The following is a 57,671-nucleotide window of genomic DNA, read 5'->3' as shown; positions in this document are numbered from 1 at the left end:
CCTGGAGAAGATGTCGTGGGCGGTCACCGCCTATCTGCTCGCCTCCACCATCGGCCTCCCCATCTACGGAAAGCTCGGCGACCTCTTCGGCCGCAAGGGCGTCTTCCAGTTCGCCATCGTCGTCTTCGTCATCGGCTCCGCCCTGGCCGGCTGGTCCCGCACCATGGACGAGCTGATCGCCTTCCGCGCCGTCCAGGGCATCGGCGGCGGCGGACTCATGATCGGCGTCCAGGCGATCATCGCGGATGTCGTCCCGCCCCGGGAACGGGGCCGCTACATGGGCCTCATCGGCGCCGTCTTCGGCCTCGCCTCGGTCGCGGGCCCGCTGCTCGGCGGTTTCTTCACCGACCACGCCTCCTGGCGCTGGTGCTTCTACATCAATGTGCCGTTCGGTCTGGTCACCCTCGCCGTCATCGCCGTCGTGCTGAAGCTCCCCAAGCCCGCCGTCCGCCCCCGCCTCGATGTGCTCGGCGCACTGCTGCTCGCCGCCGCCTCCACCTGTCTGGTCCTGCTCACCAGCTGGGGCGGGACCGAGTACGCCTGGGGCTCGCGCACCATCCTGGGCCTCGCGGCGGGCGCGGTGGCATTGGCCCTGCTCTTCCTCGCCGTCGAGCACCGTGCCGCCGAACCCGTCATCCCGCTGCGGCTGTTCCGGGACTCGATCTTCAACATCACCGGCCTGGTGGGCGCCGTCGTCGGCGTCGCGCTCTTCGGGGCCGCCAGCTATCTGCCGACGTACCTCCAGATGGTCGACGGGGCCTCCGCCACCGAGTCCGGGCTGCTGATGCTGCCGATGATGGGCGGGATCGTCGCGGCGTCGATCGCTTCCGGGCACCTGATCTCCCGGACCGGCCGCTACCGGATCTACCCGCTCGCCGGCAGCGGTGTGTCCGCCGTCGGCATGTGGCTGCTCTCGCGGCTGGAGCCCGGCACCTCCCGGCTGGAGTGCGGCCTGGGACAGGCCGTCCTCGGCGTCGGGATCGGACTGGTCATGCCCGTCCTCGTGCTCGCCGTGCAGAACTCCGTACGGCCCGCCGACCTCGGCACCGCCACCAGTGCCAACAACTACTTCCGGCAGATCGGCGGCAGTGTCGGCGCCGCCGTCTTCGGGACCCTGTTCGCCGGGCGGCTCGCCGACGCCCTCGCCGTGCGCCTGCCGTCCGGCGCGGACCTGCCCGACCCCGAGTCCATCACCCCGCAGCTCGTCCACGCGATGGAGCCCGCGCTGCGCGACGCCTACATCCGGGCGTACGCCGACGCGATGCCGCGCGTCTTCCTCTACCTCGTGCCGGTGCTCGTGCTCGGCCTGTTCCTCGCCTTCTTCCTCAAGGAGAAACCGTTGGTGTCCCCTCACCGTCCCGAAGCGGCCGCCGAGCCCTCGCCGATCCCCGCCGCCCGTACCGACTCCGCCCCGCCGTCCGTCGGTTACCTGTCCGGCGTGCCCGTCTGCGGGAACGTCCAGCACCCCGACGGAACCAAGGTCCCCCGGGCCGCCCTCACCCTCATCGACGTCCAGGGGCAGCAGGTGGGACGCGGCGCGAGCGGCGACGACGGCCGGTACGCGCTGAGCGTCCCGGGCGCCGGCTCCTACGTGCTGATCGCCGCCGCGGGCGGTCACCAGCCGCAGGCCGTCAGTGTCACGGTGGGCGAACGGCCCGTCGAGCTCGATGTGGTGCTCGGCGGCGCCGGACGGCTCGCCGGTACGGTCGTCACGGCCGACGGGACCCCGGTGCGGGATGCCGCGGTGACCCTCACCGACGTACGCGGCGAAGTCGTGTCGACCACCCGCAGCGGCCGGGAGGGCGGCTATGTGATCACGGAGCTGGTGGCCGGTGAGTACACCCTCGCCGCCAGCGCCCCGGCCTTCCGGCCCGCCGCGCTGCCGGTCAGTGTGCAGGCCGCCAGGGAGACCCGTCAGGACATCGAACTGGCCGGTGGCGCGGTCCTGCGCGGGATCGTCCGGGCGAGCGGCGGCAGGCCGGTCGAGGACGCCCGGGTCACCCTCCTGGACGCGGCGGGCAATGTGGTGGACACCCTCACCACCGGGCCGGACGGCGCGTTCCGGTTCGTCGATCTGTCGTCCGGCGAGTACACCGTGATCGCCGCCGGCTATCCGCCGGTGGCGACCGTGCTCCAGGTCGCGGGCGGCGGGCGCACCGAGCGTGATCTCCAGCTCGGGCACGAGGACTGACTCCGGCGCCCGTCCCGGGAACCCGCCCCGGTCGCCCCGCCCGCGGTCCGATACGGTGCCGTGCGCGGGGCGCACACGGCGCGCAGGGAGCGCGTGAGTATCGAACGCGCGGTAAAGGAATGCGCCGGTTGCTTGTCGCTGCAACCGGGGCGCGATAAACCGTCCCTGACAACGAGTCATGACAGTTGTGCGGACGCCCTGGGGAGCAGGCCATGAGTGTGACGAGCCGGTACAAACGTGCCTGGGAAAGTTTCTGGAGCGAAGCCCCCGACGATCCCGGTGCCGTCTTCTGGGACGCCGAACCCGCTCTGACGTCGGGACTCCACCTCGCGCTCTTCGAGCCCCACCTGATGGCGGCGGACCTTCCCCTGGTGGACCTGGGCTGCGGAAACGGCACCCAGACGTTCTTCCTGGCCGAACGGCTGCCCGGGGTCACCGGAGTGGACCTCTCCGCGGCGGCGCTCGCCCACGCCCGGCGCCGCGACCCGCTCGGCGCGGTTCCCTTCCGTGAACTCGACGCGGCGGACCCGGAGGCCGTGCGCCGCCTCCACGGGGAACTGGGCGACACCCATGTCTATATGCGCAGCGTGCTCCATCAGTGCGACCCCGCCGACCGGCAGCCGCTGATCGACTCCATCGCGACCCTGGTGGGGGAGCGGGGCCGGGCCTTCGTCATCGAACTGGCCGAGGCCGCGGGTGCCGAACTGTCGGTGCTCGCACAGGGACCCGCCGGGCCGCCGCCGAAGCTCCGTCCGGTCCTCACGCACGGCATCGCCGCAGGCCGGGTCCGGGACGCGGCCGTGCCCCAGTACTTCCGCGAGGCGGGGCTCTCCGTCCTCGCCGAGGGCGAACTGCCCCTGCTGACCACGGAGTACGTGGCCGACGGCACCCGTATCGAGCTGCCCTCCAACTGGCTGGTCGTCGGCCGGAGGGCCTGACGTCCACACGCCCGGGAGCGGCCGGGATAATGCGCCGATGAGCAACAACCAAGTCGTTCTCGGCTGCGGACTTCCTCTTGAGCAGCGCGTCGGGCAGGCCGTCGAGGCATGGATCAGCGAGGGCCGCGACCACGGCCGGCTGCTGACCGGCAAGGCGTTCTTCGCGGTGTACTCGTGGTACTTCCGCCATCGGGCCGGCCTCGACTCCGCACAGGCGGAATTCATCACCGCCTCGTACAGGTTCAACGGAGGCAGCGAGGGCTGGAACGCCATGCTGCGGCTGCGGACCGAATGCGAGAGCTGCCGGGACACCTACCGGCTGGAGAACATCGGGCTGTGCACCGGATGCATGCGGTACACCTGCTATGCCTGCGGCGCCCACGGATCCTGTGCCGGTGAGATCGTCTGACCGGACCCACCGAGCCCCCGTCCGCCGGAGGGACCTTCAGCGGACTCGACCTGTGGAGGTGTGGAACCCCCTGGCCCGGGAGTACGCGGGCGCGTACGGTGTGGCGGCATGAAGATCCTCATCAGCGCCGACATGGAGGGCGCCACCGGAGTGACCTGGCCGGCCGATGTGCTGCCCGGGACCCCGCAGTGGGAGCGCTGCCGCTCGATGTTCACCTCCGACGTGAACGCCGCGGCCCTCGGTTTCTACGACGGCGGCGCCGACGACGTGCTGATCAACGAGGCTCACTGGACCATGCGCAACCTGCTGCTGGAGCGCCTCGACGACCGGGTCCAGATGCTCACCGGCAAGCACAAGTCCCTCTCCATGGTGGAGGGCATCCAGCACGGCGACGTCGACGCCATCGCCTTCGTCGGCTACCACACGGGGGCCGGCGCCGAGGGGGTGCTCGCCCACACCTACCTGGCCAACTCCATCACCGGGGTCTGGCTGAACGGGGTCCGCGCCAGTGAGGGCCTGCTCAACGCCCATGTCGCCGCCGAGTACGGCGTCCCGGTCGTCCTCGTCACCGGCGACGACCTCACCTGCGCGGACGCCGAGGGCTACGCGCCCGGGGCCCGCAAGGTCGCCGTCAAGGACTACGTCTCGCGGTACGCGGCGGTGTGCCGCACCCCGGCCCGTACCGCCGCCGACATCCGGGCCGCGGCCCGGGAGGCCACCGCGCTCGCCGTCCGGCACGAGCCGGTGACCGGTGGCTCCTTCACGGTGGAGCTGGAGTTCGACGCCGAGCATCTGGCGGCGGCGGCGACCGTCGTCCCCGGCGTGGCGCCGAGCGGCGAGAGGCGCGTCGCCTACACCAGCGCGACGATGTACGAAGGCATCCGCACGTTCAAGGCGGTGACCACCATCGTGTCGTCCGCCGTGGAGGAACAATATGGCTGAGACCCGCGACCTGCTCGGACCGGTGGACGACCGGGCACTCGACGAAGTGGTGACGTTCACCTCCGAACTCATCCGGATCGACACCACCAACCGCGGTGACGGCAGCTGCCGCGAGCGCCCGGCCGCCGAGTACGTCGCGGAGCGGCTGGCGGACACCGGCCTGGAGCCCGCCCTGCTGGAGCGCACCCCCGGACGCACCAACGTGGTCGCCCGGATCGAGGGAACCGACCCGTCCGCCGACGCCCTCCTCGTGCACGGACATCTGGACGTGGTGCCGGCCGAAGCGGCCGACTGGACCGTGGACCCCTTCTCCGGGGAGGTGCGCGACGGTGTCGTGTGGGGGCGCGGCGCGGTCGACATGAAGAACATGGACGCGATGGTGCTCGCCGTCGTCCGCGGCTGGGCGCGCGCCGGTGTCCGGCCCCGCCGCGACATCGTCATCGCGTACACCGCGGACGAGGAGGCCAGCGCCGACGACGGCTCCGGATTCCTCGCCGACCGGCACCCGGGGCTCTTCGAGGGCTGTACGGAGGGCATCAGCGAATCGGGCGCCTTCACCTTCCACGCCGGGGACGGTCTCTCGCTGTACCCGATCGCCGCGGGCGAACGCGGCACCGGCTGGCTGAAGCTGACCGCCGAGGGCCGGGCGGGCCACGGCTCCAAGGTCAACCGGGACAACGCCGTCACCACCCTCGCCGACGCCGTCGCCCGTATCGGCCGGCACGAGTGGCCGGTGCGGCTCACCCCGACCGTGCGCGCCGCCCTCACCGAGATCGCCGCACTCCACGGCATCGACGTGGATCTGGACGCCCCCGGCTTCGACGTGGACGAACTGCTGGCCAAGCTGGGCCCGGCCGCCGAACTCGTCGCGCCGACCGTCCGCAACAGCAGCAACCCGACGATGCTGGACGCCGGGTACAAGGTCAATGTGATCCCCGGCCGGGCCACCGCCCTCATCGACGGCCGCATCGTGCCGGGCTGCGAGGACGAGTTCCGCGAGACCATGGACCGGCTGACCGGGCCCGCCGTCCAGTGGGAGTTCCACCACCGGGAGGTCGCGCTCCAGGCCCCCGTCGACTCACCCACGTACGCCAAACTGCGCGCCGCGGTCGAGCACTTCGACCCGGACGGGCACGCCGTCCCGTACTGCATGTCGGGCGGGACGGACGCCAAGCAGTTCTCCCGCCTCGGCATCACGGGCTACGGCTTCTCACCGCTGAAGCTGCCCGTCGGCTTCGACTACCAGGCGCTGTTCCACGGCGTCGACGAGCGCGTGCCCGTGGACGCCCTGCACTTCGGCGTCCGCGTCCTCGACCACTATCTGCGCACCGCCTGACCCGACCGGGGGGACAGCCCGACGTGACCACAGAACAGAACGAGTCCACCGAACACGACGCCTCCATCGCCGCGTACGGAACCTGGCCGTCGCCGATCGACGCGGCACTCGCCGCCTCGCACGACGGACGCCCGGAGTACGTCGGAACCGTCGGCGAGGAGGTGTGGTGGACCGAGCCGCGCCCGGCCGAGGGCGGCAGGCGTGCCCTGGTACGCCGCCGCGCGGACGGCGGCACCGAGGCCGTGCTGCCCGCGCCCTGGAACGTCCGCAGCCGGGTCATCGAGTACGGCGGACAGCCGTGGGCCGGGGTCCCGCGCGCCGAGGGCGGCCCGCTCGTCGTCTTCGTCCACTTCGCCGACCAGCGGCTGTACGCCTACGCCCCCGACGGCCCGGACGAACCCCGGCCGCTGACTCCCGTCTCGGACACCGGCGGCGGCCTGCGCTGGGTGGACCCGGAGCTGCGCCTGGAGCAGGGCGAGGTCTGGTGCGTCCTGGAGGAGTTCACCGGCGAGGCGCCGACCGACGTGCGCCGGGTCATCGCCGCCGTACCGCTGGACGGCTCGGCCGCCGAGGACCGCTCCGCCGTACGGGAACTCTCCGACGACCGGAACCGGTTCGTCACCGGACCGCGGCTCTCGCACGACGGGCGACGGGCCGCCTGGATCGCCTGGGACCACCCGCGGATGCCGTGGGACGGGACGACGGTGATGCTGGCCGAGGTCACAGAGGAGGGCACCTTCACCGGCGTACGCCCGCTCGTCGGCGACATCGACGAGTCGGTCTGCCAGATCGAGTGGGACCGGGACGGCACGCTGCTCTTCGTCTCGGACCTGGGCGACTGGTGGGAGCTCCAGCGCATCCGGCCGGACGCCGTGGCGGGCGGGGCCGTCCCGGCCAGCCGGCTCTGCTCCGGCCGGGGCGAGGAGTTCGGCGGGCCGCTGTGGAAGATCGGGCTGCGCTGGTTCCGCCCGCTGGACAACGGGCTGATCGCCGTCATCCACGGCCGGGGCTCCACCCGGCTCGGCGTGCTAGACCCGGAGACCGGGGAGCTCGCCGACGTTGCGGGCCCCTGGACCGCCTGGGGCGAAACGCTCGCCGTACGGGGCAGCAGGGTCATCGGCGTCGCCGCGAGCCCGCGCAGCGGGGCCGAGGTGGTGGAGCTGGACACCGCGACCGGACACACCCTGACCATCGGCGCGCCCCACCACGACGCGGTCGATCCCGCGTACTACCCCGAACCGCGCGAGCGGACCTTCACCGGTCCCGACGGCCGCGAGATCCACGCCCATGTCCATCCGCCCCGCAGCCCCGTCCGCACCGGCCCCGAGGGCGAACTCCCGCCGTACGTGGTCTGGGCGCACGGTGGCCCGACCGGACACGCCCCGCTCGTGCTCGACCTGGAGATCGCCTACTTCACCTCGCGCGGCATCGGGGTGGCCGAGGTCAACTACGGGGGTTCCACCGGCTACGGCCGCCGCTACCGCGAGCGGCTGCGCGAACAGTGGGGCGTCGTCGACGTCGAGGACTGCGCCGCGGTCGCAAAGGCGCTGGCGGACGGGGGCGAGGCCGACCGGGACCGGCTCGCGATCCGGGGCGGCAGCGCGGGGGGCTGGACGGCGGCGGCCTCACTGACGGCCACCGACCTGTACGCCTGCGCGGCCATCAGCTACCCCATCCTCGACCTCGCGGGCTGGGCCATCGATGAGACCCATGACTTCGAGTCGCGCTACCTGGAGTCGCTCGTCGGCCCGTTCGCCGACGTGCCGGAGCGCTACCGCGAGCGTTCCCCGGTGCACCGCGCGGACCGCCTCACCACACCGTTCCTGCTGCTCCAGGGGCTCGACGACGTGATCTGCCCGCCCGTCCAGTGCGAGCGCTTCCTCGCGGCGGTCGCGGGCCGGGGCATCGCGCACGCGTACCTCGCGTTCGAGGGGGAGAGCCACGGCTTCCGGCGCGCGGACACCATGATCCGCGCACTGGAGGCCGAACTCTCCCTGTACGCCCAGACGTTCGGAATCGACCGTCCCGACGTACCGCGGCTGGAGCTGAGGAAGTGACCCGGCGACCGCCGGTCTCCACGGCCGCGCCCGGCCCCGGAGCCCCGTCGGAACCCCTCGTCCGGCCCGCGCGGCTGCGGCCGGGAGCCCGGGTCGCCGTGGTGGCCCCCAGCGGTCCGGTGCCCGCCGACCGTCTGGAGGTGGGCCTCGACCTGCTGCGCGGCTGGGACCTGGAACCGGTGGTCGCGCCCCATGTCCTCGACGTCCACCCGGAGTTGGACTACCTCGCCGGTACGGACGAGCACCGTGCCGCCGACCTCCAGAACGCCTGGTGCGATCCGTCCGTCGATGCCGTGCTGTGCGCCCGTGGGGGATACGGGGCGCACCGCATGGTCGATCTGCTGGACTGGCGCGCGATCCGGGCGGCCGGGCCGAAGGTGTTCGTCGGCTACAGCGACATCACCGTGCTCCATGAGGCGTTCGCGCTGAGGGCGGGGTTCGCGACGCTGCACGGCCCGATGACCGCCACCGAGGTCTTCCTGAAGGACGCGGCCACCCAGGAACACCTGCGCGCCACCCTGTTCGCTCCCGAGACGGTGCGCACGCTGGGCCTGGACACGGCGGCTGCCCTGGTACCGGGCCGTGCCCGGGGCATCCTCCACGGCGGCTGCGTCAGCATGCTCGCCGCCGACCTGGGCACCCCGCGTGCCAGGACGTCGGCCCGGGGCGGGCTGCTGCTCATCGAGGACATCACGGAGGATCCGTACCGGCTCGACGGCATCCTCACCCGGCTGCTCCGGGCCGGGGCGCTCGAAGGGCTCTCCGGTGTGGTGTGCGGCTCCTGGGAGAACTGCGGGCCCTACGACCGGGTGCGGGCCGTTCTCGCCGACCGGCTCGGGGGCCTCGGCATACCCGTGGTCGAGGAGCTGGGCTTCGGGCACTCCCCGACGGCTCTGACCATTCCGCTGGGCATCCCCGCGGTGCTGGACGCCCCGGCGGGCGGCGGCCGTTGCACGCTGACGGCCGAGGTCCCGGCCCTGGTCTGAGCCGCCGGCGCGGGAGGTCCGCGCCGGCGTCGGCGTCCAGCCGCGGCCCCTGGGCGCTCCGACTGCCGGATCAGGCCTCCGCTCCCGCCTCCGCTCCGGCCTCCGCCTCCTTCCCTGCGGACGCCCGTGCTCCTGCCGCGAAGCCGGTCCGCCGGCCGTCTTCGCGGCGGCGGTCCTGTCCTGTGTGCGGAAGGTGAACATCCGTCAAGAAACGTTGCCTTGTGCGTTGACACGGCTATGACGCCTGTCACACCATGAGCGCGGCCCAAGACTTACCGGTCGGTAAGGTGTCCTCGGTGTGGAGGTCTACGTGTCAGGTGCTGTCTCCGGATTCCGCAAGCCGCTCGTCGCCGTCGCGGGGGCGGCCCTCGCCGCACCGCTCGCCCTCGCCGGGCCCGCCCACGCCGACGCCGGCCGGTACACCGTCACCTCACTGAAGTTCACCGTCCAGGCGGACGGCCGCTCCTGCACCGTCGACGCCGACCTCTACCGGCCCGCCGGGGCCGACGCCGCCCACCCGGCACCCGCGGTGCTCGCCACCAACGGCTTCGGCGGCAGCAAGTCGGACGGCTCGACGGACGCGATCGGCAAGGCGTTCGCCGGGCGCGGCTATGTGAGCCTCGTCTACTCCGGCCTCGGCTTCGGCGAGTCCGGCTGCCTGATCACCCTGGACGACCCCGCCGTGGACGGCCGCGCGGCGAGCGGGCTCATCGACTTCCTCGCCGGGACCCGCGCGGCGGACGACGGCACCCGGGCGGACTACATCACCCAGGACGGCGCGGGCGACCCGCGCGTCGGCATGATCGGCGGTTCGTACGGCGGCGCCATCCAGCTGGCCACCGCCTCCGTCGACCGCCGAGTGGACGCCCTCGTACCGCTGATCACCTGGAACGACCTCGGCTACGCCCTCGCGCCGAACAACACCGGGGCGAGCGCCGGGGTCTCCTCCGACACCCCCGGTGTCTTCAAGTGGCAGTGGACCAACGGGTTCTACCTGATGGGCGAGGGACAGACCGTCCTCAACCCGAGCCTCGATCCCTCCCGGTTCGGCAGTCTCGACTGTCTGCACTTCGCCGCCCGCGCCTGCGAGACCATCCGGCTGCTCAACTCCGGCCGCTACCCCGCCGACCGGGCCACAGCGATGCTCGCGTACGCGCGCGGAGTCTCCCCCGTCTCCTACCTGAGCCGGGTCGAGGCGCCCACCCTGCTGGTCCAGGGCCAGGCCGACAGCCTCTTCAACCTGAACGAGGCCACCGCCACGTACAAGACGCTCAAGGCGCGGGGCACCACGGCGAAGATGATCTGGCAGGCCTGGGGCCACAGCGGCGGCCAGGCCCCCGGCGAACTCGACCTGGGCCAGGGGAATCTGGAGACGAGCTACGTGGGACAGCGCGTCCTGGCCTGGTTCGACCGCTATCTCCGGAAGCGGACGGACACCGACACCGGCCCCGGCTTCGCCTACTACCGCGACTGGCGGAGCGGCTACGGCACCGCGGCCGGTGTGCCCTCCCTGTCACGGACGATGTACCTCTCCGGCGACGGCAAACTCGTCGACAACACGTCCAAGGTGATCCGAGGCAGTCGCCAGTACACCAACTGGCCGGTGCCGACCAGCCACTCCGAGAACTCGCTCGCCGGTCCCATCGGCCTGCCCGACCCGGAGCCGTACGACACCAAGGGCACCTACCTCGGCTGGACCAGCGCCCCGCTGGCCGCGCCCCTCGATGTCGTCGGTGCTCCGAAAGCCACCCTGAAGGTCGTCTCGCCGAAGACGGAACGCGTCCAGAACAGCGGCGACGCGGCCGACAAGCTCGTACTGTTCGCCAAGGTGTACGACGTGGCCCCGGACGGCAGCAAGAAGCTCGTCAACCGGCTGGTCTCGCCGGTCCGGGTGCCGGACGTCACGCTGCCCTTCACCGTGGAGCTGCCGGGCATCGTCCACCGGTACGAGGCGGGGCACCGGCTCGAATTCGTGATCGCGGCCAGCGACACCGCGTACTTCGGCAACCGCGGCATCAAGCCCGTCACCGTCGTCAGCGCGCCCGAGGACGCGGGAACGCTGGAACTCCCCGTGGTGCCCGCCGGCTGACCGGCTCCGCGTCACTCGAACGGACGCGCAGCCACCGCCCCCGGACCGAGGATGGGGACATCCTTGGATCCGGGGGCGGCTGTCGTAGGGCGGTACGGCGCCGGGCCGGACACGAGGAGCCAGCGAAAGGGCCGGACCATGAGCCCCAAGGACGTATCGAGCGGCGGCAAGGGCGGTACGGGACTGGTCACGCCGGGGCGCGTCACGGTGGCGGTCGTGGCCGTGCTCGCGGTCGTCTTCATCTGTGTGAACACCGAGGACGTCACCATCCGGCTGCTGATCCCCGAGGTCTCGATGCCGCTCTGGCTCGCGCTGCTCGGCGTGTTCGTGGCCGGGCTGGTGTGCGGCGGCTATGTGTTCCGCCGGCGGGACAAGTGAGGGTGCGCGGGTCACGGCACGGGGCGTGGGCCACGTGACGGCCCTCGGGACGGCCCCGGGGGCAACGGCTCTCGGGGCAACGGCAGGCGGGGCAACGGTATGAGACGCATCGGTACGCGGCGAGGCGGCACCCGGGCGGGCGGTGAGGGCGGCGGCGGTGTGCCGGGCGACGACGACCGGCGGCAGCGTGTGGACCGGCCGGGCGCCCCGTCGTACGCTGGCCGGATGCCCGAGACGACCGACCTCCGCCCGGCCGCCGCGTACCTGGCCCGGGGGCCGAGAACGGCGTTGCGGCGCTTCACGGCGGCGGACGCCGAGGAGTTCACCGCCCGCGCCCGGGAGAGCCGCGCCCACCACCGTCCGTGGCTGTTCCCGCCGGAGCACGCCGACGCGTACGCCGTGTACGCCGGCCACCTCGCCGACGATCCGTCCAGGGAGGGCTTCCTCGTCTGTGAGCCCGCCGCGGGCGGCGCCATCGCCGGGTTCATCAACATCAACAACATCGTGCTCGGCGGATTCTGCTGCGGCGCCCTGGGATACGGCGCCTTCGCGCACGCGGCCGGCCGGGGACTGATGTCCGAGGCGCTCGGCCTCGTCCTCGCCCACGCCTTCGGGCCGCTCGGTCTGCACCGCCTGGAAGCCAACATCCAGCCCGGCAACGCGCCTTCGATCGCACTGGTCCGTCGCGCGGGGTTCCGGCTGGAGGGTCTCTCGCCGGACTTCCTCTTCGTCGACGGGGCCTGGCGCGACCACGAGCGGTGGGCGATCACGGCCCCGTGAGGGGCCGGCGGGGCGGCGGTGAGGTGCTGTCCGGCCGGGTGCCGATCGGCATGTGCCATATGCCCAGAATTCACTGTTCGCCATTGCGTTCTGTGAACGTCGCGGGCTTTCGGGAAACCCGGATGGGCAGGGACCTGCTGCGCTACGATGCCGATGTGGACAGCACCAATGAATCTCACGTGAACACCACCGCCCGTGCGTACGACGCCATCGCTTCTGAATATGTCACCCTTGTCGGGGACGGTCTCGCTTCCCTTCCGCTGGATCGATCCATTGTTTCGGCATTTGCGGATCTTGTCCTTCGGGACGGCACCGGACCGGTGGGTGACCTGGGGTGCGGCCCCGGCTATGTTTCGGCCTACCTGCACGGACTCGGCGTCAAGGTGTTCGGCGTCGACGCTTCTCCCGAGTTCGTCGGGCATGCGCGCAGGATTTATCCGGATCTGCAATTCTCCGTCGGTTCGATGACCACGCTGGACAATGCCGACGGAACTCTCGGTGGAATTGTCGCGTGGTATTCGATCATCCATGCCCCGCCGGTGGAAATTCCCAAGTATTTTGCGGAATTCCATCGGGTACTGGCACCCGGGGGACATCTTCTTCTTGGATTCTTCGAATCGGAGGAGGGCCCCTTGGTGCCGTTCGACCACAAGGTCGCCACCGCGTACCGGTGGCCGATCGACCACCTCGCGGAGGTGGCGGGGGCCGCCGGGTTCCAGGAGGTGGGCCGCATGCTGAGGCAGCCGCTGGAGAACGAACGATTCCGGCGGGGGCACCTGATCCTGCGGAAGGCGTGAGGGCGGTCCCGTCGTCCCCGGCGGGCGCGCGGCGACAGCCACGGCGTCTCGCGGCGTTGTCGGAACATCCGTGTACATCCCGTATGCGGGGTCCCTCCGCCTGCGACGCACCTGCCGTCCCTGTCCGCCGCCCAGCGCCGGGCCGGGACGGCGTCGGAGGTGTGGAAGGTGTCCGTCAGGAGTCCGTATCGGTCTCCGGCTCCTCCGTCAGGGACGCGGCAACAAGCCGTGTACGGCGGGCGCATCGGCGCTTCGATGAGGGGACGGGAACCGACTCGGGAGTGATGGCCCATGGACGAAACCGTCTGCCGTCGTGTGGTGGTCGGGGTGAGCAGCTCGCAGGGAAGCCTCACCCCGCTGCACCGGGCCGCGGCCGAAGCCCGGCGGATCGAGGGCGAGTTGTGGGCCGTGCTCGCCTGGGAGCCGCCCGGCGGGGAACTCGGTCACCGCAGCCTGCCCTGTCCGCCGCGGGCGGCCGAGTGCCGCAGTTCGGCGGGAGAGCGGCTGTGCCTGGCGCTCGATGCCGCTTTCGGCAGCGGTGGCCCCGGTGTCCCGCTGCGGCGCCTGGTCGTGCGTGGCTCGCCGGGACGGGTACTGGTGGAGACCGGCGGCCGGGAGGACGACCTCCTGGTCGTCGGCACGGGATCGCGCCGGTGGGCGCACCGCGTGCTCGGCCCGTCCGTGGCACGCTACTGCCTCGCCCACGCGTCGTGTCCGGTGCTGGCCGTTCCGCCCTCGCCGCTGGAGAAGGAGCTCGGGGCGGTGCGACGCAGCATCATCTGGCGGCTGCCGCTGGATACCCGGGAGCTGACCGGCCCGGTGCGTCCGAGGTCCGGCAAGGGGGAGGTGTCATGACGTCGCGGTCGCCGGAAGACCGGGCCTGACGGGGGTACCCCGGCGAGGAAGGAGAGGATCTCCGATTCGGCGCACGACCGGGCCGCCTGGTGGGTACGGCGGGCCGCCAGATCCACCACCGAGGCCTACTGGACAGCCCTTGGATTTCCTATGCCGCTCAAGGTGGCGAACGCCGACGACATGGCCGAGTGTGAGCCCGGGAACCACGGGCGGTCACGGGCCCGTGCTTCACAGGAACTCCGGCACGGCGGCGGGCAGCGACAGTGCCATGGTCAGGCCGCCGCCGGGGGTGTCCTCCGGTGTCAGGGTGCCGTCCATGGCCTCGGCCAGGCCCCGGGCGAGAGCGAGGCCGAGCCCCACCCCGGTCGTGTTGTCGGTGTCGCCCAGCCGCTGGAAGGGCACGAAAGCCCGGTCACGCTCGGCGCCCGCCAGGCCGGGGCCGCGGTCGATGAAGCGGAACTCGACCCGGTCGGCCAGCGCGCTCGCGGTGATCACGACCGGCCGGCCGGGCGGGCTGTACCGGACGGCGTTCCCGACGACATTGGCGATGACGCGCTCCAGCAGGGGAGGGTCCGCCACGACGGGCGGCACCCCGTCGGGGATACGGACCGTCACAGCGGCCGGGTCGCAGGGCAACGAGTCCAGAGCCGCCGGAAGCACCTCGCCGAGAGTGGTGGGCCGCAGGGCGAGGGTGAGGGCCCCCGCCTGGAGCCGGCTCATGTCGAGCAGATTGCCGACGAGCCGGTTCAGCCGGGCCATGGACTCCTCGGCCGTCGACAGCAGTTCGGACCGGTCCTCCTCACTGAATTCGACCTCGGTGCTGCGCAGGGAACTGATGGCGGCCCAGCCGGCGGCCAGCGGGGTGCGCAGATCGTGGCTGACGGCGGCGAGCAGCGCCGTACGCATCCGGTCGGCCGCCCGCACGGGCTCGACCTCGGCGGCGGCCTCGACGAGACGGGCGCGCTCGAGCGCCGCGGCCACATGCGCGGTGAAGGCCGTCAGGACACGCAGTTCGGACGCGGGAAGGGTGCGGCCCCGCAGGACCAGGTGGGCGTCCGGGCCGACCGGCAGGTTGACGGCGCCGCCGTCCGCCGCCGGCCGGTCGAGCAGCTCCACGGAGGCCATCGCGAAGGTTTCCCGCGTGCGTTCGAGCAGGACCGGCACCGCCTGGTCCCCGCGGACGATGGATCCCGCCAGCGAGGACAGCGTCTCCGCCTCGGCGGTGGCTCGGGCCGCGCGGCGCGACAGCCGCAGCGACCGGTCGACGATCGCGGCCACGGTGGCCGCGACGACCGCGAACACCAGGAGCGCGAGGATGTTGTTCGGCCCGGAGACCGTGAACTCGCCGATCGGCGGTATGAACCAGTAGTTGAGCAGCAAGGACGCCGTCACCGATGCCACGAGTGCGGACACCACCCCGCCGACGCAGGCCACCCCGACCACCACCACGAGGAACAGCAGGGCCTCACTCGTCAGATTGAGGCTGCCCCTGCTGCTGTCCAGCAGGAACGTCAGAACCACCGGGAGAACAAGGCCCGACACCGGCCCCGCGACGAGTCGCGCGGTCGGCAGGGTGCGCCGCCTCGACGGCAGGAGCCGGCCTCCGCCGACGCGCTCATGGGTCACCATGTGCACGTCGATGTCCTGCGACAGTTCGACGATCGTTTCGCCGATACCACGACCGGTGAGAAACCGTTCCAGGCGTCTTCGTCTGCTGGTGCCGACCACGAGCTGCGTGGCGTTCTCGGCACGCGCGAACTCGGAGAGCGCGGCGGCCACGTCGTCCCCCACGACGGAGTGGTAGCTGCCGCCGAGACTCTCCACCAGCGCCCGCTGGCGGGCCAGCGAGGCCGAGGACGTACCGCCGGCCAGCCCGTTGCTGCGGATGATGTGCACGGCCAGCAGGTCACCGCCCGCGCTGCGGTCGGCGATCCGGGCCGCGCGGCGGATGAGGGTCTCCCCCTCGGCGCCGCCGGTGAGCGCCACGACGACGCGTTCACGTGTCTCCCAGACACGGTCTATGCCCTGTTCGGAGCGGTACTTCTGCAGCGCCTCGTCGACCCGTCCGGCCACCCACAGCAGCGCCAGTTCCCGCAACGCGGTGAGGTTCCCGGGCCGGAAGTAGTTGGACAGCGCGGCGTCGATCCTCTCCGCCTCATAGATGTTCCCGTGCGCCATCCGGCGGCGCAGCGCCTCGGCGGGCATGTCGACGAGTTCGATCTGATCGGCGCGGCGCACCACGTCGTCGGGAACGGTCTCCCTCTGCGGCACACCGGTGATTCTCTCGGCGACATCGCTGAGCGACTCCAGATGCTGAATATTCACCGTGGTGACGACGTCGATGCCGGCGCTCAGAAGCTGTTCGACCTCCTGCCAGCGCTTGGCGTGCCTGCCGCCGGGAGGATTGGAATGGGCGAGTTCGTCGATGAGCGCCACCTGAGGACGCCTGCGCAGCACGGCGTCACCGTCCAACTCGGCGCGCTCACCGCTCCGGTGCGCGCCCGCCGCGCGAGGGATGACCTCCAGCCCCTTGAGCCGCTCCTCGGTGAGGGGGCGCCGGTGGCATTCCACGAGGGCCGCGACGACATCAGTGCCCCGCCGCGCCCTGCGGTGTCCCTCGTCGAGCATCCGGTAGGTCTTGCCGACGCCGGGGGCCGCTCCGAGGAAGACCTTGAGTCTTCCCCGTCCCACTTCTGATTCCGTCACCGCAGGCGCCTCCTCGCGCCGCACGCGCGGCCGGTCGCGGGGGCGTTCCCGCGTGGCCGCGGCGACGGGTGCTGCTGATCAGGATCGGCCGTGGGCGACGGCCGGGGGGCCCGGCGCGGCAACCTTGACGCGACCCTGATCCTGGCCGCGCGGGAGGCGTCCTTCGCCGTCGGAGCCTCCGCACGGCCGCCCGCCGGCCCGTGACGTCCCCGGGGCCGAGGAACCCCCCCCGCAGGCTCATGGCGGAGCCGAACCGCAGGACGGCCCGATCGGATCCCCTGCGGGTATGTGCCGCCCGGTGTCAGGCCCGCCCCGGCCCCCGGCGCCCCTTGTCATTGATCTTCATCGTGTCCATGTCCGTCACCGTGGAGCGCAGCTCGCCGTGGCCGTAGCCCTGTTCCCCCAGCGCGGTCCGTGCCCGGTCCTCGGCGATGGCCCCCGCCATCTCCTCGCCGTCCGCCGCGTCGGAGACCACCACATAGCGGAGGCTGAAGTGCTTGAGCACGGCGTCGTACGTCAGGGAGCCGTCCTCGGTGAAGCGCATCGCCGTCAGACCGTGCTGCTCCACCTCCGACAGCAGCCGGGCACGTGCGCTGTCCGTCAGCCCCTCCCAGGTGCCCCGGACGATCACCCGGTATGTGTGCTGCGTGGCCATCCTGTCGCCTGCCCTCCGTACGGAACCCTTGCGGACCGAAGGGTACGGCGGTCCGGCCGGGCGGCCCAGGGGATTTCCCCCGGCCGGAAGGCCGGGGAGGCCGTCCGCCTTTTCCGAAGTCCGGCGGCTCCGCCCCTGGCCGGGGCGGCATCCAGCGTGTTCCATGGTCGTCGGGGGCGCCCGGACCTGTGGCGGCCCGCGCGAGGGAGCGAGGTTGTCTTGGCCACGACCGTACGACGTGCCGTACTGACTCTGCCCGCGGCGCCACGGGGACCGGAGAATCCGCTGCCCGCCCTGCGGACGCCCGGCGAACCGCATGCCGTGGACGAGCGCGAGCGGGCCGGGCTGCCCAGGGACATGGCGCGCCAGCTCGGCCATGAGCCGCTGCGTACGGTCCTGCCGGTGCGGGTCCTCGACGGGTACGGGCGTGAGCGCACCCCCACCGGCCTCGACGCGATCGTCATCGAGAACGACCGGCTGCGCGCCACCGTGCTGCCCGGCCTCGGCGGCCGGCTGCACTCCCTGCACCACAAGCCGACGGGCCGCGAGCTGGTCTACCGAAACCCCGTGTTCCAGCCCGCCGGCTTCGCGCTCAACGGTGCCTGGTTCTCCGGTGGCGTCGAATGGAACATCGGCGCCACCGGCCACACGACCCTCTCCTGCGCCCCCGTCCACGCGGCCGTGGTCCCGGCCCCGGACGGCGGCCCGATGGTCCGGCTCTGGGAGTGGGAGCGACTGCGGGACCTGCCCTTCCAGGTGGACCTGTGGCTCCCCGACGACTCCGACTTCCTCCATGTCGGGGTACGGATACGCAACCCGCACGAGCATCCCGCGCCCGTCTACTGGTGGTCCAACATCGCCGTCCCCGAGAGCGAGGGCACCCGGATCCTGGCCCCGGCCGACGAGGCCTGGCACTTCGGGTACGAGCGGACCCTGACCAGGGTTCCCGTCCCGGAGACCGGCGGCACCGACCGCACCTACCCGCTGCGCAGCGAGTATCCGGCCGACTACTTCTACGAGGTGCCCGACGGCGCCCGCCGCTGGATCGCCGCCCTGGACGAGCACGGCCGCGGACTGGTGCACACCTCCACCGATCTGCTGCGCGGACGCAAGCTCTTCCTCTGGGGCAGCGGCGCGGGCGGACGCCGCTGGCAGCGGTGGCTGACCGAACCCGGCACCGGCGGCTACGCCGAGATCCAGGCGGGTCTGGCCCGCACCCAGATGGAGCACGTCCCCCTCGAACCCGGCGCCGAGTTCAGCTGGCTGGAGTCGTACGGACCACTGTCCGCGGACCCCGCCGTCGTGCACGGCGCGGACTGGGGCGCGGCCCGCGCCGAGACGGAGCGGCGGCTCGCGGACGCCCTGCCGCGCACCGATGTCGACGCGGCGTACGCGGCCTGGCTGCCGTTCGCCGACACCGAGCCGGCGGACGTGCTCGCCACCGGATCCGGCTGGGGCGCCCTGGAGGTGAAGCGGGCCGGCCTCGATCTGCCCGGTACCCCGTTCGCCGAGTCCACCCTCGGTGAGGAGCAGGCCCCCTGGCTGGAGCTGCTGCACCAGGGCGCCCTGCCCCGGCCGCGCCGGGCGGGCCCGCCCGGTCCCTCGCTGGTCTCCCCGCACTGGCGCGACATGCTGGAGACCGCGCCCGCGGACGCGCTCACCGAGTACCACCTCGGAATCGCCCAGTGGCACGCCGACGACCGCGCCCAGGCCGTCCGCAGCTGGGAACGAGGCCTCGCCCTCGCCACGTTCCGCTGGCCGCTGCTGCGCTGCCTCGCCGTCGCCGCCCAGGACAGCGGTCAGGCCGACCGCGCCGCCGGCCTCTACGCCGAGGCGTTCGAGGACCTGTGCGCGGAGCGCCGTGACGACGCGTCCGAATCCTGGGCCGCCGCTGCCCCGGCGCTGGCCCGGGAGGCGATCGAGGCGCAGCTCGCCGCCGGGCGGCCGGCGGCGGCCCGCACGGTGTGGGCGGCCCTGGACCCCGCCGTCCGTGAGCGCGGCAGGTTCCGGCTCCTGGACGCCCGCATCCTGGTCGCCCAGGGGGAGACCGGGGCCGCGCGGGCGCTCTTCGACGCCGGGTTCGAGGTCGCCGACCTGCGCGAGGGCGCCGAGACCCTGGGCGACCTGTGGGCCGCGGTCAGTCAGGAGCCGCTGCCGGACGCGTACAACTACCGGATGCGCCCGAAGGGCTGAGCGCCCGGAGCCCGGACGGCCGGGTCAGACGGGTACGTTGCGGTCGACGTACTCGAAGACCGAACCGTCCGGGTGCAGCGCGATGAGATTGCGGCCCGCCGGGGTCGGGACCGGTCCCGCGACGATGTGCGCGCCGACGCGGGTCAGGGCCGCGTGTGCCTCGTCGACGTCCTTGACCGCGATGGTCGCGGTCACCTTGCGGAGGATCTCCAGCTCCGACTCCGGTCCGCTCATCAGCAGGAAGCAGCCGATCGCGGCGACCGAGACCCCGCCGCGCTCGAAGCGCAGCGCCGGAGTGCTCGTCAGGCTCTCGTAGAAGGCCACCGAGGCCTCCAGGTCGTCGACGCAGATGCGCAGAGTGGTTCCGATGATTTCCATGCGTACGAGGGTAGTTGGCGGCCCCGGGGCATGTGATCAGTTCCGCGCGGCCGGACCGTGGCTTTCCGGTTCGCGGTCCGGCCGGCGGGCGCGGGCGTCAGGCGCGGCACAGCAGTTCGCCGTGCGGGACCATGAACCAGCCGTCGTCCTCGGCACCCCAGGCGTGCCAGGCCCCGGCGATCTCCGTCAACTGCTCCGCGCTCGCGTGGCCGCCCTCCACCGCCCGCCCCGCGTACGGCGAACCGGTGGTGCGTTCCGCCCACATGGTGCTCCACCAGGCACGGGACTCCGGTGTGGCGAAGCACCAGGCCGCAGCGGTCGGGGTGATGTCGGTGAAGCCCGCCTGCCGGGCCCAGGAGACCAGCCGGCGGCCCGCGTCGGGCTCGCCCCCGTTGGCGCGCGCCGTACGCCGGTACACCTCCAGCCACTCGGTCAGACCGGGCACCTCCGGATACCAGGTCATCGCCGCGTAGTCGCTGTCGCGTGCGGCGACGAGGCCGCCGGGCCGGCAGACCCGCCGCATCTCACGCAGGGCCTGGACCGGATCGCCCACGTGCTGGAGCACCTGATGGGCGTGGACGACATCGAAGGAGTCGTCCTGGTAGTCCAGTGCGTGGACGTCGGCGGTGGCGAACGTGACGTTGTCCAGGCCGCGTTCGGCCGCCGCCCCGGCGGCCTGCGCGAGGACGCCGGGCGAGCTGTCGACGGCGGTCACCGGGCCGGGGGCGACCAGCGCCGCCAGATCGGCGGTGATGGTCCCGGGGCCGCAGCCCACGTCCAGCACCGCCATGCCGGGGCGGAGTTCGCCGATGAGGTACGCCGCCGAATTGGCGGCGGTCCGCCAGCGGTGCGAGCGCAGCACCGACTCGTGGTGGCCGTGGGTGTAGACGGCGGTCTCCTTCGGCATGGCCGTGCGTCCTCTCTCGACGTCCTCTTCCGGATTCCTCTTCCGCGAGGTACGGCCACGGTACGCCGCGATGTCGAATATTGAGATGGGCGTCTCGCCATATGGTCGAAGTGGGTGTGTCACACGGTCATCGGGCAGTAGACGGTGAGTGCTTCCGGCAGCTTGTCGATCATCAACTCCTTTCCGGAGCGCGCCACTTCGCCGTCGTACGCGTACGGGGTTCCCGGTGCCAGTCCGGCGATCCGCACGCGGCGCCGCCGTACCGCCGCGTGCATCGGGGAGCGGGTCAGCGGTCCGGCGACCGCCGTCGCGAGCAGCCGCAGGCCGGGAGTCCGGCCGCCGTGGACCACCCTGATGTCCAGCAGGCCGTCCGCCAGGTTGTGCCGGCGCCCGGGGGCGGGCCCCACCCGCTGGAAGAGCCCGTTGCCCACGAACAGCAGCCACAACGGCCGCCGCCTTCCCTGGAGTTCGGCCTCCAGAGGGATTTGTCCGCGCAGCACTTCGAAGGCGGCGAGCACCCCGGCGGGCCAGCCCCCGATCCGGGGCGCCCAGCGCTCCCGGGTCCGTACCAGCTCGGGATAGACCCCCAGGCTGAACGCGTTGAGGAAGTAGCCGTCCGCCCCGTCGGGCCCCTCGGGGCCGGGCCGGAACCGTCCCAGGTCCACCCGGACGGCGGCGCCCGAGGCGAGAGCGGCCGCCGTGTCGTCGACCGTCTCGATGCCCAGGTCGTAGGCGAAGTGGTTGAGCGTTCCGCCGGGAAAGACGGCGAGCGGGACGCCGTGCGTCGCCGCGACGGCCGCCGCCAGGTTCACCGTGCCGTCACCTCCGCAGATTCCCAGCGCCCTGCCCCGGCCCGCCGCCCCCTCCAACGCCTCGGACAGCTCGCCGGGCGCGCACTCCACGACCTCGGCGAGCGGCAGCGCGTCGCGCACCAGTGACGCGGTCGCAGTGGCCGTGCCGGACTCCTCGTTGACCACGACGACGAGATCCCTGCCGGACGCCAGCGCCGGAGCCGTGGCCGGAGGCCTCCCCGGCGGGGGCAGCTGTCCCCGGGTCGGTACGACGCCGCGCAGGGCGAAGGCGGCCCCCACGCCGAGCGCCGCGCCGGCCAGCACATCGCCCGGATAGTGCACGCCCGTGTAGACCCGGGAGACGGCCACGGCCGCGGCGAGCGGGGCGACCACAGCACCCCAGCCCTTCGACTCCAGGGCGACCCCCGTGGCGAAGGCCGCCGCGGACGCCGCGTGACCGGAGGGGAAGGACGTGGTGAACGGCTGTCTCTTGAGCTGCCGCACCAGCGGGACCAGGTCCAGTACCGGCCGTTCCCTGCGCACCGCCCGCTTGCCGACGGTGTTGATCGCCGCCGAGGCGACGGCCAGCGAGGCGACCCCGCGCAACGCGGCCCGGCGCGCCCGTGCGCTGCCGCCCAGCGCCGCCATCCCGGCCGCCGCGCCGAACCACAGCAGCCCGTGATCGGCGCCGCGGCTCAGCCGGGGCAGCACCGCGTCGCCGGCCGGCCAGTGCCGGGCGGCGACGTTCCGGAAGAGGGCCAGGTCACCGCTGTGCAGCAGACCCCGCAGCCGGGCCGCCACGGACGCGGGCGCGGGGGAGCGGACGGAGAAGGAGGCGGGGAAGGGAGAGGAGAAGGGGACGGAGGGCATGGCGCGTGGTGAGGGCATGGATCAGCGCATACCCGGCCCGGTCACGATGAACCGGCAGGCGCGCCGCGGCGAAGGTCACACCGGCGGTGGCCGCCCCCGCGGAGCCGGGCCGCGGAAGCGGATCCGTACGATGACCGGGCGTCGAACGCGTGTACAAGGGTGGGCGCGGAGCGGCCCGGACATCACCTGGAGCAGTCATGAACATCCGACCGGAAGTGGCCGTGCGCGAACAGGCGCAGCTCGGTGAAGGGCCCACCTGGGACCCGGCGACCGGGCGGCTGATCTGGGTCGACATCCTCTCCTGCCGCGTCCACACCTACGACCCGGAGACCGGCCGTCGCACCGTCATGGCCACCGGGCAGCACGTCGGAGCGGCCAAACCGCGCGCCGGGGGCGGCCTGGTCGTCAATCTGCGTGAGGGCATCGGGCGCTACGACGCGGACGGCACCTTCTCCTGGCTGTTCCACGACCCGGTCCCGGGACGGCGCGGCAACGACGCCGCCGTGGCGCCGGACGGCTCCCTGTGGGCGGGCACCATGCGGGACGACCCGGCCGAGATCGGCGGCGGCCTCCGGCGCGTCGCGCCCGACGGCACGGTGACGGACACGCTGGGCGCGGTGGCGTGCAGCAACGGCACCGGGTGGAGCCCGGACGGCCGGCTCATGTACTACATCGACACGCCCACCCTCCGGATCGACGTCCTGGACGTGGACGGGGAGCGTGTGCGCGACCGCCGCCCGTTCGCGACGATCGAGCCCGGTGCGGGCGCCCCCGACGGGCTGACGGTCGACGCCGAGGGCTGTGTCTGGGTCGCCCTGTGGAACGGCTGGGCCCTGCGCCGCTACACCCCCGACGGCAGGCTGGAGCGCACGGTCGCCCTGCCGGTACCGCGCCCGACGTCCTGTGCGTTCGGCGGCCGGGACCTGCGTGACCTCTACATCACCTCCGCCCGGACCGGTTCTGGCGCCCCGCCCCCGCTCGCCGGCTCGCTGCTGGTCCTGCCGGACGCGGGACTCGGTCTGCCGGGCACACCGTTCGCGGGCTGACCGGGGGACCGGCCGGCTTCGGCCTGTTCGCACAATTGGACGGGCGCCGTGTCCCAAACCTCCGTATAAAGGGCCCAGAGGGCAGCGCGGGCAGGGCAGGCACGTAGGCACGACGGTACGAAGCAGGCGTGACGCAGAGGTGAGGCACGGACGGGGGCAGGAGCGGGCGGGGACCGCGGAGGCGGACGACGGAGGAGGGCCGGGATGCACGGGACCGGGAGCACCGGGCGCGACGGGAGTTCCGGGAGCACCGGAAGCGCCGGGCGCCACAGGCATGCGACGCATCACGTGCGGGAGGACCACGGCCCCGTCCGGTTCGGTCCGCCCGCCCCCGACCCGGGCCTGCCGGTACTGCCCGAGCTGGCCGAGGTCCTGGCCGCCGCGGCGGACGGCACCCGGCCCGAACCTCCCGGTGGCGGAAGGGCGCTGCGCGAGGCGGCCTGTGCCTACTGGGCGCGGCGCGGGCTGCGCGGCGGCCCCCGGCACGTCGCGGCGGCTCCCGGCGCGCAGCCCCTGCTCCTCGCGCTGATCGCCGCGCACGGCGGTGACGTCCTGATGCCACGCCCCTGCCCCGCGACCTGGATGCCGCAGGCGCGACTGCTCGGCCGGCCCGCCTACCATGTGCCGACCCCGGCCGAGTGCGGCGGCATACCCGACCCGTACGCCTTGCTGGAGACCGTGCGCCGGGTGCGGGCCGAGGGCGGCAGACCCCGGCTGCTGCTGCTCTCCGTGGCCGACGACCCGACCGCCACCGTCGCACCGCCCGAGCTGGTCAACGAGGCGTGCGAGGCCGCCGTCGCCGAGGGACTGCACATCATCAGCGACGAGACCTGGCGCGACACCCTGCACCGGCCCCATGACACGGTCCTGCTGAGCCCCGCCGAGATGTTCCCCGGTGAGGTCACGGTGCTCAGCGACCTGGCCGGCGCGCTGACCCCGGCCGCCTGGCCCGTCGCGGTCGCCCGCTTCCCGGACACCGAGCGGGCCGCCGTGCGCCATGCCCGTACCCTCGACATCCTCACCGCGCTGGGCGCACTGGTCGCGGGACCCGTCGCGCACGCGGCGGCCCACGCGTTGCGGGAGCCGGAGTCCGTCACGGCCAGAATCCGGCGGACCGCGGAGCTCCAGGCCCAGGTCGCCGCCGCCGCGCACCGCGCCGTGCTCGCCTCCGGGGCACTGGCCAGACCCCCGCAGGCGGGCCGTCATCTCTACGCCGACCTCGGCCCGCTCCGCTCCCGGCTGGCCTCCCGGGGAGTCACGGACTCGATGGAGCTGGAGGAGTATCTGACGGGCCGCCTCGGGGCCCCGGCCCCCGGCGGGCACCGCTTCGGGGACGAACTGGGCGCACTGCGGGTACGCCTGGGCACCGGGCCGCTGCTCGGGGCGACGCCGCAGGAGCAACGGGAGTCCCTCACCGCGGCGGAGCCCCTGGAACTGCCGCATGTGGCGAAGGCGCTGAATGTCTTCGCGGCGGCCTTCGACGAGCTGAGATGACAGCCGCCGACAGGAACCGCTCGCCGGCCGCTCTCAGTGACCGCTCTTCGTCCGCAGCCTGCGCCACGCCGCCGGGGCGCCGCTGATCAGCAGTGTCAGCCCCACCGCCGCGACCACGCCCTGCCACGGTTCCGGAAAGAGCGAACCGCCCAGAATGCCGATCAGCTGGTACGTCGCCGCCCACGCCAGACACGCCGGTACGTCGCCCCGGGCGAACCGCCGCAGCGGCATCCGGCCGAGCAGGCAGGCCAGCATCACCGGTATCCGGCCGGCCGGCACCAGCCGGGACAGCACCAGCACCACCACACCGTGCTCGTCGAGCTTCCGCCGCGCCTGCGCCAGCCGCTCCGGAGCGGCCCGGCGGCTGATCGCCTCCAGCCACTTCGAACCGTTCCTGGAACGCACCCCGCGCTGCCCCAGCCAGTACAGGCAGATGTCCCCCAGGAACGCCGCGGCCGACGCCACGACGAACACCACGAGCAGCGCGAACGGCGCCGTCTGATGGAAGGCCACCACCGCGGCCGAACTCACCAGAGCCCCGGTCGGCACCACCGGAACCAGTGACCCCAGGGCCACCAGCAGGAACAACGACGGATAGCCGACCGCCTGCTGCGTCGACTCGGCCGGCAGCTCGCGCACGACCTCCTGGATCTCAAGGATCACCGGCCGGCCTCCGGCCGTACCCGTTCGCCGTGCCCCAGCAGGTGCACCGCGACCTCCGGGGCCACCAGCGCCGCCTTGCGGACGAACTCGTCACCCGGCGAGTGGAACTCGTGCGGACGCACACCGTCCAGCCCGATCGGCCAGTACGTGCCGAAGTGGACCGGTACCGCCGCACTCGGCTCCAGCCGGGTCAGCGCCTCGGCGGCTCGGGACGGATCCAGATGGCTGTGGCCGAGGTTCGGCCCCCAGCCGCCCACCGGCAGCAGAGCCACGTCCACCGGTCCCACCGCATCGGCCATGGTGTCGAACAGCCCGGTGTCCCCGGCGAAGTACGTCCGTACCTCGCCCTCCACCACATAGCCGAGCGCGGGCACCCGGCGCGGACCGACCGGCAGCCGCCGCCCGTCGTGCAGCGCGGGAACCGCCCGTACGCGCACCTCGCCGACCCTGACGACGTCCCCCGGCGCCACCTCGGTGATCCGGAAAGCACGCACCCGGCGCAGCATCCGCAGACCGGGCACGGTGGCCACCGCTCCGCTGGGCACGATCAGGCGGCTGCCGGGAGCCAGCCGCGCGAGCGACGGCAGATGCAGATGGTCGGAGTGCAGATGGGAGATCAGGACCACATCGGCTTCCGTCGCCCGGGGCGACGGAAGCTCGCCCCGGCGCCGGCGCAGATGTGCCAGACGCCGTGCGAACAGCGGATCGGTCAGCACCCGCACCCCGGAGTCCTCGACCGTGCAGGTGGCATGACCCCACCAGGTGACCTCCACCGGCAGTCCCGCCTCCTCGCCCGTCGCCCGTCGGCCGCGGTGAACCGCGCTCCGGGTACGAGCGTAAGCGCCGCGCGCCGGTGGCACGCCGGAGTGCGCCTTGTCGCCCGATCCTGCGGCGGTACGACCGGTTACGGACGGCTACCGACCGGGTAGGGTCGGGCCCGGGATTCCACATACGGGGGGCCGTTCATGGGGGATGTACGGGTGGCGGCCATCGCCAGCCTCACACCGCTCGAGGAGCTCGACGGCGATCCGTTCCTCGTCGACACCCGCAGCCAGCACGCCATGTGCGCGCGCTGGGCGGCGGGGCGCGGCTACGCCGTCACCCGACAGCTGCGTGTGTACGGGCTCCGCTTCGACCACCGCGCCCTGTGGAGCGATGTCGAGGACGGTCAGGTCGAGCTGTTCGTGGCGCCCAACGACCGGGTGCTCGCGCGGGCGATCACCTCGGTGTCCGATTTCACCGCGGAGTGCGACCGCCGGGGCGTTCGCCTGGAGTACGCCGGTCTGGACGAACCGGACTACACGTCACGGTCGAAGGCCGGTGTCCACCGCAGGCTCTCCATGCCCACCGCCGGTTACGACGGCTGCTGATCACCCGGGAGCGGCCCTGGCCCTGCTCCGCGCTCCGGCTCCGCCGTCCGGGGGACCCGCTGTGAAAGGCTGGGTCCGGGTCCACGACGGACGGACCCGGACGTGAGGTGGAACGGCGTGGGTGACGGGCGATGGCGTACGGCTGGCAGCGCCCTGATGCGGGTGGTCGCGGTGTGGGCGGTGTCCACCCTGACGATGCTGGTGCTCGCCGGGATCCTGCCCGACTTCCAGCTCCAGTCCGACGACGGTGACAGCATCACCAAGACCGCGTTCACCGCGGTGTGGGGCGCGGGCGCGTTCGGTCTGCTCTCCGCACTGGTCTGGCCCGTTCTCGTCCGGGCCCTGCTCATCGTGCCCGCCCTGGTCCTCGGCATGCTGGTCTTCTTCCTCAACGGCTCCCTGCTGCTGATCGCCCTGCGGCTCATCCCGGACGGGCGCGGGGCGGCCGACCCGGAGACGGCGGTGGTCGTCGCCGCCGTCATGTCCGCCGTCGCCTCCGCGACCTCCACCGCCCTCGCGGTGCGGGACGACAACGCCTACCGGCGCAGGCTCTCCCGGCTCGCCGACCGGCGCCGCCGCCGCAGCGGCAGGGCCGGCACCGCGGACGGCGGGCGCGGCGGACCCCCCGGCATCGTCTTCCTCCAGCTCGACGGGGTCGGCCATGACGTCCTGACCAGGGCGGCGGCCGACGGGCTGATGCCGACCGTGGCGGGCCGTCTCGCGGACGGATCCGGTCACCGGCTGACCCCGTGGCGCACCGACTGGTCCAGCCAGACCGGGGCCAGCCAGCTCGCCATCCTGCACGGCAGCAACCACGACGTGCCCGCCTTCCGCTGGTACGAGAAGGACACGGGGACCGTCATGGTCTCCAGCAGACCGGCGAGCGCCCTCGACATGCAGCGCCGGGCGATAGCGCACACCCATGACGGCGGGCTGCTCACCGTCGACGGCGCGAGCCGCGGCAACCTCTTCAGCGGCGGCGCCGACCAGCTCGCGCTCGTCCTGTCGATGGCCGCCCGCCGGGGCAAGGGCCGCCGGTCCCGCGCCGGATACTTCGCGTACTTCTCCGATCCGGCCAACGCCGTCCGTACGGCACTGTCGTTCGTCGCCGAGGTCGGCCGCGAGATCGGCCAGTCGACCCTGGCCCGGGTGCGCAAGGAGACGCCCCGGATCAAGCGGGGCGGGCTCTACCCCTTCATCCGGGCCTTCGCCACCGTCGTCGAACGCGATGTGGTGGTCTCCGCCGTCATCGGCGACATGTTCGCCGGACGCACCGCCGTCTACGCCGACCTCGTGGCCTACGACGAGGTCGCCCATCACTCCGGGCCGCACAGCCGCGACGCGGACAAGGTCCTCGCACGGCTCGACCGCTCCCTCGCCCTGATCACCAAGGTCGCCGAGCACACCCCGCGCACCTACCGGATCGTGCTGCTGTCCGACCACGGCCAGAGCCCGGGGGAGACCTTCGCCGGAATGTACGGGCTGACCCTCAAGGACCTGGTACGGGCGGGCTGCGGGCTGCCCGTACCGCGCCGGGCGCAGCGCACCCGCAGCGCCTCGGAGGCGCGCGACGCGGTCCGGATCGCGCTGCACCGCCCCGTGGAGGAGAAGGAGGCCGAACACCCGGCCACGCTCTTCGACCCGATCGTGCTCGCCTCCGGAAACCTCGGCCTGCTCTCCTTCCCGGACATCCGGGGCCGCGCCTCGCGCGAGCAGCTCGACCGCCGCCATCCCGCGCTGCTCAGCACGCTCGCCAACCACCCGGGGATCGGCTTCCTCCTCGTCCGGAGCGAGGAACACGGTTCGGTGGTGCTGGGCCGGGGCGGGGCCGAGGTCCCGGTGCGGGAGCTGGAGGACGGCACGGGCCCGCTGGCCGGGTTCGGCCCGGGTGCGGCGGACGCGGTGCGGCGCACCGACACCTTCCGGAACGTCGCGGACGTCATGGTGAATTCGATGTACGACCCCGACACCGGTCTCGTGCACGCCTTCGAGGAGCAGATCGGTTCGCACGGCGGACTCGGGGGCGAGCAGTCGCGCCCGTTCCTGCTGTGGCCGCGCGCCCTGACGGACCCGTTCGACATCGTCGCGGCGGAGGGCGCGGAGGGCGGCGGCCGGGCGTCCGGGAACGAGTTGGTGGGTGCCGAGACCGTGCACCGGGTGCTGGCCCGCTGGCTGAGCGAACTGTCGGGGCCGCAGGTGCCGGTGAACCCGGAAGGATTCGCCGGAGCGGAGCGGGCGGACGAGCCGTTCCCCGCCGGCCCCGTACCGGACACACCTGCACCGGACACACCTGTACCGGACTCGGATGAGACGGTGCCGGGCGGTCCGGGCTGAGCGGTCCGCGGGGCGTTGTCAGTGGTGGGCGGCAGGATGGTGGCCATGACGAACCCAGCTGTTGTGCTCGCCGATGCCGCCGCCTACGCCGCCGCCGTCGAACAGGCGTCGCAGGCCGCCGCCGCGTATTACGCCACGGGCGAGAGCCCGCTCGACGACGACGCGTACGACCGGCTGGCACGCGGGATAGCCGCATATGAGGACGCGCACCCGGAGGAGGTGCTGGCGGCCTCGCCGACGGGCAAGGTCGCGGGTGGCGCCGCTGTCGGGGACGTACCGCACACGGTCCCCATGCTGTCGCTGGACAACGTCTTCTCCGCCGAGCAGTTCGCCACCTGGACCGCCTCCCTGGAGCGGCGGATCGGCAGACCGGTGGCCGCCTGGAGCGTGGAGCCCAAGCTCGACGGCCTCGCCGTCGCCGCCCGCTACCGGCAGGGGAGGCTCGACCGCCTGATCACCCGGGGCGACGGCACCGCGGGCGAGGACGTGTCGCACGCCGCAGGTACGATCCTCGGCCTCCCCGAGCGGCTCGACGAAGCGGTCACCCTAGAGGTGCGCGGCGAGATCCTCATGACGGACGAGCAGTTCGAACAGGCCAACGCCACGCGTACGGAACACGGCGGTGCCCCCTTCGCCAATCCGCGCAACGGGGCGGCGGGCACCCTGCGCGCCAAGGACCGGCCCTACCGGGTCGAGATGACCTTCTTCGCCTACGGTGCGCTCGCGCTGCCCGATTCCGGGGAGCTGACCGAGACCCTGGCCGAACTGCCGCACAGCGAGGTCCTGTCGTACGTCGCCGGGCTCGGCGTGCACACGGCGGCGGACACGGACGTGGCGCCGCGCACGGTCACCACCGTGGAGGAGGTGCAGTCGCGGGTGGCCGCGATCGGCGCCCTGCGGGCCTCGTTGCCGTTCGGGATCGACGGCATCGTGATCAAGGCGGACCTCGCCGCCGACCAGCGCGAGGCCGGTTCCGGGACCAGGGCTCCGCGCTGGGCCATCGCCTACAAGCTCCCGGCCGTGGAGAAGGTCACCCGTCTGCTGGCCGTCGAGTGGAACGTGGGCCGCACCGGCATCATCGCGCCGCGCGCGGTGCTGGAGCCGGTGGAGATCGACGGGTCGACCGTCAGCTACGCGACCCTGCACAACCCCGCCGACATCACCCGCCGCGACCTGCGCCTCGGGGACCAGGTGATGGTCTACAAGGCGGGCGACATCATTCCGCGCATCGAGGCGCCCGTCGCGCATCTGCGGACCGGCGACGAGCGGAAGATCGAGTTCCCCGGGAGCTGCCCGCAGTGCGGTTCCGGGATCGACACGAGCGAGCAGCGCTGGCGCTGCACCCGGGGACGTGACTGCCGGCTGGTCGCCTCCGTGTCGTACGCCGCGGGCCGCGACCAGCTCGACATCGAGGGCCTGGGAGCCACCCGCGTCGTCCAGCTCGTCGACGCGGGCCTCGTCAGCGACTTCGCCGACCTGTTCATGCTGGAGCGGGAGCAGCTGCTGACCCTGGAGCGGATGGGCGAGACATCCACCGACAACCTGCTGGCCGCCATCGAGACCGCCCGGAGCCGCCCGCTGTCCCGTGTCTTCTGCGCCCTGGGAGTGAGGGGCACGGGACGCTCCATGTCCCGCCGGATCGCCCGCTACTTCGCGACCATGGACCGGATCGTCGCCGCCGACACCGAGACGCTTCAGCTGGTCGACGGCATCGGCAAGGAGAAGGCCGCCGGTGTGGTCGCGGAGCTGGCCGAGCTGGCCCCGCTGATCGACAAGCTGGTCAGGGCGGGGGTCAACATGACGGAGCCCGGCGCCACACCGCCGCCGGAGCCCGGCGCCGAGCAGGAAGCCGGAGCGGACGCGGAGCCGGGGGACCAGCCCGGTGACGGGCCCTCGGACCTGCCCCTGGACGGGATGACCGTGGTGGTCACCGGTGCCATGACCGGCACCCTGGAGAAGCTGTCCCGCAATCAGATGAACGAGCTGATCGAGCGGGCCGGCGGCAAGTCCTCCTCCAGCGTCTCCAAGCGCACGAGCCTGCTGGTCGCCGGGGAGAAGGCCGGATCGAAGCGGAGCAAGGCGGAGGACCTGGGCGTCCGGATCGCGGCTCCGGAGGAGTTCGCGGAACTGGTCGCCGCGTTCCTGGAGCAGGAGGCCTGATCAGGGAACCTTTGATTGGGCAAGGAAGTGGCTTTCCTTGCCGCGGTATTGCATAGTGAGGGATCGGTCATGCCTCGCTATCAGCGGGTCACATAGGTATGCGGACGGCTGTGGTGGCAGGCCGGGGGTGAGGAGCGATGCGTTCTTTGCGCGACGGACAGCGCTTCGGCCGTCCCGTCCACCGGGAAGGCCCGGCGATCCGGGCCCACCGGGAGCACCCCGTGCGTCCAGTGCCCGGCGACCGGCCGCTCGCCGGGCGGGGCCTCGCGGTCGACCTCGGCAGCTCCCGGACACGTGTCTGGGTTCCCGGACACGGCCTCGTGCCCGACCCGGTCCCGGACGACACCTCAGGACGGCCCGTCCGGCGCGGCCGCATCGTCGATCCCGAGTCCTGCGGCCGGCTGCTCGGCCGGATCGCCGACGCGGCCCTCGGACCGGACCGCAGCGACAGCGTGATCGTCCTGAGCCATCCGGTCCTCGCCGGTGCCGGACACCGCACCGAGGCACACCGGCTGCTCGCCGCGCTCGGCCCGACGAGAGTCCTCGTGCTGAACAGCGCCCGCGCCGCCGCCGCGTACGCCGGACCGCAGGACAGCGGGCCGCTGCTCGTCGTCGACATGGGCGCCGAGCTGACCGAGGTGACGCTGCTCGTGAACGGCATGGTCGCCGACGCCCGGCAGGCCGAGACCGGACTCAGCGACCTGGACCCGGCGACCCTGTCGACGGCGCTCGTCCGCACCGTGCTGGACATGATCATGTCCATGTGGCGGCAGGACCGGCACGGCACCGTCCTCGGCGCCCTGCGCAAGGGCCCGGTGCTGGCCGGGGGCGGCGCGCTGCGCCCCGACATCACCGACCGGCTCGCCCTCCGTCTCGGGGTACGGCTCCGTCTCGCCGACGATCCGTCGACCACCGTCGTACGGGGCGCCGGGCTGATCCTCAGCTCCGTCCTCCGGCACGCCGCCACGCCGGCCGCCCCGCTCGGCCCTCCGAGGTGACCCCCCTCCCGGGGCCGCCCCGGGGCAGCGCACCCCCGCGGGGACGGCAGGACGCACCGGCACGCCGCGCCCGGCACACCCTGGCCCTGCTGCTCCTCGCCGTCCTCACCCTGATCGGCGGCGTTCCCGCGGCCGCCGGAGCGGCGCTCCCCGCCCGTGCCTTCTCCGGGCCGGCGCACGTCTCCGCCCACGCACCCGGTGCGTGGGCCCCCGCCCAGCACACCGACCGCACCGCACGTATCTGGCAGATCCACGACTCCCGGCGGGCCCGGCCGGCCGCGGCGCACGGACACGACGTCCGTACGGCGGTGGCCACCGGCCCCGACAGCCGCCGCGCCCACACCGCGGCGACCCCCGCCGACGACCGCCCCCGGGCGGCGACCACCACCGCTCCGCATCCCCGGGCGGGCGTCCTGAGGGCCCAGGCGCCCAGCCATTCGCCTCCGCCCTCCGCCGGCGTTCTGGCACCGCACGCGCCGGTCCTGCCCGCTCCGGGCACCCGCGCGGTGTGCTTCACCCCTGCCGCCTCCCGGGTACCCGACGGAAGTCCGGCCACGCTCCCCGGTGTACGGGGTCCTCCCGGGACGGCGGCCGGTCCGACGACCGGTCACCGGTCCTGTCCCACAGACCTGCCGTCCCGTCCTCGCTGAGGTGAGGGCGCAGGACGCCCCACCGGAGGATTTCCCATGTCTCGCGCCACCACGGTGCGAGCGGTACTGGCTGCCGCCGTGCTGCTCGTCTCCGTGTTCATCACGCTGACCATGTCACCCAGACTCGGCCTCGATCTCCAGGGCGGCACCCGCATGGTGCTCCAGGCCAAGGACTCCGGCACCACCGAAGCGGACCGGGAGAGCACCGACCGCACCCTGGAAGTGCTGCGGCAGCGCATCGACTCCCTCGGGGTCTCCGAACCGACCCTGACCCGTTCCGGCGAGGACCGGATCATCGTCGAACTCCCCGACGTACAGGACCCGCGTCAGGCCGCCGAGGTGATCGGCAAGACCGCCCAGCTGACCTTCCACGCCGTACAGGGGCCGGGCGCCGCACCGGACGCGCAAGCCCCGGACGACAAGGGCGCCCCCGACGCACCGGAGCCGCCGAAAACCCGGGACGGGAAGGACACCCCCGACGGCGAGCCCCTGACACTCTCCGACGAGCAGGGCCGTTCCCTGGCGCTGGGCCCCGAGCGGCTCTCCGGCGCGGGGGTCAAGGACGCCACCGCCGCCTTCGACGCCCAGGGCGGCGCCGGATGGACCGTTTCGCTCGACTTCGAGAAGGACGCGGGCCGGGACTGGACGCGGCTGACGGGCGAGGCGGCCTGCCACCCCGCCCAGGACGAGCGGCGCCGGGTCGCCATCGTCCTGGACCAGAAGGTGATCTCCTCGCCGCAGGTCGACCCGTCGGTCGGCTGCAACGTCGGGCTCCCGTCCGGGAACACGCAGATCACGGGCTCCTTCAGCGCCGACGAGGCCCGTGACCTGGCCCTGCTCATCAAGGGCGGCGCTCTGCCCGTACCCGTCGAGATCGTCGAACAGCGGACCGTCGGCCCGACCCTCGGCGCCGCGGCCATCGAGGCGAGCGCCAAGGCGGCGCTGATCGGAGCCGCCGCCACCGCGCTGTTCATCACCTGTGTCTACCGGCTCTTCGGAGCCCTCGCCGCCGTGGCCCTCGCCGCCTACGGAGTGATCTCCTACGCCGCCCTGGTCGCGCTCGGCGTCACCCTCACCCTCCCCGGACTCGCCGGGTTCGTCCTCGCCATCGGGATGGCCGTCGACGCGAACGTCCTGGTCTTCGAACGCGCCCGGGAGGAGTGCGTGCTACGGCCGAACCGTTCCCTGCGGTCCGCGCTCACCGCCGGATTCCGCAACGCCTGGAGCGCGGTCGCCGATTCCAATGTCACCACGCTGATCGCCGCGGGACTCCTCTTCTTCCTCGGCTCGGGCCCGGTCAAGGGTTTCGGCGTCACCCTGGCCATCGGGGTGCTCGCCTCGATGTTCTCCGCTCTCGTCATCGCCCGCGCGCTCACCGAGATCGCGGCGGGCTCCCGGTTCGTCGGCGCCTACCGGGGAGTCAACGGCATCGCCCGCCCCGGCCGGGTACGGACCTGGCTGACCCGCCGTGATCCGCGGCTGTTCCGCTCGCCCCGCCGCTGGCTGATGTTCTCGACGGCGCTGGTCGCCGTCGCCGTGCTCGGCATCATGGTGCGCGGCGTCAACCTCGGCGTCGAGTTCACCGGCGGCCGGCTCATCGAGTACTCCACCAGCCGCCCCGTCGACGTGGACACGGCCCGCGACACACTGGCCGCCGCGGGCTTCGGCGACGCCGAGGTCACCACCGCGGGCGCGGGCGACCTCTCCGTACGCACCGGGAAGCTCGACAACGACGGGGAACACGCGCTGCGCACCGCCCTGGCCGCCGAGGGCGGCGAGACCACCAAGGTGCGCGACGAACTGATCGGGCCCAGCCTCGGCGACGAGCTGCGGCGCAACGCCCTGATCGCCCTCGCCGTCGCCGTGTTCGTCCAACTCGCCTATCTGGCGGTCCGGTTCCGCTGGACGTTCGCCGTGGCTTCGGTCGGCGCGCTCGTCCACGACGTGATCGTGCTGGTCGGTGCGTTCGCCTGGCTGGGGCGTCCGGTCGACGGCATCTTCCTGGCCGCACTGCTCACCGTCATCGGCTACTCGGTCAACGACTCGGTGGTGGTCTTCGACCGGGTGCGGGAACTGTGGGCCAGAAGTCCGCGCGCACCGCTGGCCACCGTCGCCGAACGGGCGGTCCTGCAGACCGTTCCCAGAACCGTGAACACCGGTATGGGCGCCCTGTTCATCCTGGCCGCGCTCGCCGTACTGGGCGGGGACTCGCTCGCCGACTTCGCGCTCGCCCTTCTCATCGGCGTCTGCGTGGGGACGTACTCCTCGGTGCTCACCGCCGTGCCGGGCGCGATCGTGCTGGAGAGGAGCAGCAAGGCGCCGCCGCCGGCCCGGTCCAAGGGCGGCCGTCGCACCGCGCCGGCCAAACGCCGCGACCCGCTGGACAACGGAGCCAGGGTCTGACCTCCCGCGCCGCCCCCGCCACTGACGCGGGGGCGGCGCGCGTCAGTGGCCACCGACCACGGGTACAACACGGCACAATCCGGACCACACCCAGTGATCGGAGCGTGCCCATGGCTGTCGTCCTGCGCGAGGCGTGGTCCACCGTCGTGCCGGACCCGAACGGCCGGCACGGCCCCCTGCCGCCCCTGATGCTCGCCCTGACCTTCGTCACCGGTCTCGTCGACGCGGTCAGCTATCTCCTGCTGGGCAGGGTCTTCGTCGCCAACATGACCGGCAACGTGGTCTTCTCCGGCTTCGCCCTCGCCGGAGCTCCCGGCTTCTCCCTGGCCGCCTCCCTGGTGGCACTGGCCGCCTTCGCCTCCGGGGCACTGGCCGGCGGCCTGACCGTCCACCGCACCGGCGCCCGCACCCACCGGGGCCGGATGCTCCAGTACGCGCTGCTCACCGAGACCCTGTTCGTGACGGCCGCGCTGGTCGTCACACTGATCTCCGGCACGCCGTACTCCGGAGGGGTCAGGTTCACGCTCATCGTGCTGCTCGGCCTCGGGCTCGGTGTGCAGAACGCGGCCTCCCGCGCCCTCGCCGTACCCGACCTCACCACCACCGTGCTGACGCTCACCCTCACGGGCGTCGCCTCGGACAGCCGCCTGGCCGGGGGCGGTGGGAGCCGTGCCGGACGGCGGGTCATGTCGGCCGCCGCGATGCTGCTCGGGGCGCTGGCCGGAGGCGTGGCCGTCCTGAACGGCCGGCCGACGCTGCCGCTCCTGCTGGCGGTGGCCGTCCTGGCCGTCGCGAGCGCGGTCGCGACGCTCCTGGCCCGCAGCGGGGCACCCTGGACCGAGCCGTCCGGGAAGTGAGAGCGGGAAGCGAGAGACAGTGCGGTACGGCCTTCAGAGGCTCATGGAGCGCAGATACTCGCCCGTCTCCCGGTCGGCGGGCAGGAACGTCTCGATGGCCAGCTCGGCCACGGTCACATCCATCGGCGTGTTGAACGTCGCGATGGAGGCGACGAACGACAGCACCCGCCCCTCGTGGGCGATCCGCAGTGTCAGCGCGAACGGCGCGGGTCCGTCCTGCGCCGGCCGGCCGCCGGGCCCGCCCGTGCCCCGCTCGCCCGGCCACGGCCCGCCGGCCGCCCGCTCGGGCGGGGGATAGGCGGCGACCTCCTCGTACAGCGCGCGCAGCCGCGGCGAACGGGCCAGGGCGATCTGACGCTCCATCTGCGCCAGCAGATCCGCCCGCCACTCCGGAAGGTTCAGGATGCGCGGGGCGAGACCCTCCGGATGCAGGGTGATCCGCATGGCGTTCAGCGGCGGAGCGAGCAGATGTCCGGCCACCCCGGCCAGCAGCAGCGAACTGCCCCGATTGGCGGCCACCACGGTGTACGTACCGTCCACGACGAGCGCCGGGAACGGGTCGTAGCCCTGGAGCAATCGCTCCATGCCCTCGCGCAGCGCGTCCATCGACGGGTCCTCCAGCGGGGTCTCCCTGTACCGCGGCGCGTATCCGGCGACCACGAGAAGGGCATTGCGTTCCCGTACGGGAACGTCGAGGTGCTCGGCCAGCCGCAGCACCATCTCCTCGCTGGGCCGGGAGCGGCCCGTCTCGATGAACGAGATGTGCCGGGCCGAGGAGTCCGCACGCAGGGCCAGCTCCAGCTGGCTGATCCGCCGCTGCTCCCGCCATCGGCGCAGCAGCGGCCCCACTTCCGTGTCACGTGCGGCAGTCGTCATACGCAGACCGTAACGTCACGGGAACCACCGGTCCGTCCATCGGTCAGTCCGGTCCACCGGTCGACCAGGTAGGTCCACGGGCCCATCCGATCCACGGGCCCACAGACCCACCCGCCCACCGTTCCATCCGATCCACTCCGTCACTCAGGGAGCCGTGCCATGTCCGCAGAACCGCTGTCGCCCTCCGAGATCGGGTCCAGACTGGGCGCGCTGCCCGGCTGGTCCCTGGAAGGGGACCGGATCACCCGTACCTACCGGCTGCCCTCGCACTTCGCCGCCGCGGCCCTGACCGTCCATGTCGCGCAGATCCAGGAGGAACTGGGGCACCACTCGGATCTGACGCTCGGCTACAACACCGTCGCCCTGTCCGTGCACACCCATGACGCGGGCGGCGCGATCACGGAGAAGGACCTGGCGCTCGCCGCACGGGTGACGGCCGCCGCTCCGGCGCACGGAGCGGAATGACGCGCGTACGGCGCGGACGGCGGCATACGTCATCAGGCCGGCGACGCCGTGCTCATGGGGCGGACGGCGGCGCGCGGCACGAGCCCGGCGCGGCCGTCGCTCATGGGGTCACCACGCCGAACCGCGGATGCGCGGCGAGCCACGCCTCGTAACCGGGACTGCGCGACACCGCCTCGGCGTACGCCGAGCGGGTCAGCCCGCTCACCGCTCCCGCCGCGGCGTTCGCGGCGGGAGAGCGCGGATGCCAGCCCAGCAGATGGCGCCAGCTCAGCGGAGAACCGGCGATCGGCCGGGTCACCAGGCCGGGCGTCGGCGGGAACGTCGCCCGGCACAGCCCCACCGCCCGGCCCACCTGGACCAGATGCACGACCGAGGCGGTGTCCGTCTCGAACACCGACACGGGCGTGAAGCCCGTCCGGGCGCAGGCGGCGGCGAAGCAGTCCGCGAAACAGCCGTCACCCGGCACATCGGCCCAGGACTCGTTCGCGAGCGCGGCCAGGCTCAGTTCCGGTTCGCCCGCCAGCGGGTGCTCCTCCGGCAGCATCACGAACACCGGGTCGACGCCGACGACCTGCCAGACCAGGCGGTCCGCCATCGGCGGGGGGCTCTCGCCACAGGCGCCGATCAGCGCGAAGTCCAGCCGCCCGTCGATCACGAGCGAGGAGATCTCCGTCACCGACCACGCGGTGTAGGTGGACACCGGCGCGGTGGGGTGCGCCGCGGCCAGCCGGTCGACGAGACCGCCGAGCAGGGGGCCGTGCGTCCCGCCGAGCCGGAACCGGTCCATGGCCCCCGTGGCGTTGGCGAACCGCACCGCCTCCGCCTGGAGCTCGCTGACCGCCGGCAGCACCACCCGGGCCCGTTCGAGCACCAGCTCCCCGAGGGGGGTCGGCCGGGCACCCGTGTGGTCCCGCTCGAACAGCGCGCCGCCGAGAGCCTTCTCGATCCGCCGCAGCTGAGCGCTGAGGGCGGGTTGGGCAAGCCCGAGAGCGGCGGCGGCCTTGGTCAGGCTGCCGGTGTCGGCAATGGCACGTACGGTTCTCAGATGGCGCAACTCCAGCTCCATAACGGCAAGTTATGGGTCCGAGGGCCCACCGGCAATATGTGTGCCCACAACCGCCCGGAACCCGACCGGTGCCCACGGGGGACGAATTGCCGAAACGGCAACATAATTGGCCCGATGGGCAATCCTTGGGGAAGCTGGCCCCATGACCAATCACCTCGGGCACAGCCACCACGGGCAGTCGCACACGCAGCCGCACACGCACGGGCACTCGCAGGCACCGTCATCATCCGGGCACACGCACGGCACGACCGACCTCGACTGGGACGCGATGGGACCCAGGCTGGAGCGGGAGGCCGAGCTCAACAGGCCGCAGTACGAGGAGGCGGCCCGCTGGATCGCCGGTCTGCCCGACGCGCCGGAGGTGCGCCGCGTCCTCGACATCGGCAGCGGCCCCGGAGTGGTGACCTGCCTGCTGGCCGAGGTGTTCCCCGGGGCGGAGGTCGTCGCCGTGGACGCGACCCCGGCCCTCCTGGAGCGGGCGGCCTCCCGCGCCCGGCGCCTGGGACTCGGCGACCGCGTCCGTACCCTGGAGGCCGAACTTCCCGAAGGGATCTCCCGGTTGGGCGAGGCCGATCTGATCTGGGCGGGGAACTCCCTGCACCACATGGGTGACCAGCGCGGTGTTCTGGCCGGCTTCGCCGAGCACCTGCGCCCCGGCGGCACGGTCGCGCTCGTCGAGGGCGGCCTGCCGACCCGCCGGCTGCCCCGTGACATCGGCATCGGGCGGCCCGGCCTGGAGGCCCGGCTGGACGCGGTCTCCTCCGCGTGGTTCCAGACGATGCGGTCCGGGCTGCCGGCGGCCAAGCACGAGACCGAGGACTGGAACGCCCTGTTCCTCGCGGCGGGACTGACTCCGCAGGGCACCCGCAGCTTTCTGCTCGACCTGACCGCCCCGCTCTCCGACCCGGCCCGTGAATACGTCGTCGAGACCTTCGTCCGGGCCCGCGAGGCGTTCACCGACCTGCTCGACGCCGACGACGTCGCCGTGCTCGACCGGCTGCTCGACCCCGAGGACCCGGCCGGTCTGAAGCTGCGGCCCGATCTCTACCTGCTCACCGCCCGCACGGTGCAGCTGGCGCGCCGCGGCTGAACGCCCGGCGCCCCCGGCCGTGGCGCCTCACGGCGCCACGGCCTCCAGACGCCACCACTGGGAGGGGGAGTCGGTGTCCTCCCACTGCTGGATCCTGGCCCCGGCCTCCGTCGAGCCGTCGGCGACCTCCAGGACCAGCCCGCTGATGAAACTGACCAGGGTGACCGTGCCGGGCGCCTCCAGATGCTGTTCGATCAGCCATTCCTGGGCGCCGAAGTTGTTGGCCTTCCACTGCTGGACGGTGGCGCCGTTCTCCGTGGAGGCGCCCGCGACGTCCAGCCGCTTGCCGCTGTGCGCGTTGACCAGGTGGTGGAGCGAGGCACCCTCGTGCACGGGCGAGAGCCGCCAGTGCTGCGCCGCCGACCCGCTCTCCTCGCCCTGCCGCACCGGAGCGCCGCTGCCCTTGGCCTCGCCGTACACCTCCAGCAGCAGCCCGCTGCCGATGTTGCGCAGGCGGTACAGGCCGGCTTCGACGACGGGCGCGCTGTCCCTGCTCATGCTCTGGTCTCCTTCGGGCGGTGCTGCGGATGCGGGTGGCGGGGCGGGTGTGTGCGCGAGTCCGCGGGGGACCGGGGGCGGCGCAGGGACCGGGGGCGCGGGGGACCGGGTGCGCCGGTAACGACGGCGCGGGGAACGGCGGCGCCCCCACCGTCAGTTGCGCGGTGGGGGCGACGGACAGGACTGCCGCGGGGGCGTGGTCCGGGAGCCGGTGGAGGCGTGCGCGGCTCAGGCGCCGACGTTGAACTCCGCCGGGTTCGGGCCGAGACGCCTGCCCTCGTCCAGGGCGGCGAACGCGGCGAGGTCGTCCGCGTCCAGCTCGAAGCCGAACACGTCCAGGTTCTCCGCGATCCGCGACGGGGTCACGGACTTCGGGATCACCACGTTGCCCAGCTGGAGGTGCCAGCGGAGCACCGCCTGGGCGGGCGTACGGCCGTGCTTCCGTGCGACCGCGACGACCGTGGGGACGTCCAGGAGGCCCTTGCCCTGGCCCAGCGGCGACCATGCCTCGGTGGCGATGCCGTGCGCGGCGTGCAGTGCGCGGGACTCGCCCTGCTGGAGCTGCGGGTGGAGTTCGATCTGGTTGAGCACCGGGACCACGGAGGTCTCACCGAGCAGACGCTCAAGGTGCTCGGGCAGGAAGTTCGACACACCGATCGACTTCGCGCGCCCCTCGGCCAGGATCTTCTCCAGGGCCTTGTAGGTGTCGACGTAACGGTCCGCGGCGGGGACCGGCCAGTGGATCAGATACAGGTCGACGTAGTCCAGGCCCAGCCTGTCGAGCGAGGCGTCGAAGGCGCGCAGCGCCGCATCGTGGCCCTGGTCCCCGTTCCACAGCTTGGTGGTGACGAAGAGCTCGTCGCGGGCGACCCCGGAGGCGGCGATGGCCCTGCCCGTACCCGCCTCGTTCTCGTAGACGGCGGCGGTGTCGATGCTCCGGTACCCGGACTCGATGGCCGTCGCGACCGCCTTCTCGGCCTCGTCGTCCGGCACCTGCCAGACTCCGAAACCGAGCTGCGGCATTTCGAGGCCGTTGTTGAGGGTGATGGAGGGGACCTGGCTCACGAGCGGTCGATCCTTACGTCGGCGGTGCTTACTCGTGACGACAACGATCAGCGCGCCCGAACCATTCCCGAACCATGCCCAGGACCGCCCGGTACTGCCCGCGGTTGCCCGTCGGTGACCGCCGGGGCGACCCGTCAGTGGTACAGGGCGTCCACCTCGACCGCGTACGCCGTCTCGATCGCCTTGCGCTTCAGCTTCAGCGAGGGGGTCAGCAGCCCGTGCTCCTCGGTGAACGGGTGCGCCAGGATCCGGAACGTACGGATCGACTCCGCCTGGGACACCGCCGTGTTCGCGGCCACCACGGCCCGGCGCACCTCCATCTCCAGATCCGGGTCCCGCACCAGATCGTTGCCGGTCAGCGGGTTGCGTCCCCGCATGGCGAGCCAGTGGTCCACCGCCTCCTGGTCCACGGTCACCAGCGCCGCGATGTAGGGCCGGTCGTTGCCGACGACGATGCACTGCGCGACCAGCGGGTGCGCCCGTACCCGCTCCTCCAGACCGGCCGGGGACACGCTCTTGCCGCCCGACGTCACCAGGATCTCCTTCTTCCGCCCGGTGATCGTGAGATAGCCGTCCGCGTCCAGCGCGCCGATGTCCCCCGTGGCGAGCCAGCCGTCGTTCAGCACGGCCCGGGAGGAGTCCGGATCGCCCAGATAGCCGGAGAAGACATGGGCACCGTGCAGCCACACCTCACCGTCCTCCGCGATGTGCACCGTGGTGCCGGGAATGGGCCGGCCGACCGTGCCGTAGCGGGTGCGCTCGGGCGGGTTGGCCGTCGCCGCCGCACTCGACTCGGTGAGCCCGTACCCCTCGAAGACCGTGACGCCCGCACCCTCGAAGAACAGCCCGAGCCGGCGCTCCATGCCCGAGCCGCCCGACATGGCGTGCCGCATCCGGCCGCCCAGCGCCTCGCGGACCTTCCTGTAGACGACCTTGTCGAAGAACTGGTGCTGCATCCGCAGCCCGGCGGACGGACCCGGTCCGGTCCCGAACGCCCGTTCCTCCATCGCCTCGGCGTACTTCACCGCGATCTCGACGGCCTTGTCGAACGGCCCGGTCCGGCCCTCCGCCTCCGCCCTGCGCCGGACACCGTGGAAGACCTTCTCGAAGATGTACGGCACGGCCAGGACGAACGTCGGCCGGAACGTCATCAGGTCCGGCATCAGCGCCCGCGCGGAGAGCTCCGGCTGATGGCCCAGCTTCACCCTGCCCCGGACCGCCGCGATCTCCACCATGCGGCCGAAGACATGGGCCAGCGGCAGGAAGAGGAGGGTGGAGGCCTCGTCGCCCGGCTTGGAGTGGAAGACCGGCTCCCAGCGGCTGACCATGGTGTCGGCCTCGAACATGAAGTTGGCGTGGGTGATCACGCACCCCTTGGGGCGGCCCGTCGTGCCGGAGGTGTAGATCACGGTGGCCACGGACTCGGGCGTCACCGCTCTGCGGTGCCGGTGGACCACCTCGTCGTCGATCCCCGTGCCGGCCTCCGTCAGCTCGCTCACCGCGCCGGCGTCCAGCTGCCACAGCCGCTTGAGATGCGGCAGCCGGTCGATGACCGAACCGACCGTCATCGCGTGGTCCTCGTGCTCGACCATCACGGCCGCCACCTCGGCGTCATGGAGCATCCACAGGACCTGCTCGGCCGACGACGTGGGATAGACCGGCACGGACTGGGCGCCGATCGACCAGAGCGCGTAGTCGAACAGTGTCCACTCGTAGCGCGTACGGGACATCAGGGCGACCCGGTCGCCGAACCGGACGCCGTGGGCGATCAGCCCCCTGGCCAGCGCCAGCACCTCGTCGCGGAAGTCCGCGGAGGTGACATCGCGCCACTGTCCGGAGGCGTCCTTGCGGCTGAGGGCGACCCGGTGCGGGTCGTCCTCCGCGTACGCGAAGACCGCATCGGCGAGACCGCCGGCAAGAGGTGCCGCCGTCATGGGTGGGACAGTGAACTCACGCAAATGACCTGCTCCTCAGCGCTCCGCACAGCGCCGCGACGCTACCCCAAGGAACGCGCCTGCGGGAGGGGCAGATGTCTCCGTAAAACATGCCATCTGTGCAGGCCGGTCGTCGAAATCCGGCCAGATGGGCAAGGCTCGGGCGTACTTCTGACCACGGAGTAAGTGACCGGAGCCGGAATCTCCACCGAATCTGAACGCGGCGATCACTCCCGCTCTACGCCGGTACGGGGAAGTTGCTCCGGGCCTGTCCGTGCCTGTCCGGCCCGCTGCTCGGGCTCCCGCGGGCTCCCTCGGGGGGTCCTCACGCGTCCCCGGGTCCTCACTCGGCCTCGCGCCCCTCACCCGGCCTCGCGGCCGCCGATCCCGCGGTGGAGCCGGTCGCCGCCCGCCAGGATCGCCGCCGCCAGCGCGTCCGCCGCCTCCTGCGCGGCGTCCCGGCGGCGGCCGTGCAGGAGGACGAAGTCGACATCGCCCAGCTCCGGCAGCCCCGCCCTGGCCGGTACCGGGACCAGCCCCGGAGGGATCAGTCCCCGGGTGTGGGCCATCACCCCGAGGCCGGCGCGGGCCGCCGCGATCAGCCCGCTCAGGCTCGTACTCGTGCACGCGATCCGCCAGGACCGGCCGTGCTCCTCCAGGACCTCCAGGGCACGGGCCCGGGTGATGCCCGGCGGTGGGAAGACGATCAGCGGAATCGGACGGTCCGGGTCGATCCGCAGCTGCGGGGCGCCGATCCAGGTCAGCGCGTCCTGCCAGACCAGCTCGCCGTGCGTGTCACCGGTGCGCCGCTTGGCCAGCACCAGATCCAGGCGCCCCGCCGCCAGCTGCCGGTGCAGCGTGCCGGACAGCTCCACGGTCAGCTCCAGTTCGACCTCCGGGTGATCGCGGCGGAAGGACTCCAGGATCTCCGGCAGCCGGGTGAGGACGAAGTCCTCGGAGGCGCCGAAGCGCAGCCTGCCGCGCAGCCGGGTGCCGGTGAAGAACGCCGCGGCCCGCTCGTGTGCCTGAAGGATCGTCCGGGCGAAGCCGAGCATCGCCTCGCCGTCCTCGGTGAGATCGACCCGGTGCGTGTCGCGGGCGAACAGCTGCCGTCCCGTCGCCTCCTCCAGGCGGCGCACATGCTGGCTCACCGTGGACTGCCGCACCCCGAGCCTGCGGGCGGCCTGGGTGAAGCTCAGGGTCTGGGCGACGGCGAGGAACGTACGGAGCTGGGCGGGGTCGTACATGATGCCACGTTATCGCGAACCATGATGACAGTAAGAGCGGTATACCGGATTCCCGATGGCGATGATCAAGAGCAGGATGGAGAGGGCACGACCTGACCGAGAGACACGTGGAGCACATGAGCCGCCGCACCCTGAAGCCGCCGTCCTGGCTGCCGATCGACCTGTACATACTCGCGCTGATCGGCACGGTGGTGCTCGCGGCGCTGCTGCCCGCCTCGGGCCGGGCCGCCGATGTGGCCGGCGGGGCCTCCACCGGAGCGGTGGCCCTGCTCTTCTTCCTCTACGGGGCCCGCCTCTCGACCGGGGAGGCGCTCGACGGCCTGCGGCACTGGCGGCTCCATCTCACCGTCCTGATCTGCACCTTCGTCGCCTTTCCGCTGCTGGGACTGGCGAGCAAGGGTCTGGTCCCGTATGTGCTGACCCCGCAGCTCCAGGCCGGATTCCTCTTCCTGTGCCTGGTGCCGTCCACCATCCAGTCCTCGATCGCCTTCACCTCGATGGCCAGGGGCAACGTGCCCGCGGCGATCTGCGCGGGGTCCTTCTCCAGCATCGCCGGGATCTTCCTCACCCCGCTGCTCGCCGCACTGCTGCTCGGGGGTACCGGAGGCGGATTCTCGGCCGACTCGCTGCTGAAGATCGTCCTTCAGCTGCTCGTGCCGTTCATCGCCGGACAGCTGACGCGCCGCTGGATCAGCGGCTTCCTCGTCCGGCACAAGAAGGTCCTCGGGTATGTCGACCGCGGCTCGATCCTGCTGGTCGTGTACACCGCGTTCAGTGAGGGCATGGTCGCCGGTGTCTGGCACCAGGTGACGCCGGCCCGGCTCGGGGCGCTGCTGGCCGCCGAATCGGTGCTGCTGGCCCTGATGCTCTCGCTGACCTGGTACGGGTCCAAGCGGCTCGGCTTCGACCGGGGGGACCGGATCGCCATCCAGTTCGCCGGGTCGAAGAAGAGCCTGGCCGCCGGGCTGCCGATGGCGAGCGTCCTGTTCGGGGCCCAGGCGAGTCTGGCCGTGCTGCCGCTGATGCTGTTCCACCAGATGCAGCTGATGGTCTGCGCGGTGATCGCGAAGCGCCGCTCGCAGGACGGCGAACCGGACGAGGACCGTGAGCCCGGCCAGGACAGCGGGCCCGGCCAGGAGCAGGGCCAGGGCCAGGGCCAGGCGTCGGAGGATCAGCTGCCCTCGGCCGCCGGACGGGGCTGACCCCCACCGGCCTTCCACCGGCCCCCTCCACCGGCCTTCCGCCGACCCCCTCCAGCGGCCCCCTCCACCGGCGTTCCACCGGCCCTTTCGCCGTCCGGCCGGCCTGCGCGGCGGACGGGCGCCTCAGTCCCGGGGGGCCGGCTCCTCCAGGACGATGCGGTGCTCACCCGCGTACACGTTCATCGAGGGACCCCGGAGGAAACCGACCAGGGTCAGTCCGCTCTCGGCCGCCAGATCCACGGCCAGCGAGGACGGTGCGGACACGGCCGCGAGCATCGGGATCCCCGCCATCACCGCCTTCTGCACCAGTTCGAACGAAGCCCGGCCCGACACCAGCAGGATGGCCCGGGAGAGCGGCAGCCGGCCGTCCGTCAGCGCCCGCCCCACCAGCTTGTCGACCGCGTTGTGCCGGCCCACGTCCTCGCGGATGTCGAGCAGTTCGCCCTCCTGCGAGAAGAGCGCCGCCGCGTGCAGGCCGCCGGTCCGGTCGAAGACCCGCTGTGCCGCGCGCAGCCGGCCGGGGAGTCCGGAGAGCAGGTCGGGGGTGACGCGGACCGGGGGAGTGTCGGCGACGGGGTGCCGGGTCGTGGTGCGTACCGCGTCCAGGCTCGCCTTGCCGCAGAGGCCGCACGAGGAGGTCGTGTAGACATGGCGTTCCAGGGTGATGTCGGGCACCACGACATCGGGCGCGAGCCGCACGTCGACCACGTTGTACGTGTTCACACCGTCCGCCGTCGCCCCGGCGCAGTACACGATCGACCGGACCTCGGAACCCTCGCCGATCACGCCCTCGCTCACCAGGAAGCCCGCGGCGAGCGCGAAGTCGTCGCCGGGGGTGCGCATCGTGATGGCGAGCGGCTTGCCGTTCAGCCGGATCTCCAGCGGTTCCTCCGCGACGAGCGTGTCGGGCCGGGTGGAGAGCACCCCGTCCCGGATGCGGATGGTGCGGCGGCGCTCGGTGGCCCGTCCCATAGCCGTAACCCGATTCTGTAGGTGAGGGAAGCCGAACCGGCCCCCGACGCGGAGGTCGCCGTGGGGCACCGGATCACCGCGCGGCGAGGCGGCTTCGGCGATCCCATTGTCCTGCACGCGCGCGGAGCGCCCGCATCCGACACCGGAGGGGCCCGCGCCGCGGGGCCCGGGGCGGTCGCCGTACCGGTCTGTGACGTTTCGTCAGGGGTTCCCGCGACCTGGGCGGTGCACTGGCCGGACCGGACAAAGGATTCCCCGGAAGGTTGCTCCAGGAATCCTTGCGCCCGGCGGATACCGCGCGGGCCTCGTCCGCGCTCGCTACCGCGCTCCCGTCGCGACCGGGGCCGCGGTGTGACCCGGAACCGGCGGTTCCACCGGTCCCACCAGCGCTGATGGCTGCGACTCCCACGGCTCTCCGTCCGGCGGGAGGGCCACGCGAGGGTGTCACGTCGACAGAATGCTGTCTACGATATTCCTTCCAGTGGGTCGAGGCTGTCGTCAAGGCTCCAACGCGCGGCCGATATTCCTGTGGGATCACGTGCCTCTGTACCGGGCGGTAGCGACCAAGACTGGATGGTTCCTGCCATATGTAGCGAGGGGAACCAGTAATGACCGGCTCACGTATCGTGGCGCTCGGCCACTATCAGCCCGCCAAGGTGCTCACGAACGACGATCTGGCAGCCATGGTCGACACCAGTGACGAGTGGATCACCAGCCGGGTCGGCATCAGGACCCGTCATGTGGGCGGCCCCGACGAGCCGGTGGACGAGATGGCCGCGCACGCGGGAGCGAAGGCGCTGGCGGCGGCCGGCCTGCAGCCCGCCGACATCGATCTGGTCCTCGTCGCCACCTCCACCGCCATCGACCGCTCCCCGAGCATGTCCGCCCGGGTCGCGGCCCGCCTCGGCATGGGCTCGCCCGCGGTGATGGACATCAATGTGGTCTGCTCCGGCTTCACCCACGCCCTGGCCACCGCCGACCACGCGATCCGGGCCGGTGCGGCGGCGCGGGCCCTGGTCATCGGCGCCGACAAGATGGCGGACATCGCGGACTGGACCGACCGCACCACGTGTGTGCTGCTCGGGGACGGCGCGGGCGCCGCGGTCGTCACCGCCGATCCGTCCGCCCCGCAGGGCGCGGTCGCGGGGATCGGTCCGGTGCTCTGGGGCTCGGTGCCGGAGATGGGCAACGCGGTACGGATCGAGGGGACCCCGCCGCGTTTCGCGCAGGAGGGCCAGTCCGTCTACCGCTGGGCCACCACGCAGCTGCCGCCGATCGCCCGCAAGGTGTGCGAAAAGGCAGGAATCGCCCCCGAGGACCTGGCCGCGGTGGTATTGCATCAGGCCAATCTGCGGATCATCGAACCCGTCGCCAGGAAGATCGGCGCGGTCAACGCGGTCATCGCCCGGGATGTGGTGGATTCCGGCAATACGTCCGCCGCTTCGATCCCGATGGCCCTGTCCAAACTGGTGGAGCGGGGCGAGGTCGAGAGCGGCGCTCCGGTGCTGCTCTTCGGGTTTGGCGGGAATCTTTCGTACGCGGGTCAGGTGATCCGCTGTCCCTGACGGGCATTGTGCTCGGTAGACTGTAGACGATAAGCAATTGCTCGTCGCCCGGAGGGGGACCGCGATGTTGTCCACAGGACTGCCGCACGGGGCTGTGCCGAAGCTGGAACGGCCCGGTCCGCTGCGCGAGCGTGTCTATGAGGCGCTCCTCGAACTGATCACCACACGCGCGCTCAGGCCGGGTCAGCACCTGGTCGAGAGCGAACTGGCCGGACATCTCGGTGTGTCCCGGCAGCCGGTGCGCGAGGCGCTCCAGCGGCTGAACACCGAGGGGTGGGTCGACCTGCGCCCCGCGCAGGGTGCCTTTGTGCACGAACCCACCGAGGAAGAGGCCGACCAACTGCTCTCGGTCCGTACGCTGCTGGAGGCGGAGGCCGCCCGGCTGGCCGCCGCGAACTCCGGCACGACGGGCATCGCCGCTCTCGAAGAGCTCTGCGCCAAGGGTGAGCAGGCCGTCGCCGACGACGACGTCGACCTCGCCGTCGCGACCAACGCGGCCTTCCACGCCAAGGTCATGGAGCTGGCAGGGAACGTGGTACTGGCGGAGCTGGCCGGGCAGGTCGACCGCCGGGTCCGCTGGTACTACACGCCGGTGGCCCGGCAGCGCGGAACCCAGTCCTGGATCGAGCACCGTGCGCTGATCGCGGCGATCTCGTCGCGGGACGAGCGGCGGGCCACGGAGATCATGCGCTCGCACACGGAACACACCCGCCGGACCTACCACCAGCGCGAAAGCAACTGACCGGCGCACGCTGAGGAGAGGGGCCGGGGCCGAGCGCCCCGGCCCTTCTGTCACGCCCGGCGCCCACCGCGCCCACCGCGCCCACCGCGCCCACCGCCCACCGCGCCCACCGAGTCCGCGCCCGCCGGCGACGCCCGGCGCCCACCGGCGCCCTCCCGGCCGCGCGCCGACGGCATCTTTGTCCTGGGTGTGGAGAAAGTTGGAGTGGATTCCTGCTCAACTTCTTCCCACTCCGGGAAAGCGCTGCTACGTTCCCCATCGAAAGCCCGACGGACTGGCCGATGTGGCGGGGAGGGACGAGTGAGACGCATGACGGCACGACCCGCGAACACCCATCAGGCCCGGCTGCTCAGGCTGTTGCGGGACGGCGGGCCCAACTCGCGCGCACAGCTGGGGGATCAGGTCGATCTCTCGCGCTCCAAGCTCGCCGTCGAGGTCGACCGGCTGCTGGAGACCGGACTCGTGGTGGCCGACGGACTCGCCGCGTCCCGCGGCGGACGCCGCTCCCACAACATCCGGCTGGCGCCGGCGCTGCGGTTCCTCGGCGTCGACATCGGCGCCACCTCCATCGACGTGGCCGTCACCAACGCCGAGTTGGAGGTGCTGGGACACCTCAACCACCCCATGGACGTACGGGAAGGCCCCGTCGCCATCTTCGAACAGGTGCTGGCTCTCGCGGCCAAGCTCCGGGCCTCCGGACTCGCCGAGGGTTTCGACGGCGCGGGCATCGGCGTACCGGGGCCCGTCCGCTTTCCCGAGGGCGTGCCGGTCGCGCCGCCGATCATGCCCGGCTGGGACGGCTTCCCGGTCCGCGAGGCACTCAGCCAGGAGCTGGGCTGCCCCGTCATGGTCGACAACGACGTGAACCTCATGGCGATGGGGGAGCAGCACGCGGGCGTCGCACGCTCCGTGGGCGACTTCCTCTGCGTCAAGATCGGTACGGGCATCGGCTGCGGCATCGTCGTCGGCGGTGAGGTCTACCGCGGTACGACGGGCAGCGCCGGCGACATAGGGCACATCCAGGTGGAACCGGAGGGCCGCGCCTGCGCCTGCGGCAACCGGGGCTGTCTGGAGGCGCACTTCAGCGGGGCCGCGCTCGCCCGCGACGCCGAGGACGCCGCGCGTGCCGGACGGTCCCCGGAGCTGGCCGCCCGGCTGGCGGAGACCGGGAGGCTCACCGCCGTCGACGTCGCCGCCGCCGCGGCGGCCGGGGACGGGGCCGCGCTCGACCTGATCCGCGAGGGCGGCAACCGGGTCGGCCAGGTCATCGCCGGACTCGTCAGCTTCTTCAACCCCGGTCTGGTGGTGATCGGCGGCGGGGTCACCGGCCTCGGTCACAACCTCCTCGCCAGCGTCCGGACCCAGGTCTACCGGCAGTCCCTGCCGCTGGCCACCGGAAATCTCCCCATCGTGCTCGGCGAACTGGGACCCGCCGCCGGAGTGATCGGCGCGGCCCGGCTCATCAGCGACCATCTGTTCTCACCGGCCTGAACCCCGTCTCTTCCGCGCCTTCGTCAGCAGCCGTTCGTGGTGCCGCCGGCAGTACGGCACCACCAGCCCTGCGCCCTGTCCGCTCACCGGCCGCACCCGCCGAGGGGATTTGCCATGGCCTCAGAACCACCCCTGCTCACCATGTCCGGCATCACCAAGTCGTTTCCCGGCGTGCGCGCCCTCGACGGCGTCGACCTGGAGGTCCTGGCCGGCGAGGTCCACTGCCTCCTCGGCCAGAACGGCGCCGGCAAGTCCACGCTCATCAAGGTGCTGGCCGGAGCCCATCAGCCCGACGGCGGCGAGATCACCTGGCACGGCGCGCCCGTCTCGCTCAAGTCGCCGATCGCCGCGATGCGCCTGGGCATCGCCACCATCTACCAGGAACTCGACCTGGTCGAGGGGCTCTCGGTCGCCGAGAACGTGTTCCTCGGCCATGAACCCACCACGGCGGGGTTCATCGTCCGCACCCGCGAGGGCCGCACGGCGGCTGCCGCACTGCTGAAACGACTGGGCCACCCGGAGATCGACCCCGCCCGCGAGGTCGGTGAACTCTCCGCCGCCCACCGGCAGATCGTCTCCATGGCACGTGCGCTCTCCCACGACGTACGGCTGATCGTGATGGACGAGCCTTCCGCCGCGCTGGACCCCGACGAGGTCGACAACCTCTTCCGTATCGTCGCCGACCTCACCGCGGACGGTGTCGCCGTCGTCTACATCTCCCACCGGCTGGAGGAGATCCGCCGGATCGGGGACCGGGTGACCGTGCTCAAGGACGGGCGGGCCGTCGCCGTCGGGCTGCCCGCCGAGTCCACACCGACACGCGACATCGTTGCCATGATGACCGGCCGCGATGTCGAGTACGTCTTCCCCCGGCGTTCCGGGGGCACCGCCCCGGTCCAGGACCGGGGCGCCGGGGAAGCGGCGGCGGCCCGCGCCGAGCCCGTGCTCAGGGTCGAAGGGCTGTCCAGGAAGGGCGAGTTCGCCCCGGTGGACCTGGAGCTGCGGCCCGGCGAGATCGTCGGGCTCGCCGGACTCGTCGGCTCCGGCCGCTCCGAGATCCTGGAGACGATCTACGGCGCGCGCAGGCCGAGCACCGGACGCGTCACCGTGGCGGGCCGGCCGCTCAGGACCGGCAGCGTCCGCGCGGCCGTCGCCGCCGGGATCGGGCTCGCCCCCGAGGAACGCAAGGCCCAGGCCCTGCTGATGATCGAATCGGTCACCCGCAATGTGTCGGTCTCCTCGCTCTCCCGCTTCGCCCGCGCCGGGTGGATCGACCGGGGCGCCGAACGGCGGGCGGCCCGGACGGCCACCCGCGAGCTGTCGCTGCGGCCCGACAACCCCGACACCCCCATCCGTACCCTGTCCGGCGGCAATCAGCAGAAGGCCGTCCTGGCCCGCTGGCTGCTGCGCGGCTGCCGGGTCCTGCTGCTCGACGAACCCACCCGGGGCGTCGACGTCGGCGCCCGCGCCGAGCTCTACGCCGTGATCCGCCGGCTGGCCGACGACGGCCTCGCCGTACTGCTCGTCTCCAGCGAAGTGCCCGAAGTGCTGGGCCTCGCCGACCGGGTGCTGGTGCTCCGCGAGGGCCGCGTCGTACACACGGCGGCCGCCGAGGAGCTCGATGAGCACCGCGTACTCGACCTCGTGATGGAAGGGAGCCCGACGCCATGACACAGTCCCTACCGTCGGCGCAGCACAACGGGCCGGACCGGGGAGCCCTCAGCGGCCCCTCCGCCGCTCCGCCCTCGAAGGCGGGCGACGGCCCGCGCGGACTCGGCCCGCGCCTCGACGTCCGCAGTCTGTCGCTGCTCGGAGTCCTTGCCGTCCTCGTCGCCGTCGGGGGCTTCACGGAGCCCGACGCCTTCCTGGACACCGGGAACCTCCAGCTGATCCTCACCCAGGCATCCGTCATCGGTGTCGTCACCGTCGGCATGACCTTCGTCATCACCAGCGGCGGCATCGACCTGTCGGTCGGCGCGATGGTCGCCCTCGCCTCCGTCTGGGCGACGACCCTCGCCACCCAGGAGTTCGGCTTCGCGGGCATCCTGTTCACCGCGGTGATCGTCGGGCTCGCCGCCGGACTCGTCAACGGACTGCTCATCGCGTACGGCGGAATGGTCCCGTTCATCGCGACCCTGGCCATGCTCGCCTCCGCCCGCGGGCTCGCGCTCCAGATCACCGACGGCAAGACCCAGATCGTCACGGTCCCCTCGGTCCTGGACCTCGGTCTGCCCGACTCCTACCTCCTCGGGATCCCGCCGCTGGTCCTGATGTTCGCCGCGGTCACCGTCGTCGGCTGGCTGGTCATGAACCGGACCACCTTCGGACGCCGTACGGTCGCGGTCGGCGGCAACGCGGAAGCGGCCCGGCTCGCCGGGATCGACGTACGCCGCCAGCGCCTCTACCTGTACCTGCTCTCCGGGCTGTGCTGCGGCATCGCCGCCTTCATGCTGATCATCCTGTCCGGATCGGGTCAGAACACCAACGGCAACCTCTACGAACTCGACGCCATCGCCGCCGCGATCATCGGCGGCACCCTCCTCAGCGGTGGCCGCGGCACCATCGTCGGCTCGGTGCTCGGCGTCCTCGTCTTCACCACGATCACCAACATCTTCGCGCTCAACAACCTGCAGAGCGATGTCCAGCAGATCGCCAAGGGCGCCATCATCGTCGCCGCCGTCCTGGTCCAGCGCCGCACCCTGCGCGGCGGAGGGACCTGAGACCGGCCCGAGAGTTCGCCACCCCGCTGTTCCGTATGCCACGCACCGGATGAAGGGTTTGACAGCCATGCCAGAAACCAGTCGCAGAGGACTGCTGTTCGGCACCGCGGCCGTGTCCGCGGGAGCGCTCCTCACCGCCTGCACCAGCAATGAACCGAAGAAGAGCGAAACCGCTGCGGGCAGCCGGCCCGCCGCCGACGACAAGCCGGGCAAGCCCGTCACCATCGGCTACGCCGGTCCGCAGGCCGACCACGGCTGGCTCAACGCGATCAATGTGAACGCCAAGTCGCGTGCGGAGAAGTACTCGGAGGTGACACTGGAGATCACCGAGGGCTCCAACGACACCGCCGCCCAGATCGGCCAGGTCAAGACCCTCATCAACAAGAAGGTCGACGTCCTGGTCATCCTCCCGGCCGACGGCAAGGCCCTCACCCAGGTCGGCCTGGAAGCCATGAAGGCCGGCATCCCCGTCGTCAACCTGGACCGCATCTTCGCCTCCCCGCAGGCGTACCGCTGCTGGGTCGGCGGCGACAACTACGGCATGGGCCTCAACGCCGGTCACTACATCGGCGAGCAGCTCAAGGACAAGCCGAACGCCAAGGTCGTCGAGCTGGCGGGCATCGACAACCTGGAGCTCACCAAGCAGCGCAGCCAGGGCTTCGCCGACGCCCTGAAGAACTACTCCAACATCGAGCTGGTGGCCCGTCAGGCCGCCGACTTCACCGTCGAGTCCGGCCAGGCCAAGATGGCCCAGCTGCTCCAGGCGCAGAAGCAGTTCGACGCGCTGTGGAACCACGACGACGACCAGGGCGTCGGCGCGCTGCGCGCCATCGAGCAGGCGGGCCGCGACGAGTTCCTGATGGTCGGGGGCGCCGGGTCGAAGTCGGCGATGGACGCCATCAAGGCCGGGAACAGCGTGCTGAAGGCCACCGTGCTGTATCCGCCGACGATGGCCGCCTCCGCCATCGACCTGGCGCGCGCGCTCGGCCAGGGCAAGGGCATCGGGGGGCTGGCCGAGATGGAGATCCCGACCTCCCTGACCCTCTACTCGGCCGTGGTCACCAAGGACAACGTCGACCAGTACCTGCCGACGGGCTTCAGCTGACCGGGCCCCACCGCCGCCACCGAACGACCGACGAGGAGGAAGTCCGTATGGCCCGTAGGGAAGAGACGGAGCAGGAAGCCGCAGCGCCGCCGCAACAGCCGCCGACGCTCGGGGTCGGCATGGTCGGATACGCGTTCATGGGCGCCGCACACTCCCAGGGGTGGCGCACCGCGGGACACGTCTTCGACCTGCCGATGAGACCGGCTCTCGCCGCGATCTGCGGGCGCGACCGTACGGCGGTCGACGCCGCCGCGGCCCGGCACGGCTGGGCCGCGGCGGAGACCGACTGGCGGGCACTGATCGCCCGGGACGATGTGCAGCTGGTCGACATCTGCACCCCCGGCGACAGCCACGCGGAGATCGCCATCGCCGCCCTCGAAGCCGGCAAGCACGTGCTGTGCGAGAAGCCGCTCGCCAACACCGTCGCGGAGGCGGAGGCGATGGCGCACGCCGCGGAACTCGCCGCGGCCCGCGGCCAGGTGGCGATCGTGGGCTTCAACTACCGCAAGGTGCCCGCGATCTCCTACGCGCGCCGGCTGATCGCGGACGGCCGGCTCGGTGCCCTGCGGCACGTGCGGGCCACCTATCTCCAGGACTGGCTGGTGGACCCGAGGTCGCCGCTGACCTGGCGGCTCAAGCGCGAGCACGCCGGGTCCGGCGCGCTGGGCGACCTCGGTGCGCACATCGTCGACCTCGCCCAGTACCTGGCGGGGGAGCCGCTGACCGGGGTGTCGGCCGTCACCGAGACCTTCGTACGGGAGCGGCCTCTGCCGGCCGGCGCTCCGGCGGGACTCTCCGCGGCCGCGGACACCTCCGGCCACGGGGCGGTGACCGTGGACGACGCCGCGCTGTTCACCGGCCGGCTCGCCTCCGGAGCACTGGCCTCCTTCGAGGCGACCCGGATGGCGGCGGGCCGCAAGAACGCGCTGCGGCTGGAGATCAACGGGGAACTGGGCTCGCTCGCCTTCGATCTGGAGCGGCTCAACGAACTGTCCTTCCACGACCACACGGAGCCGGCCGTCACGGCGGGCTTCCGGCGCATCCTCGTCACCGAACCCCAGCACCCCTATCTGGAGGCGTGGTGGCCGCCGGGCCACGCCCTCGGCTACGAGCACACCTTCGTCCACCAGGCCCGTGACGTGGTCCGCACGATCGCGGACGGGTCGGCCCCCGTGCCCTCCTTCGCCGACGGACTCCAGGTGCAGCGGGTGCTCGCGGCCGTGGAGGAGAGCGCCCAGAAGAACTCCGTACACACCCCGGTCCCGTTCTAGGAGGTTCCGCGCATGCCCCGCCCCTTCACCCTGTTCACCGGTCAGTGGGCAGACCTCCCGCTGGAGGAGGTCTGCCGGTACGCCCGGGACTTCGGTTACGACGGACTCGAACTCGCCTGCTGGGGAGACCACTTCGAGGTCGACCGGGCGCTGTCCGAGCCCGGCTATCTGGACGGGCGGCGCCAGCTGCTCGACACGTACGGGCTCTCCTGCTTCGCCGTCTCCAACCACCTGGTCGGACAGGCGGTCTGCGACAGTCCGATCGACGAGCGGCACCAGGCCATCGTGCCCGCCCGCGTCTGGGGCGACGGCGAACCCGAGGGCGTACGCCGCCGGGCCGCCGAGGAGATCAAGAACACCGCCCGCGCCGCGGCGGCGTTCGGGGTCCGGACGGTCGTCGGCTTCACCGGTTCCTCGATCTGGCACCTCGTCGCGATGTTCCCGCCCGTCCCGCCGCACATGATCGAGCGGGGGTACGAGGACTTCGCGGAGCGCTGGAACCCGATCCTCGACGTCTTCGACGCGGAGGGCGTGCGCTTCGCCCACGAGGTGCACCCCAGCGAGATCGCGTACGACTACTGGACCACGCACCGCGCCCTTCAGGCCGTGGACCACCGGCCCGCCTTCGGCCTGAACTTCGACCCCAGCCACTTCGTCTGGCAGGACCTCGACCCGGTCGGATTCCTGTACGACTTCCGGGACCGGATCTACCACGTGGACTGCAAGGAGGCCCGCAAGCGCCTCGACGGGCGCAACGGGCGCCTCGGATCGCACCTGCCCTGGGGCGATCCCCGGCGCGGCTGGGACTTCGTCTCGGCCGGGCACGGCGACGTGCCGTGGGAGGACGTCTTCCGGATGCTCCGCTCCATCGGCTACGACGGGCCGGTCTCCGTCGAGTGGGAGGACGCCGGCATGGACCGGCTGACCGGCGCCCCGGAAGCGCTCGCCGCACTGAAGCGGTTCGACTTCGACCCGCCCTCGGCCTCCTTCGACGCGGCCTTCGGCGGCAACGGCTGACCCGTCCCCGAGGGCTCCACCCGGCCGGTGACCAGCTGGCCGCGGGGCGGAGCACTCGGGGGACCTGCCCCGTACAACCCGGCGGCACGCCCGCCACCGGGTCGGTCCGGGCTGCCCTGAACGGGCTTTGTCCTGTCGCGGGAAGAAGCCCGACTTCACTCCCGCACAAGGGCTTTCCGTCCGGGAAGAACAGGTCTACCGTCCCCCACGTGTACACCACATGACTCGCGTCACCGGAGTCCCGCCGGATTCCGGATGACGAGCGCGCGGCAGTCCCCGCGCGGCACGGCATGGCACCACCCGCCCGTACAACCGGCACTCTCCGGAGGACATTCGTGCACCGAACCAGAAAGCGGCTCCGCGTACACAAAACCCTCGCCCTGTTCACCGGCGGACTCCTCGCCGCCGCGACCCTGACCCTGGGGTCCGCGCCAGGAGCCACCGCCGACCCCGGCGCGCAGGCCGCACCGGACGCCGCGGCGGAGGACTTCCAGCAGGTCACCCTCGCCAAGGGCGCCGCCGAGACCGGCGAGCCCATGTCGCTCGCGGTCCTGCCGGACCGCAGCGTGCTGCACACCTCGCGCAGCGGCGAGCTGCGGATCACCGACAGCGCGGGCAACACCCGGATATCCGGCACCCTCCCCGTGTACTCGCACGACGAGGAAGGGCTCCAGGGCGTCGGTGTCGACCCGGACTTCGCCGAGAACCGGGCCATCTACCTCTTCTACGCACCCCCGATGAACACCCCCGCCGGCGACGCCCCGGAGAACGGGACCGCCGCGGACTTCGCCCGGTTCGACGGGGTGAACCGGCTCTCCCGGTTCGTCCTGAAGGCGGACGGCACCCTGGACACGGCCAGCGAGAAGAAGGTCCTGGACGTACCCACCTCGCGCGGCATGTGCTGCCACGTGGGCGGCGACATCGACTTCGACGCGCAGGGCAACCTGTACCTGTCGACGGGTGACGACTCCAACCCCTTCGCCTCCGACGGCTTCACGCCGATCGACGACCGTCCCGACCGCAACCCGGCGTTCGACGCGCGCCGCACCTCGGGCAACACCAATGACCTGCGGGGCAAGATCCTGCGCATCAAGGTCGCCGACGACGGGACG

At 72.4% G+C, this 57,671-nt stretch carries 48 protein-coding genes (2 of these 48 running past the window's edge); 34 read left to right on the top strand and 14 right to left on the bottom strand.

The annotated features are described in order from the left end of the window. The 12 genes from ABT170_RS15870 to ABT170_RS15815 all read left to right on the top strand — a co-directional run. On the top strand, positions 1 to 2,191 hold the 3' portion of the coding sequence (locus ABT170_RS15870) for an MFS transporter (RefSeq protein ID WP_351867762.1). It extends 257 nt beyond the left edge of the window; only the last 2,191 of its 2,448 coding nucleotides appear in the window; its start codon lies beyond the left edge, outside the window; it ends in the stop codon at positions 2,189 to 2,191. 212 nt (positions 2,192 to 2,403) lie between these two features. Further along, a complete protein-coding gene (locus ABT170_RS15865; protein ID WP_329946613.1) occupies positions 2,404 to 3,129 on the top strand; it encodes a class I SAM-dependent methyltransferase in 726 nt (241 codons plus the stop codon). Positions 3,130 to 3,166: 37 nt separating this feature from the next. Then, entirely contained in the window at positions 3,167 to 3,538 is a 372-nt protein-coding gene (locus ABT170_RS15860) for a hypothetical protein (RefSeq protein WP_351867757.1), read from the top strand. A gap of 108 nt (positions 3,539 to 3,646) precedes the next feature. Beyond that, positions 3,647 to 4,480, top strand: coding sequence for a M55 family metallopeptidase (locus tag ABT170_RS15855; protein ID WP_329946615.1), 834 nt, complete (start codon positions 3,647 to 3,649; stop codon positions 4,478 to 4,480). Beyond that, the gene (locus tag ABT170_RS15850) at positions 4,473 to 5,816 is read left to right on the top strand and encodes a M20/M25/M40 family metallo-hydrolase (RefSeq protein WP_329946616.1); all 1,344 of its coding nucleotides are present in this window, start codon (positions 4,473 to 4,475) and stop codon (positions 5,814 to 5,816) included. The genes ABT170_RS15855 and ABT170_RS15850 overlap by 8 nt, the downstream gene beginning before the upstream one ends. A gap of 23 nt (positions 5,817 to 5,839) precedes the next feature. Further along, entirely contained in the window at positions 5,840 to 7,873 is a 2,034-nt protein-coding gene (locus ABT170_RS15845; RefSeq protein ID WP_351867754.1) for a S9 family peptidase, read from the top strand. Further along, complete coding sequence (locus tag ABT170_RS15840) at positions 7,870 to 8,859, top strand: S66 peptidase family protein (RefSeq protein ID WP_351867751.1); 990 nt, start codon at positions 7,870 to 7,872, stop codon at positions 8,857 to 8,859. The genes ABT170_RS15845 and ABT170_RS15840 overlap by 4 nt, the downstream gene beginning before the upstream one ends. Before the next feature lie 298 nt (positions 8,860 to 9,157). Next, positions 9,158 to 10,948 carry a CocE/NonD family hydrolase gene (locus ABT170_RS15835; protein ID WP_351867748.1) on the top strand — a complete coding sequence of 597 codons (1,791 nt, stop codon included), beginning with the start codon at positions 9,158 to 9,160 and terminating at the stop codon, positions 10,946 to 10,948. A gap of 138 nt (positions 10,949 to 11,086) precedes the next feature. Further along, entirely contained in the window at positions 11,087 to 11,326 is a 240-nt protein-coding gene (locus ABT170_RS15830) for a LapA family protein (protein ID WP_329946621.1), read from the top strand. Between the two features lie 225 nt (positions 11,327 to 11,551). Further along, entirely contained in the window at positions 11,552 to 12,106 is a 555-nt protein-coding gene (locus ABT170_RS15825; protein WP_351867746.1) for a GNAT family N-acetyltransferase, read from the top strand. 122 nt (positions 12,107 to 12,228) lie between these two features. Then, positions 12,229 to 12,903 carry a class I SAM-dependent methyltransferase gene (locus ABT170_RS15820; RefSeq protein ID WP_502970525.1) on the top strand — a complete coding sequence of 225 codons (675 nt, stop codon included), beginning with the start codon at positions 12,229 to 12,231 and terminating at the stop codon, positions 12,901 to 12,903. 291 nt (positions 12,904 to 13,194) lie between these two features. Continuing rightward, positions 13,195 to 13,758 carry a universal stress protein gene (locus ABT170_RS15815; protein WP_351867740.1) on the top strand — a complete coding sequence of 188 codons (564 nt, stop codon included), beginning with the start codon at positions 13,195 to 13,197 and terminating at the stop codon, positions 13,756 to 13,758. A 228-nt stretch (positions 13,759 to 13,986) separates the two neighbouring features. Here the strand turns inward: ABT170_RS15815 and ABT170_RS15810 are convergent, their stop codons facing one another. After that, positions 13,987 to 16,449 carry a sensor histidine kinase gene (locus tag ABT170_RS15810; RefSeq protein WP_502970524.1) on the bottom strand — a complete coding sequence of 821 codons (2,463 nt, stop codon included), beginning with the start codon at positions 16,447 to 16,449 and terminating at the stop codon, positions 13,987 to 13,989. A 316-nt stretch (positions 16,450 to 16,765) separates the two neighbouring features. Further along, positions 16,766 to 17,119 (bottom strand): DUF6204 family protein, encoded by a 354-nt coding sequence (locus tag ABT170_RS15805; protein WP_329946626.1) that lies wholly within the window; start codon positions 17,117 to 17,119, stop codon positions 16,766 to 16,768. 219 nt (positions 17,120 to 17,338) lie between these two features. Between ABT170_RS15805 and ABT170_RS15800 the strand changes: the two genes are divergently transcribed. Beyond that, entirely contained in the window at positions 17,339 to 19,312 is a 1,974-nt protein-coding gene (locus ABT170_RS15800; RefSeq protein WP_351867734.1) for a DUF5107 domain-containing protein, read from the top strand. Between the two features lie 24 nt (positions 19,313 to 19,336). Here ABT170_RS15800 and ABT170_RS15795 read toward each other — a convergent pair whose 3' ends face one another. The 3 genes from ABT170_RS15795 to ABT170_RS15785 all read right to left on the bottom strand — a co-directional run bounded on the left by ABT170_RS15795 (position 19,337) and on the right by ABT170_RS15785 (position 22,258). Next, positions 19,337 to 19,690: a VOC family protein gene (locus ABT170_RS15795; RefSeq protein WP_266925538.1), complete on the bottom strand. Its 354-nt coding sequence runs from the start codon at positions 19,688 to 19,690 to the stop codon at positions 19,337 to 19,339. Positions 19,691 to 19,787: 97 nt separating this feature from the next. Next, the gene (locus ABT170_RS15790) at positions 19,788 to 20,597 is read right to left on the bottom strand and encodes a class I SAM-dependent methyltransferase (protein ID WP_351867730.1); all 810 of its coding nucleotides are present in this window, start codon (positions 20,595 to 20,597) and stop codon (positions 19,788 to 19,790) included. 119 nt (positions 20,598 to 20,716) lie between these two features. Beyond that, a complete protein-coding gene (locus tag ABT170_RS15785) occupies positions 20,717 to 22,258 on the bottom strand; it encodes a bifunctional phosphatase PAP2/diacylglycerol kinase family protein (protein WP_351867815.1) in 1,542 nt (513 codons plus the stop codon). A gap of 197 nt (positions 22,259 to 22,455) precedes the next feature. Here ABT170_RS15785 and ABT170_RS15780 point away from each other — a divergent pair, with 197 nt between their 5' ends. Next, the gene (locus ABT170_RS15780) at positions 22,456 to 23,304 is read left to right on the top strand and encodes an SMP-30/gluconolactonase/LRE family protein (protein WP_329946629.1); all 849 of its coding nucleotides are present in this window, start codon (positions 22,456 to 22,458) and stop codon (positions 23,302 to 23,304) included. A gap of 288 nt (positions 23,305 to 23,592) precedes the next feature. Next, positions 23,593 to 24,798 carry an aminotransferase class I/II-fold pyridoxal phosphate-dependent enzyme gene (locus ABT170_RS15775; RefSeq protein WP_351867727.1) on the top strand — a complete coding sequence of 402 codons (1,206 nt, stop codon included), beginning with the start codon at positions 23,593 to 23,595 and terminating at the stop codon, positions 24,796 to 24,798. 33 nt (positions 24,799 to 24,831) lie between these two features. Here the strand turns inward: ABT170_RS15775 and ABT170_RS15770 are convergent, their stop codons facing one another. Together ABT170_RS15770 and ABT170_RS15765 are read right to left on the bottom strand one after the other, a co-directional pair. Continuing rightward, entirely contained in the window at positions 24,832 to 25,461 is a 630-nt protein-coding gene (locus tag ABT170_RS15770; RefSeq protein ID WP_351867724.1) for a DedA family protein, read from the bottom strand. Next, positions 25,458 to 26,234 carry an MBL fold metallo-hydrolase gene (locus ABT170_RS15765; protein WP_329946631.1) on the bottom strand — a complete coding sequence of 259 codons (777 nt, stop codon included), beginning with the start codon at positions 26,232 to 26,234 and terminating at the stop codon, positions 25,458 to 25,460. The genes ABT170_RS15770 and ABT170_RS15765 overlap by 4 nt, the downstream gene beginning before the upstream one ends. Before the next feature lie 192 nt (positions 26,235 to 26,426). Between ABT170_RS15765 and ABT170_RS15760 the strand changes: the two genes are divergently transcribed. The 7 genes from ABT170_RS15760 (at position 26,427) to ABT170_RS15730 (ending at position 36,233) form a co-directional block, all read left to right on the top strand. Further along, positions 26,427 to 26,831, top strand: a complete 405-nt coding sequence (locus ABT170_RS15760) for a hypothetical protein (protein WP_329946632.1) — start codon at positions 26,427 to 26,429, stop codon at positions 26,829 to 26,831. A gap of 117 nt (positions 26,832 to 26,948) precedes the next feature. Continuing rightward, a complete protein-coding gene (locus tag ABT170_RS15755) occupies positions 26,949 to 29,165 on the top strand; it encodes a phage holin family protein (protein ID WP_443034394.1) in 2,217 nt (738 codons plus the stop codon). 45 nt (positions 29,166 to 29,210) lie between these two features. After that, on the top strand, positions 29,211 to 31,325 hold the full coding sequence (ligA, locus tag ABT170_RS15750) for an NAD-dependent DNA ligase LigA (RefSeq protein ID WP_351867720.1): 2,115 nt from the start codon (positions 29,211 to 29,213) through the stop codon (positions 31,323 to 31,325). A 137-nt stretch (positions 31,326 to 31,462) separates the two neighbouring features. After that, positions 31,463 to 32,323 carry a type IV pilus biogenesis protein PilM gene (locus tag ABT170_RS15745; RefSeq protein WP_329946634.1) on the top strand — a complete coding sequence of 287 codons (861 nt, stop codon included), beginning with the start codon at positions 31,463 to 31,465 and terminating at the stop codon, positions 32,321 to 32,323. After that, on the top strand, positions 32,320 to 32,973 hold the full coding sequence (locus tag ABT170_RS15740) for a hypothetical protein (RefSeq protein ID WP_351867717.1): 654 nt from the start codon (positions 32,320 to 32,322) through the stop codon (positions 32,971 to 32,973). The genes ABT170_RS15745 and ABT170_RS15740 overlap by 4 nt, the downstream gene beginning before the upstream one ends. Before the next feature lie 36 nt (positions 32,974 to 33,009). Beyond that, on the top strand, positions 33,010 to 35,376 hold the full coding sequence (gene secD, locus ABT170_RS15735; RefSeq protein WP_329946636.1) for a protein translocase subunit SecD: 2,367 nt from the start codon (positions 33,010 to 33,012) through the stop codon (positions 35,374 to 35,376). A 110-nt stretch (positions 35,377 to 35,486) separates the two neighbouring features. Further along, positions 35,487 to 36,233 carry a YoaK family protein gene (locus tag ABT170_RS15730; RefSeq protein ID WP_329946637.1) on the top strand — a complete coding sequence of 249 codons (747 nt, stop codon included), beginning with the start codon at positions 35,487 to 35,489 and terminating at the stop codon, positions 36,231 to 36,233. A 33-nt stretch (positions 36,234 to 36,266) separates the two neighbouring features. Here ABT170_RS15730 and ABT170_RS15725 read toward each other — a convergent pair whose 3' ends face one another. Continuing rightward, positions 36,267 to 37,109 carry a helix-turn-helix domain-containing protein gene (locus ABT170_RS15725; protein WP_329946638.1) on the bottom strand — a complete coding sequence of 281 codons (843 nt, stop codon included), beginning with the start codon at positions 37,107 to 37,109 and terminating at the stop codon, positions 36,267 to 36,269. 159 nt (positions 37,110 to 37,268) lie between these two features. On the opposite strand from ABT170_RS15725, the gene ABT170_RS15720 reads away from it, so the two are divergent. After that, on the top strand, positions 37,269 to 37,574 hold the full coding sequence (locus tag ABT170_RS15720) for a 4a-hydroxytetrahydrobiopterin dehydratase (RefSeq protein ID WP_266925564.1): 306 nt from the start codon (positions 37,269 to 37,271) through the stop codon (positions 37,572 to 37,574). 100 nt (positions 37,575 to 37,674) lie between these two features. Here ABT170_RS15720 and ABT170_RS15715 read toward each other — a convergent pair whose 3' ends face one another. Beyond that, entirely contained in the window at positions 37,675 to 38,640 is a 966-nt protein-coding gene (locus ABT170_RS15715; protein ID WP_329946639.1) for a LysR family transcriptional regulator, read from the bottom strand. A gap of 142 nt (positions 38,641 to 38,782) precedes the next feature. Here ABT170_RS15715 and ABT170_RS15710 point away from each other — a divergent pair, with 142 nt between their 5' ends. Then, positions 38,783 to 39,730, top strand: a complete 948-nt coding sequence (locus ABT170_RS15710; RefSeq protein WP_329946640.1) for a class I SAM-dependent methyltransferase — start codon at positions 38,783 to 38,785, stop codon at positions 39,728 to 39,730. A 27-nt stretch (positions 39,731 to 39,757) separates the two neighbouring features. Here the strand turns inward: ABT170_RS15710 and ABT170_RS15705 are convergent, their stop codons facing one another. From ABT170_RS15705 to ABT170_RS15690, 4 genes are all read right to left on the bottom strand, one after another. Continuing rightward, complete coding sequence (locus ABT170_RS15705; protein WP_329946641.1) at positions 39,758 to 40,228, bottom strand: RICIN domain-containing protein; 471 nt, start codon at positions 40,226 to 40,228, stop codon at positions 39,758 to 39,760. Between the two features lie 228 nt (positions 40,229 to 40,456). Next, the gene (locus tag ABT170_RS15700; RefSeq protein WP_329946642.1) at positions 40,457 to 41,293 is read right to left on the bottom strand and encodes an aldo/keto reductase; all 837 of its coding nucleotides are present in this window, start codon (positions 41,291 to 41,293) and stop codon (positions 40,457 to 40,459) included. A 134-nt stretch (positions 41,294 to 41,427) separates the two neighbouring features. After that, on the bottom strand, positions 41,428 to 43,227 hold the full coding sequence (locus ABT170_RS15695) for an AMP-dependent synthetase/ligase (protein WP_351867710.1): 1,800 nt from the start codon (positions 43,225 to 43,227) through the stop codon (positions 41,428 to 41,430). A gap of 362 nt (positions 43,228 to 43,589) precedes the next feature. After that, the gene (locus ABT170_RS15690; protein ID WP_329946644.1) at positions 43,590 to 44,474 is read right to left on the bottom strand and encodes a LysR substrate-binding domain-containing protein; all 885 of its coding nucleotides are present in this window, start codon (positions 44,472 to 44,474) and stop codon (positions 43,590 to 43,592) included. A 116-nt stretch (positions 44,475 to 44,590) separates the two neighbouring features. Here ABT170_RS15690 and ABT170_RS15685 point away from each other — a divergent pair, with 116 nt between their 5' ends. Beyond that, positions 44,591 to 45,676, top strand: coding sequence for a bile acid:sodium symporter family protein (locus ABT170_RS15685; protein ID WP_351867706.1), 1,086 nt, complete (start codon positions 44,591 to 44,593; stop codon positions 45,674 to 45,676). A 123-nt stretch (positions 45,677 to 45,799) separates the two neighbouring features. On the opposite strand, the gene fdhD is transcribed toward ABT170_RS15685, so the two are convergent. Further along, positions 45,800 to 46,648, bottom strand: a complete 849-nt coding sequence (gene fdhD, locus ABT170_RS15680) for a formate dehydrogenase accessory sulfurtransferase FdhD (protein ID WP_351867703.1) — start codon at positions 46,646 to 46,648, stop codon at positions 45,800 to 45,802. 608 nt (positions 46,649 to 47,256) lie between these two features. On the opposite strand from fdhD, the gene ABT170_RS15675 reads away from it, so the two are divergent. From ABT170_RS15675 to ABT170_RS15635, 9 genes are all read left to right on the top strand, one after another. After that, positions 47,257 to 48,213, top strand: coding sequence for a beta-ketoacyl-ACP synthase III (locus ABT170_RS15675; RefSeq protein WP_329946647.1), 957 nt, complete (start codon positions 47,257 to 47,259; stop codon positions 48,211 to 48,213). A 64-nt stretch (positions 48,214 to 48,277) separates the two neighbouring features. After that, positions 48,278 to 48,955: a GntR family transcriptional regulator gene (locus ABT170_RS15670; RefSeq protein WP_329946648.1), complete on the top strand. Its 678-nt coding sequence runs from the start codon at positions 48,278 to 48,280 to the stop codon at positions 48,953 to 48,955. A gap of 309 nt (positions 48,956 to 49,264) precedes the next feature. Beyond that, on the top strand, positions 49,265 to 50,446 hold the full coding sequence (locus tag ABT170_RS15665) for an ROK family transcriptional regulator (RefSeq protein ID WP_329946649.1): 1,182 nt from the start codon (positions 49,265 to 49,267) through the stop codon (positions 50,444 to 50,446). Positions 50,447 to 50,560: 114 nt separating this feature from the next. Continuing rightward, a complete protein-coding gene (locus ABT170_RS15660) occupies positions 50,561 to 52,117 on the top strand; it encodes a sugar ABC transporter ATP-binding protein (RefSeq protein WP_351867700.1) in 1,557 nt (518 codons plus the stop codon). Continuing rightward, the gene (locus tag ABT170_RS15655) at positions 52,114 to 53,166 is read left to right on the top strand and encodes an ABC transporter permease (RefSeq protein WP_351867697.1); all 1,053 of its coding nucleotides are present in this window, start codon (positions 52,114 to 52,116) and stop codon (positions 53,164 to 53,166) included. Before ABT170_RS15660 ends, ABT170_RS15655 begins: the two co-directional genes overlap by 4 nt. Before the next feature lie 67 nt (positions 53,167 to 53,233). After that, the gene (locus ABT170_RS15650; RefSeq protein WP_351867694.1) at positions 53,234 to 54,271 is read left to right on the top strand and encodes a substrate-binding domain-containing protein; all 1,038 of its coding nucleotides are present in this window, start codon (positions 53,234 to 53,236) and stop codon (positions 54,269 to 54,271) included. Between the two features lie 47 nt (positions 54,272 to 54,318). Next, positions 54,319 to 55,542, top strand: a complete 1,224-nt coding sequence (locus tag ABT170_RS15645) for a Gfo/Idh/MocA family protein (protein WP_351867692.1) — start codon at positions 54,319 to 54,321, stop codon at positions 55,540 to 55,542. Positions 55,543 to 55,554: 12 nt separating this feature from the next. Continuing rightward, positions 55,555 to 56,559, top strand: a complete 1,005-nt coding sequence (locus ABT170_RS15640; protein WP_329946654.1) for a sugar phosphate isomerase/epimerase family protein — start codon at positions 55,555 to 55,557, stop codon at positions 56,557 to 56,559. A gap of 335 nt (positions 56,560 to 56,894) precedes the next feature. Beyond that, positions 56,895 to 57,671: the 5' end (the start) of a ThuA domain-containing protein gene (locus tag ABT170_RS15635; protein WP_351867689.1), read on the top strand. The gene runs 2,931 nt beyond the window's last position; only the first 777 of its 3,708 coding nucleotides appear in the window; its start codon is at positions 56,895 to 56,897; its stop codon lies beyond the right edge, outside the window.

The organism is Streptomyces sp. NPDC001787 (assembly GCF_040297465.1).
GTDB lineage: Bacteria > Actinomycetota > Actinomycetes > Streptomycetales > Streptomycetaceae > Streptomyces.
Note: the sequence above shows the minus strand (reverse complement) of the source record. Positions and strands in the feature narration are given on the sequence as shown.

Bases quoted from the DNA above. Each gene is read 5' to 3' on its own strand.
- ABT170_RS15865 (WP_329946613.1), top strand. From the start codon at position 2,404: ATGAGTGTGACGAGCCGGTACAAACGTGCCTGGGAAAGTTTCTGGAGC.
- ABT170_RS15860 (WP_351867757.1), top strand. From the start codon at position 3,167: ATGAGCAACAACCAAGTCGTTCTCGGCTGCGGACTTCCTCTTGAGCAG.
- ABT170_RS15855 (WP_329946615.1), top strand. From the start codon at position 3,647: ATGAAGATCCTCATCAGCGCCGACATGGAGGGCGCCACCGGAGTGACC.
- ABT170_RS15850 (WP_329946616.1), top strand. From the start codon at position 4,473: ATGGCTGAGACCCGCGACCTGCTCGGACCGGTGGACGACCGGGCACTC.
- ABT170_RS15830 (WP_329946621.1), top strand. From the start codon at position 11,087: ATGAGCCCCAAGGACGTATCGAGCGGCGGCAAGGGCGGTACGGGACTG.
- ABT170_RS15825 (WP_351867746.1), top strand. From the start codon at position 11,552: ATGCCCGAGACGACCGACCTCCGCCCGGCCGCCGCGTACCTGGCCCGG.
- ABT170_RS15820 (WP_502970525.1), top strand. From the start codon at position 12,229: ATGGGCAGGGACCTGCTGCGCTACGATGCCGATGTGGACAGCACCAAT.
- ABT170_RS15815 (WP_351867740.1), top strand. From the start codon at position 13,195: ATGGACGAAACCGTCTGCCGTCGTGTGGTGGTCGGGGTGAGCAGCTCG.
- ABT170_RS15805 (WP_329946626.1), bottom strand. From the start codon at position 17,119: ATGGCCACGCAGCACACATACCGGGTGATCGTCCGGGGCACCTGGGAG.
- ABT170_RS15795 (WP_266925538.1), bottom strand. From the start codon at position 19,690: ATGGAAATCATCGGAACCACTCTGCGCATCTGCGTCGACGACCTGGAG.
- ABT170_RS15790 (WP_351867730.1), bottom strand. From the start codon at position 20,597: ATGCCGAAGGAGACCGCCGTCTACACCCACGGCCACCACGAGTCGGTG.
- ABT170_RS15785 (WP_351867815.1), bottom strand. From the start codon at position 22,258: ATGCCCTCCGTCCCCTTCTCCTCTCCCTTCCCCGCCTCCTTCTCCGTC.
- ABT170_RS15780 (WP_329946629.1), top strand. From the start codon at position 22,456: ATGAACATCCGACCGGAAGTGGCCGTGCGCGAACAGGCGCAGCTCGGT.
- ABT170_RS15760 (WP_329946632.1), top strand. From the start codon at position 26,427: ATGGGGGATGTACGGGTGGCGGCCATCGCCAGCCTCACACCGCTCGAG.
- ligA (WP_351867720.1), top strand. From the start codon at position 29,211: ATGACGAACCCAGCTGTTGTGCTCGCCGATGCCGCCGCCTACGCCGCC.
- ABT170_RS15745 (WP_329946634.1), top strand. From the start codon at position 31,463: ATGCGTTCTTTGCGCGACGGACAGCGCTTCGGCCGTCCCGTCCACCGG.
- secD (WP_329946636.1), top strand. From the start codon at position 33,010: ATGTCTCGCGCCACCACGGTGCGAGCGGTACTGGCTGCCGCCGTGCTG.
- ABT170_RS15730 (WP_329946637.1), top strand. From the start codon at position 35,487: ATGGCTGTCGTCCTGCGCGAGGCGTGGTCCACCGTCGTGCCGGACCCG.
- ABT170_RS15725 (WP_329946638.1), bottom strand. From the start codon at position 37,109: ATGACGACTGCCGCACGTGACACGGAAGTGGGGCCGCTGCTGCGCCGA.
- ABT170_RS15720 (WP_266925564.1), top strand. From the start codon at position 37,269: ATGTCCGCAGAACCGCTGTCGCCCTCCGAGATCGGGTCCAGACTGGGC.
- ABT170_RS15715 (WP_329946639.1), bottom strand. From the start codon at position 38,640: ATGGAGCTGGAGTTGCGCCATCTGAGAACCGTACGTGCCATTGCCGAC.
- ABT170_RS15710 (WP_329946640.1), top strand. From the start codon at position 38,783: ATGACCAATCACCTCGGGCACAGCCACCACGGGCAGTCGCACACGCAG.
- ABT170_RS15705 (WP_329946641.1), bottom strand. From the start codon at position 40,228: ATGAGCAGGGACAGCGCGCCCGTCGTCGAAGCCGGCCTGTACCGCCTG.
- ABT170_RS15695 (WP_351867710.1), bottom strand. From the start codon at position 43,227: ATGACGGCGGCACCTCTTGCCGGCGGTCTCGCCGATGCGGTCTTCGCG.
- ABT170_RS15690 (WP_329946644.1), bottom strand. From the start codon at position 44,474: ATGTACGACCCCGCCCAGCTCCGTACGTTCCTCGCCGTCGCCCAGACC.
- ABT170_RS15685 (WP_351867706.1), top strand. From the start codon at position 44,591: ATGAGCCGCCGCACCCTGAAGCCGCCGTCCTGGCTGCCGATCGACCTG.
- fdhD (WP_351867703.1), bottom strand. From the start codon at position 46,648: ATGGGACGGGCCACCGAGCGCCGCCGCACCATCCGCATCCGGGACGGG.
- ABT170_RS15675 (WP_329946647.1), top strand. From the start codon at position 47,257: ATGACCGGCTCACGTATCGTGGCGCTCGGCCACTATCAGCCCGCCAAG.
- ABT170_RS15670 (WP_329946648.1), top strand. From the start codon at position 48,278: ATGTTGTCCACAGGACTGCCGCACGGGGCTGTGCCGAAGCTGGAACGG.
- ABT170_RS15665 (WP_329946649.1), top strand. From the start codon at position 49,265: ATGACGGCACGACCCGCGAACACCCATCAGGCCCGGCTGCTCAGGCTG.
- ABT170_RS15660 (WP_351867700.1), top strand. From the start codon at position 50,561: ATGGCCTCAGAACCACCCCTGCTCACCATGTCCGGCATCACCAAGTCG.
- ABT170_RS15655 (WP_351867697.1), top strand. From the start codon at position 52,114: ATGACACAGTCCCTACCGTCGGCGCAGCACAACGGGCCGGACCGGGGA.
- ABT170_RS15650 (WP_351867694.1), top strand. From the start codon at position 53,234: ATGCCAGAAACCAGTCGCAGAGGACTGCTGTTCGGCACCGCGGCCGTG.
- ABT170_RS15645 (WP_351867692.1), top strand. From the start codon at position 54,319: ATGGCCCGTAGGGAAGAGACGGAGCAGGAAGCCGCAGCGCCGCCGCAA.
- ABT170_RS15640 (WP_329946654.1), top strand. From the start codon at position 55,555: ATGCCCCGCCCCTTCACCCTGTTCACCGGTCAGTGGGCAGACCTCCCG.